The sequence below is a fragment of the Nocardia pseudobrasiliensis NBRC 108224 genome, assembly GCF_001613105.1.
Taxonomy (GTDB): Bacteria; Actinomycetota; Actinomycetes; order Mycobacteriales; family Mycobacteriaceae; genus Nocardia; species Nocardia pseudobrasiliensis.
In genome coordinates, this window is record NZ_BDBS01000052.1 from 1 (window position 1) to 57,671 (window position 57,671).

The following is a 57,671-nucleotide window of genomic DNA, read 5'->3' on the forward strand; positions in this document are numbered from 1 at the left end:
CGCCGGCGAGGCCGAGCGGCGGGCCGAGCAGGCGCGTCGCGCGGCCGACGAGGAGCCGGGCGACTGGCTCAAACAGCGGCTGGCCGAACAGGCGGAATGGGCGGCTCGACAGCATCGCGATCTCGTCGAATGGCTGCGGGAGCAGACCGGCGCGCCGGTGCGTCCGGAGCAACGGCAATCCGATGAAGGCGAAGGGCCCCAACCGGATTCGAGCCTGGCGGTCCGCGAGGGCGACGACGCGTCGGATGCCCATGTGCGCCGCCCCCTCGACCAGGTCCGCAAATTCCTGGCCGACCGCGCCGAGACCCACCGCGACGATGCCGCGCCGCAGCGTCCGCGCGGTCTGCTCGACTACGCCCGCGAGCTGATCGAGGTGCTGCGCCTGGACGAGGCGCTCACCGGACATCCCGATCCGCTGGCGGCGCTGCAGGAGCTCGCCGAAATCGCCCGGGCGCGCGGGTTCCTCGGCGAGAGTCTGGACGAATATCCGCGGCCCATGCGCTATCCCGAGGATCTGGGACCGCTGCGGCTGGACGAGGCCTACGGCGACGAGGAGTACTGGCGCTACGACGCCGAATCCGAGCTGCCGCCGCAGCAGGATCCCTCGGCGGCGCGTCCGCATCCGGCCGGTGACTCCGTGCCGCGGCGGCTGACCGACGCGGAACTGCGCGAGGAGCTGTTGCGCCGCTTCGGCCTGCGCGAGGATCAGCTCACCGGCGAGGACCGCGATCGGGTGCTACAGCAGCAGCGGCTGCGAAACGCGGTGCGCGCCGGTGCGATCGAGGCGCTCGACGAGCACATTCGCCGCCTGCGCGCGGCCACCGATCCGCTGCATCGCGCACAGATCGAGGCGACCCGCGACCGCTGGGCGCGCCTGCTGGGCGTCCCCGAGCGCGAACTCGACACCCCGCAGGGCGCGGCGCGGCATCTGGAACGGTTGCGTGCGGAGGTGCTGCGCGAGGCGCACGATATCGCCGATCTGGCGGCGCTGACCGCGGCCACGCGCGAACTGCCCGCCGGCGGCGGCCATGAGTTGGTCCTGCGCATCGGCGAGGACCGGGTGACCCTGCGGGTCGAGCCGGACGGTGAGGGCGGCTGGCGGTGCGTACCCGACGATCGCGGCCGCCGACCCGATGAGGCGCCCGAGACCGAGGAGGCCGCGGAGAAGAAATCGCTGCTGCGCAAGGTGCTCGACTGGATACGCCGCCCGCGCACCCAGGACACACCGCCCGCGCCCTCGGGCTCGGGTTCGGCGCTGCCGCAGCCGCACAGCGATTCCTCCGGTACGCCGCCGGCGACGCAGCCACATCCCCCGCACGGTGGCGGTTTCGACGTCGGCGATTTCATCACCGGTATGCAGGGCGCGTCGGAGGTGCTCAAGAAGCTGCCGATCGGCCTGACCGTCGAGCTGCTCACCTTCTACCAGAACCGCGAGCAGTTGGGCGATTTCCTGCTCAACCGCCACCACGAGAACGAACTGCCGTCCGCGCGCCGAGCCGACGGCAGCGAATACGAGTACTGGAACGAGCAGGCCGATCCGAATCTGCTGCGGCAGGTCGGCCTCACACCCGAACAGGCCGCCCGGTTCGGCCGCTCACACGACGACGAGCAGGGGCCGCCGCAGCGGCAGCCGGGTGAAAAGCCCACGCCACCGGAGCGTTTCGAGCTGCCGCCGGGCGGTGAGGAGTTCCGGCCGGGCGATTCGGAGGGTCGCACGCTCAGCGAATGGCTCCATGAGGTCGACGCGCTGCATCAGCAGCGGGCCGATATGGCCGCCGAGATCGTCGCGCTCGCAGCGGATTACGGGCTGCGTCTGCCCGACCTCACCCAGGAGTCGGTCGCGCGCGCGGTCGAGCATCTGGAATATCTGATCGCTCGCCGGGCCGCGGCGATCGATGGCCTGCTCGACGCGACCCGCTGGTATAACGACGAGAACCGCCGCGTCCAGTACAGCAATCAGATCGATGCGCAGACCAATGATGTGCTCGGCCGGGCGCTACAGGAGCGGGCGGTCGCGCAGGGTCGCGATCCGAGCATGCTCAACTGGCAGGGCATCAAGAACAAGACGGCCTCACCGCCGCCGCACTGGTCGGAACTGTTCGACGAACACGGGCGACTGCGCGACTCCGGTCTGCGCGTGCAGTTCGAGGAGGCGTTGCGCCGCGAGCAGATTCGCGAACAGCGCGCCACCTGGGAAGACCTGATTCCCGACGATATCTCCCGCGATCCGAGCCGACTCGCCGACACTCTCGAGGCGCTGCGGGCGGGCACCGAGGACCGCGTGCGCGCGCTGGAGCGGCTGCGCGGACTGTCCGAGGGCTTCCGCGATCTCGACGAGCGCTATCGCGAAACCGGTGAGGCCCTGGTCGATCTCGCCGCCACCGAATGGCTGCAGCACGGTGAGGGCGGTCGCCCGCTGGATCGCGGGGTCTGGCTTGTCGAGGGCGATCCGGCCCGCCTGGTCGTGGTCGATACCGGGCTCAATCACGACGAGATGCTGGCCCGTGTCCTCGCCGACCATCCCGAGCACGCGGACGCGGTGAACCGGGGCGAGCTGGTGGCCGACTACCGGGTCGGCTGGGTCGAACCCGACGGCAGCGTCCGGATCGGCAAACTCGACGCGCCGCAGGTGCGCTACTACGAGGGCGAGGTCGACGGGCAGCCGCTGCGGGTGACGCTGGTGCGCGAGGGCGACGGTCCGTGGCGGCCGGTGCAGTACACGGATTCGACTGTTCCCGAACACGATTCGACGCCGCCTACGCCGCGGCAGGAGCCCCGCCCGCGTGCCGACGTCGAGCGCGAGGTGCGCGAACTGGCCGAGCGGCTGGGCCTGGATCCCGAGGAACTGCTGGCCCACCACGGATCCGGTCTGGTCGCCGACGAGCAGTTGCGCAATTCGGTGCGCGCGGCCCGTATCGAGGCGCTGGTCGACTATGTGCGCAGCGCGAGCCGGATCGAGGAGTTCAACAATGTCGGTCTGGCGCGCGGGGCGCTGGCCCGCCGACTCGACATTCCGGCCGGTGAACTGACCCCCGAGCGGGTCGCCGAGCGGCTGTCGGATCCGTCGCTGAGTGCGACCAAGCGCAATCGAATCGTCCAGGCGCTCACCGATTACGCCGCCCAGATCCGTGGGATCGATGCCGAGGCGGTCGACGCCGCTCGCGACCGGCTGGCCCGGCGGCTCGAGATCGATCCGGATGCGATCAAACCGCGCAAATTCGACGACGAGCTGCGCAAGCTCGAGATCGATCCGGACGGGCTGGATTCGAAGCGGCTGTCGCGGGCCGTGGCGAACGCCTCGCATCGCGGGGCCGAACCGGGCGCGGGCGAGTCGCCGCGAGACCGATTGCGTACGGCGCTGGAGGAATTCACGCGCACCCTGGTGGATCGCGATCCGACCCAGCGGGTGTGGGACGGCGATCACGGGGCCGATCCGCGGCTGGTCGGCGGCGGTTCGCCCACCCGAAGCGAGACCGCCTACACCGCACTGCGCCAGATCCTGTCGCGCGTGACCGGTGCGCTGGAGGTGGCGCCCGAGCGGTTCGCCACGACCCTGCTCGATCGCACCCGCAACAGGCAGGAGCGCAATCAGCTGATCGACGCGCTGGTCGACTGCGTCTACGAGGTCCGCTACGGCGAGCGTGGCCCGGTGCTCACCGCGCGCAACCGGTTGGCGGCGGCGCTGGAGCTGAAGGCCAGCGATCTCTACGGCCACCGCTACGACAACGACTCCCGGCGCATCGCAGATCCGAGCACCATCGATACGGCCAAGCTGAAAAAGGCGCTGCACAAGGCGATTCGGCGAGCCGGCGGCCCGGCGGATCTGGAACATCTGAACCAGCCGCTGGCCGAGTTCGTCCGCGCGATCCTCGACGCCGAGCCGACCAGCGCCACGCGGGTCGACGTCGCTCGCATGGCCACCCGCGCCGAACATCCGATCCTCGACGACACCGCGATCAGCCATCTGCGCGAGGTATTCGGTGATCTGGTCGATTTCGCGGTGCGACTGGACGGCGCCGTGGGTCTGCCCACCGACGGCGGCGTCAACCGGGACTGGGCACGCATCATCGGAATCGACACCGACAGCGCGGAATTGACCGAACGCATCCGCCGCTACGAGCAATTCCGCGCGGGGGAGCTGGAGGAATACCAGCACCTGACACCCGAGCAGCGGGAGGCGCTCGACGCCGAGATGCTCGCGGACCTCGACGAGCGCCGCAATCAGTACATCAAGGTCTACGACGCCTTCCGCGACGGCGTGATCGAGGATCACGAGCGGCTCTCGGCGGAGGAGTTGGCCGAACTGCACGGCGAATTGCGGGCCGAGGTGCGTGACCGGGCCGTCGATCTGCGCGCGCTCGAGGCCCTGCTCGACGAGCATCGCCGCGCGGTGGGCGGCGGGCAGCGCGAGGACCTGGTGGCCGCCGCGCGGGCGCGCGAGGACGCCGAACTGCGGCTGCGCGATGCCATCGCGGAGGTGGACGCGCAGGAGGGCGCCGCGCAGGCGCGGGGCGATCGCGTGTCGCGTGAGACCCTGGACTTCGACGCGGTCACCGACCGGCAGCGGCTCGACGAGCTGCTGGGCCGGTTGCGCAATCAGACGATGGCGGCCGGTGAGCACGCCACGAACCGGCTGCGGGCCTTCGACGAATTGGACGCCGCCGCGGAGCATTACCGCGCCGCCGTCGAGGAACATCAGCGCGTCGAGGCGGAACTGCTGCGGCAGGTCGAATTCGACGCCCTGGCCGATGCCGGTGCGCACGCCCTGGCCGAGGATCACCGGGTCGGCATCATCGATGGACATCCGCGTCGGCTCGCCGTGGTGGTATGGGGTGAGGGCGGTCCGGCGGAGATCCTCGACAATGTCATCGCGCAGCGCCCGGAACTCGGTGAGATCGCCGGGCCCGGCCGGGAGAATGTGGTGGTGCTGCGGCTGCGCGTCGACGAGGACGGCCGCATCGTCGTCGAGCGCGAGGATCCGCCCGAACCCGAACCTCCCGCCGGTTCCGCACCGCGCCCCGAACCGGATCAGCCCAGCTCGGGCGGCGGGGCCAAACGCCCGCCCGCATCCGACGAATCCGATTCCGGCACGGGCGAATCCGAGCCGACCGCCGGTGACGGCGGCGGGGAGAAGCCGCCCGCACCGTCGCGCCCGCCCGCCCAACCGTCCGACGGTTGGTCCGTCGCGGGCGATCCGCGGCCACATCTGCCCACCGATCGCGCGCGGTTCGACGAACTGGTGGCCCGGCTCACCGAACGCGTCGCCGACCGCGACCGACTGCTCGCGCAGGCACGAGAGTTGGCCGAGCCCTCCGGTATTCGGGCCGATGAACTCACCGCCGACGAACTGCGCGATCGGGTGACCGCGCTGCATCGGGCCGATGACGCCCGGGTGGATTCGATGCGCAACCGCTCGGTGAGCGGTTCGGAGCTCGACGGGAATGTCGAGGCGCTGCGCGAGGCCCAGCGGCAGCACGACGCCGCGATGCGGCGCAGCGACGAGGTGCTGGCGAAGCTGGACGAGCACGATGCGGCGCGCGTGGACGTCGCGGAATTGCGTGACGACGCGGCCCGGCTGATCGCACGCGATATCGCCGCGGTCGAGCGGGGGCACGCCCTCGATCCCGCCGGACTGGTACTGCGGCTGCCGGGCGAACCGTCACGCGTACTGGTCCTGTCGGTCTCGGACGCACCGGGTCATCCACTGACCCGCGAACTGCGGGCGGTGCTGACCGAGCAGGGAACCGAGATCGTCTACCAGCGGATCCGGGTGGATGAGCACGGGCAGGCGAGCGTGGTCGAGATGCGTCCGCACGGGGACACGCCCGAGACGCCGCGCGCCACGCACGAGGATCTGCAGCAGCGGCTCGAGGAGTTGAATCAGCGGCGGCAGGAGGCGATTCGCGATCGCGAGACGCTGGTGCGCCGGCGCAACGCCCTGGCCGCCGAACTCGGGGTGGACGGCGCCGGGAACTGGGCGGCGCTGCGACCCGAACGACTCGGCCAGACCCTGCAGGAGGTGCGCGAACGCCACGGCGTCCAGGACGGGCGGGAATTGGCGCAGGTCGTGGAGTTGATTCGGGTCGTCGAGCGGATCGAGGGCGCGGACGGGCATCTGGAATGGCTCGAGGGCGAGATCCTCGCGGTGCGTCGCGATCAGTCCCCGCGGTCGGAATACGAGCGGCTGGTCGAGCGGTGGCATGAACTCACCCGCGAACGAGAGTTCCTGCGGGCCAAGCGCGATGACCGCGCCGAACTGCGCGATGCGGCCGGGCTGACCGGTGAGGCGCTGGAACGCAAGATTCTCGAACTGTTCGAGAAGACCCAGGCCCAGTCGGTCCGGATCCCGGCCTCCAACGACACCCCGGAACGGGTGGTGCACAAGCAGATGTCGCCGTCGGAGGTCGCGTTGCGCCGCCGGGCGATTCGCAAACTGGTCGAATCGGTGGAGGAGTTCAATCGCGTCGATCAGGCGGTGCGCGATGTCGAGGCGCGGCTGGTGGAGCTGGAACGCGCCGGAATCGGTGAGGGACGGCCGATTTCGCTGGAGGTGAGCCGCGAGATCGTGCGCCTGGGCGCGGAACGGGCCGAACTGTTCCGCAATGCCTTCAACAAGGCGCGCCGGTCGATGATGGAGGATCTGGTCGAGCGGCTGCACGAGCAGGGCCTGCCGATCACTCTCGAGGAACTCGGTCCCGATCCGGCCACGGTGGATCGTGTCCTGGCCGAGAACCGCACGCGGATCGAACAACTCGACGATCCCGCGCTGCGCGAGCGGCTGCTGCGCTGGCTGGGCAATCTCGGCGACGCCGCCCACGACGTGATCCGGGTCGACAATGCCATGGGCCGCCTCGACGACCAGACCGCGCGGCTGACCGGACGCTGGCGGGATCTGATCGAGGAGCAGGGCGGGCGCATGGTCACCGACCTGGTCGCGCTCATCGAGGGCGAACCGCCGCGGATCGTCGTGCTCGGACCGCGCGCGGATCTGGATCATCCCACCGCCGACCACGATCGGGCGCTGGCCGAGGCGATCGCGACCCGGAGCGAGATCGCACATGCCATGGGCAATCGGCCGCGGATCGAATTCCGGCAGATGGTCGGCGGGCTGTGGGATGTGCGGATGGAACCGCTGGGTGCGCCGCGGGTCGAGGTCATGGCGACCGGCTGGTTCAATGGTGAGCCCGGAATGCGGCTGGTGCGCTGGCTCGACGGTGAGGGCCAGTGGCGCTATGTCGATCCGACCCGGCCGTCCTGGCGCACCAGCGACGAGGCGAACACCCCGGGCGCCTACGATCCGGGTAATCCGGATTGGTGGGGTGGTCTTGTCCACTACCTCAACACCCTGGCGCTGCCGTTCGAAGATATTCCGGCGGGCAAGATTCCGCTGGATCTGCTGCCGTTCAACGCGCTCGGCGTGGAGGGCAAATTCTTCCGCGGCGATATTCCCGACGACGACATCCTGAGCCTGCACGTCGGCGGCAATATCAATGCGGTGCAGCGCAATCTGCGCAATCTGCTGATGGCGCTGCAACATCCGCGCGTGGAGGCATGGATTCAGCGGCATCCGGCCATCGGTGATTTCCTCGACGCACATCCGGCGCTGAAGAAGGTGCCGCCGTTCTCGACCATGTGGTCCGGCGTGGAGTGGCACAAGCGGGCGCACTACGACGTGCAGCCGATGTTCCCGCGTCGCGATCTGGCCGAACATTCGCTGGATCCCGATCGCGCCGAACTGCCCGATCGCATTCGGCGGGCCATCGATCGCACGGTCGAGGGCCTGGACACCTTCCGGGCGGATCAGCAGCGCCGGACCGCCGAGGATGTGGTGGCGCGGGTGCGGCGCGAACTGGCCGACGGCGGGGCGCGGATCGATCCGATGCGCGGCGATATGGGCGAGCAGGTGGCCGGAATCGACCGGCATATCGACGATCTCGCGGAGCGACTGGCCGAGCATTTCCACAGCGACGACCGCGCGGCGGTGCGCGATACCGTGGCCGATATCGCGCATCGGCTGGTGGATCTGCAGCAGCACGGGCGCATTCCCGAGGCCGAGATCGAGCGCATCGTGGACGAATTGGCTCCGCATATGCGCAACGATCGAATCGGCGGGGACGAGGTCGCCGATCAGTGGCGGCTGCTGTCGTGGACGGATCGGCAGTACGAACTGTTCCGGGCCGATCCGGCCCTGGCGGACAAGATTTTCGAGGGGCTCGCCCAGCACGCGCGCAATCAGCGGGTGCTCGCCGCCCGTGAGATTCTGAGCCGCATACGCGCGGATCTGATCGAAGGCGTTCCGACCGAGCTGAATCGCCCGGACGCGCCGGAGCGGTTGCATCGCTATCTCGAGTCCTATATCGAGAAGTTCTCCGATACCGAGCAGCGCCGGATCGCCGACGCCTTCGAGTCCGATGATCGGAATCTGGTGCGCGACATCGTGTTCGGGATTCGCGAACGACTGCTGGAGCTGCAGGCGGGCGGGCGGATCACCGACGAGATGATCAATCGGATGGCCGAGGAGATCGTCGCGGACGCGTCGATGCCGCGGATCCGCGACGACTATATGACCGGCGCGGACGAGTTGGCGCCGCCGAAGTTCACCCGCGAGCAGATTCAGCAGATCCTCGATCATCTGATGGTCGACAAGCATCTGATCCGCGATCCGTTCGATCCGGCCGGGCGATTCGTGTGGCGGCGGATGGATCAGGTGGCCGACGTTGCCGAGGCGATCAACCGGCTGTTGAATGTGGAGCCGTTGCCGGACAAGGTGATTCCGCGATTGCAGCGGCTGAGGCAGCAGGATGTCGTCATGTTGCACGACGCGCTGGCCGAATCGGAGTACGAGCGCGATTCGGCGCATCAGGGCGCGGGTAAGACCTGGTACGACGCGAATGCGCACGCGGTCGGCGAGGGCTATCACTGGGATGCCGACCGGCCGCCGTACACCGGCTGGCGTCGGGATCTGGAGTACAACTCCTATCTGGCCGAACTGCTCGAACTGCCGCGGGCGCAGGAGCGCGCCGAGCGGGCGGCGGACGCGCTGGACGATGCGGCGCGGGCGGTGCCGGTCGATCCGGACGAGGCGCTGGCCGCGCACAATTCGGCCGATCGCGACCGGTGGTTGGCGGATCTGCGCGCGGCGCATCCGGATTCGGGCGAACGGATCGATGCACTCGAGCGTGCGCTGCGCGAGCGGGTGGAGGCCGATGAGCATCTCGCCCGCGTCGAGGAGGACCTCGGGCGGTCGGCGCTCTACAGCGGGCAGCACGAATTGGCCTCGTTCCTGCCCCGGGATCGCTATCGCCTCGAACTGCCCGGCGCGCGTGAGCTGTGGCGGCGGGCCTCGGCGCAGTTGGAGGAGGCCGCCGAGGCGGTGGGGCTGGATCCGGTGGCCGCACTGGTGGGTCGCGAATACGGCGACGAGGCGTGGCTGGCGAATCTGCGTGCGGCGCACGGGGATGAACCGGTGGACAATCTCGTACGGGCCGTGCGCGACTACGTCGACGCTGACGATGCGCTGGATCGGCTCGAGGAGGCATTGCGGCGGACCGAACCCGAGACCGACGATCGGGAGCTGCCCGAGGCGCGGCGGCGGCAGTTGACGCCGTCCGAACCGCCGCGCGAACCGACCGAGCCCCGGGAGTCCGGCGGTGCGCGGGCCTATCACGAGGCGCAGGCGGAGCTCGCGCGGCTGCGCGAGCGGCTCGACGACGCGCAGACCCGGCTCGCCGATGCCGAGCGTGAACTCGATTCGGCCGCAAGCCATTTCCCCGGCGCGGATCGTACCGAGCTGCGGAGCGAGGATCGGGTCCTCGGGTGGGTGGACGAGCAGTTGGCTCGGACCCGCGAGGCGGTCCGCGGCCGTCCCGATCCGTGGAGCGAGCGCGGGGCGGCGTTGGAATCCGCGGCGCGGGAGTACGTTCGGGCCAGGGACGCGGTGGCGGAATTGGAGGAGCGTCTGGCCCATGCCGAGGCGCGCGCCGAGCGGCTGCCCGAACCTCCCGCACCGGAGCAGCTCGGGCCGGAGGTCGTGGAGAGCGAGTTCGGCGTCTTCTACGAACATCGCTACGGCGGCGACGAGGATCACGGCGTGCATGCCTGGGTCAACAGTTCCGGCGTCTTGCAGGCCGAGATCCGCGTCGGCCCGCACACTCCCGACGGCGCGACCATGTTCCGCGAGATGATGACCACCATCGGCCACCACATCGCCCATATCGAGGCCTCCTGGAACGCGGGCCCCCGCCTGTCCAGCAACCTCGACTCCTTCAACGCGGGTATGCAGGAACTTCTCCTCACCCCCGAGGAGGCCGCCCGCAATACCTTCACCGCCCGCCTGGCCGCCGAATTCGGCTTCACCGACATATCCATCGAGAACCTGGAGGGCCGCCTCGGCGAGAACACCGCCGTCACCGTCCGCTTCAGCCGCCCAGGGCCGCATACACCCGAGGATCTGGGCGGCTCCGAACCCGATGCGTCACAGCAGGAACCGGGCGCGGTGAACAACGACGCCGGAATCGTGGAGAATTCGAAGCCGCCCCGATCCGACGTCGAGGACGAGGACCGCACCGAGGTGCGGGCATCCGACCCCGACAGCGGCTCCGTCGAGGAGTCGAAGGTCCACGAGCCTGAGAATTCGGATAATGGTGGCTCCGTGGTGAAGTCGGCGGTGCGCCCGCCCGAGGCGGGTGGGGACGACGGTGACCTGGGCGGTGGTTCTCGGGACAGTGGGGATTCGCGGGATGCGGATGATGTTGGCTCCGTGGTGAAGTCGACGGTGCGCCCGCCCGAGATCGGCGAGGACGATGGTGACCAGGGCGGTGGTTCTCGGGACGGCGAGGAGCGTGGGCGTCGGCGGCAGCCGGAGCTGTATCCGATGTCGCGGATTCCGCATCCGCCGCGGTTCTTCTCGGTCGAGATGCCCGATGATGATCTGGACGAGCTGGAGCTCGAGGCGCCCGAGGTGCACGTGCCGCCCGCGCCGCCGGAGCCCACGCATCCGCCGACCACGCCGGAACGCTCGCACGTACCGCTCTACGCGCCGACGTCACAGCACGTCGGTGGCACCGCGCCGTCGCACCCGTCGCCGCCCGAGGCATCGATCCCGCCGGTCCCGCAGCAGCCCCCGGCGGTTCCGCCCCACCAGCCGCCCGGCGTCCCGAATCCGCCCCAGCCGCCCAGCATTCCGACCCCACCGTGGATGCGTCCGCCAGGCACCCTGCCGGACCAGCCTTCGTGGCCACCACACGGAATCGACCCGGTCGCCGGCCACCTCCCGAAGCCACCGGGCATTCCGATGCCGCCGTGGTCGAATGGCGATGCACCGCAACCGGATCAGCCCTGGCCGCCACAGGACCACCTGCCCGCACCAGAACCTGGCCACGGACCTACCAATGGCGCTTTGCCGCAGCCCGGTTCGGTGCCGTGGTCTGGCCCGGATGGTGTGAACCATGGCCCGGCCGATGGTGGTGTGCCGTCGTTCGGGAATGGCTTCGGCAGGCCCGGTGGTGGCGCTCTGCCGCAGCCGGATTCGGTGCCGTGGTCTGCTCCGGATGGTGTGAACCATGGTTCGGCGAACGGTGCTCTGCCGCAGCCGGGTTCGGTGCCGTGGTCCGGCCCGGATGGGGTGAACCATGGCCCGGTCGATGGTGGTGTGCCGTCGTTCGGGAATGGCTTCGGCAGGCCCGGTGGTGGCGCTTTGCCGCAGCCGGATTCGGTGCCGTGGCCTGTGCCGGGGGCGGGGAATGGTGGTGTGCCGTCTGCTGATTCGGTGCCGTTCGATGGTGCCGGTCATGGGGTGAATGGGGGCGCGCCGCATCATGGGTTGGCGCCTTGGCCGTCCGATAGGGCTGGGCAGCACGGGGATTCGGGGCAGGGGTATGGGGCGAGCGGGGCAGGGCAGCAGGCTCCGCAGGTGCCGCCGCCTCCGATGATGCCGCCGCCGGGGGGCGGGACGGGGAATGCCGGGCGGGTGCGCGGTGGGGGCGGACGGCCGGTCGCGCAGCGGCGGGTCGAGGTGCCGCAGTTGATGGTGCATCCGGTCGACGGGGTTGGTGGGCCCGCGGTGTTCGATCCGGTGACGGGGGCGTTGCACGGGGTGAGCGCGGCGGTCGGGCCGGTGGCCGGGATCTATGGGCGGTTCGGGGAGGTGCCTGGGGTGTTGTTCCGGAAGGACGGGCGGCTGCGGCTGTGGGTGAACGGTGGGTCCATCGCGCTCGATGATCCCGAGGTGCGGGTGTATTGGGGGCGGTCGGACGCGGCGCACGCCTGGTTCCAGGTGGGCCTGGGCGGGCGGTGCGTATTCGACGCGCGCTATCCGTTCCCGGGGGCGGAACTCGATTTCGGACGGGTGATCGAGCAGATCCTGGCCGATCCGGAACGGCGAACCGGGATTTTCCGGTACTGACATGGCTTGTACAGCGAAGCATTCGACAACAGCGATACTGTCGTCTGCAGCGATGAGGGAGGCGTAACCGAATGAACGATCCGCAGCAGGACAAACCCGAGGGAACCGACGAGACGCCGGATGTCACCTTCCGGATGGACCCGGCGGATCAGCAGGAACCCGCCGACCCCGTGGCCCCCGAACCCCCGGCCGAACTGTCGGTCGAGGAGCAGGCCACTCAGCTGACCCACCGCATCGCCCGCGAACTCGCGGTCGCCGGGCCCGACGGCTGGCACCGCTACGAGGCCGTCTTCTCGATGTCGGTCGCGGGCGGGGTGACCTACGTCCTGTACTTCGACGAGGGCGATCGCGTGGCCCGGGCCGATCCCTCGGACGAGGTGATCGAACTGGCCCGGCTGCAGCGCGAGATCTCGGCTCAGCTCGGCGACGGACCGTGGTGGCGGCTGGTCCTGCGCCTGGACATCGCCGGACATCTCGAGGCCGACTACGACTACGGCGACGAGCCGTTCCCCGACGAACAGATGCTGGTCCCGGACGCCTATCGTGCCGATCTGCAGACCTATCCCCGTCAGCACCTGCCGGTCTGGCTGGCCGCCTACATCGGACACGACAACCGGCAGTGGCGCTCACCGCAGGACGCCGCGAAACAGGCTCGCGCCGACCGCGAATCGAATCGCGCGCCGATCCGGTCGACCGACGACTTCCCGGTGCTGCCCGTGCTGTGGGCCCGGTGGGCGACGATCGCCGCCTCCTTCGTCGCGATCGGTTCGGAGTGGGGTCCGCGAATCCTCCCGGCCCTCGGCGTATTCGAGGGTTCGGCCCGCAGCGGATCCACCCTGTACGTCCTGCCCGGCGGTCGGGCCGTACTGTCCGGCGGCGTCTGGAACGCCCCCGAACTCGACGCCGCCTACAACGACGGCACCCCGCTGCCCGACCTGTACGCCGGCGCCCCGGAATGGGTCGCCAACCAGGTGCTGAATCCGCGCGCCGCCCGCGGCGTGCTGTCGTTCTGCTACTGGTGGGAGCGCGGCAGCTGGTATCGCGGCGATTCGCCGAGCTCCGATCGGATCAGCGCGGCCGTACCGGGCATGTGGTCGGCCGACACCGTGATCGATGTGGTGTGCGGCCTGCTGAGCGCGGAGCCGAGCGACGAATTGCGCACCGCCGCAGGCAATCTGGTCTCCGCCGCCGAGGCGGGCGTGGTCACCCGCGACACCCTGGCCGCGCTGTTCACCGATCCCGCCGACGATATCGACGGCGCGCTGTATCAGCTGTCGCTGGCCGGTCTGGTCACCACGGTGCCCGAGCCGATCTCCGAGGAGCGGGCGATCACCCGGGTCCGCGATCACATCGCCGAACTGGATATCGACACCGCGCGCTACCCGCTCGACGAGCTGGTCGCCGAGCGCCTCAATGTCGGCTGGATGGTCTTCGTACCGACGCGCCCCGGCGAAATCGCCATCGGCCGAGCCATTTTCTACATCGCCGACGACGGCGTGATCGAGCAGTCCTCCTCGTCGGTGGCCCCGTCGATCTACGCCGAGGGTTTCGAGCAGCGGTTCCTGCTGCGTCAGACCAGCGCCGCCGCGGACTTCCCGGTGCAGTAGCTCAGACGCGTTCGTCCTTGATCGCCCGGACCACCTGGGCGATCTCGGTATTGATCACGTCCACCAGCCGCGCGGTGTCGACCCCGTTGACCACCCGCGGGGCGTCGAAGGTGATCACGCAGCGCCCGTCGTCGATCAGATCGCGCAGTTCCAACTGTCGTCGCAGCACACCGCGCGGGCCGAATCGCGAACTGCCCTGGATGATCTGGATCAGACCGATGGTGCCGAACGGCCGTGCGAGGAAGCGTTCGGACAGGGTGTCGATCGAATCGTCGAAGGAGTCGAACACCCGAGACTGGACGTATTCGTAATCGCCGCCCCGGCCCGAGCCCTGCGGTGCGGTCAGCATGAGATCGGTGATCCGCGCGGGCGGCGCTTCGGGAAGTTCGCGCACCAGCGCGTCACCCAGGCCGACCGCATCGCATTCGGTGACCACGAAACCGCCACTGTGCCAGATGGTTTCGCCCGGAAGCTGGCGTACGACGTAGCCGCGGTCACCCTTGCGGGCCCCGTACAGGCGCACGCTGTACCTCGGATTCTCCGGTTCCCGCTCGTCGAGCGCGCGCAACGTCAGCTTGATATCGGGAAACGCCAGGGCCTGCAGCACCTCGGCGAATTCCCGATCGGGCCGAGCGAACAGGCGTTCCCCGGCCGCGTGTTTGACGTGATCGAACTGATCCTCGGTCCGCGGCGCGACATACGACAGCGGAATGGGCAGGTAGTCGTTCTGGATCGACTCCCACAGCACGAGGAATTCGATATCGGTGAACTGCCAGGTTCGATTCATTGCTCCACAACGGGTTTCGCGACGATCGGTGCGTCACCGAGCGCCTCCTCCAGGTACTCCGAGGAATCCAGGAAGTCGGCGCGCTTCTTCTCCTTGCCCTGCTGGCCCTGCCCGGCGCCGTGGCCCATGGGTCCCATACCGCCGGGTGAACCCATACCGGAACCCGCCGCGGCGACACCGGAGCGGGCGGATGTCGCGATGCCCTCGATCTCGGCGGCCGACGCGCGGGGGAACAGGCGCGAGGCCTGCAACACCTCGCGCGGGCCGTCGCCGAGCCCCTTGAGGCCGCCGATACCGCCACCGCCGCCGCCGGATCCGCCGCCGCCTCCGCCGATGGCTGCCTTCACCTCGTCGCCGAGCTCGGCGGGATCGGGCAGCTGCGGCAGATTCGGCAGGCCGGCGAAGGCCTTCTTGGCCTCCTCGCTGCCCGCGAACTGCTGCGCGGCCTGAACACCTTGCTGCACAGCCTGTTGCAGGAATTGCATGCCCTGCTGCGCGGCCTGCTGAACGGCTTGCTGCTCCTGCTGCTTCTGCTGCTGTTGTTGCTGCTGGAGCTGGTACTGCTCGTTCTTCTTCTGCTGGGCCTCTTGCTCTTTGCCCAGTTTCTCCGAGCGCTCGCGGTCGCGCTTCTGCTGTTCGAGCTGTTCCCAGCGTTCCTTGTTCAGGGCCTGCTGGTACTTCTTGTCTTCCTTGGTCTGCTCCGGATCCGGCTGATTCTGTTTGCCATTGGGCTGCTGCTGATTGTTGCTGCCGCTCGGATGGGCCTGTTTGTTGCCGCCGCCGTTGCGGTTGCCGCCGTTCTGGTTGCCGCCGTTCTGATTACCGGAGTACGGGTTTCCGTTGTTCGGGTTCCCGTTGTTGGGGTTGCCGTTGTTCGGGTTCCCGTTGTTGGGATTGCCGTTGTTCGGATTGCCGTTGTTGGGATCGCCCGGCGGCATGGCCTTCAGCGGCTTGGTCGGATCGGGCAGCGAGAACAGCGCCGAGGACGCGGTGGTGACCATCGGGGCGTAGAGCGAGTCGATGTAGCTGGCCGCGATCGAGCGGGCGGCATCGTCATTGACCTTGTCCAGGGTGTCGCCATTGCTGGATGGATGGGCCGGGTCCACATTGGACACCGCCGACGACACCTGCGACGCCGCCTTGCTGAGCTGGCCGCTCGCCCAGCTCAAGGTCTGACCCACCGCGTTCATGTACTGGGTCAGCGGTTGTGTGCTCGCCGCGTAGTTGGCGGTGGCGGCCTGGGCGGCCTCCTTGCCCTCGCCCTCCCAGTCCTTGCTGAGCGCCGACATCTGCTGGGACAGATCACCGAACGCGCGCGTCAACTCCGTCGACAATCGGCACCAGGTCCACGCCACGTACATATTCTTCGCGGGGGAGCTGAACGCGCTGTCGGCGAAGCCCTTCATCTCGCCCTTCCACCCGATCGACATTCCGGGTTCGGGCGAAATGGCCACGGCATCGGGCTGGAAGCCCTGCTGCCGGTACTGCGAGATCTGGTCCGCGGTCGGAGGTTTGTCGAGATACTTGTCCTCGACCTTGTAATCCTTGGTCTTCGGATTGTCGCCGAGATACGGGTCCTGCCAATTACGGCCGTAATCGACGCCGAGTGGGCCTCGGTCGCGTCCGTCGCCGTACTTGAACTTCTTCTCGTTGATGTGGTACTTGCTCGCGTTACCGGACAATCCCTTGAATTTGTCGCCGGAATCCTTGTCCGTACCGTTGTAGGTCTTGTCCACCAACACGAACGCCGTACCGAGATCGGTGAGCGTCTTCTCCTGATTGGCGAGAATGTCGTCCAATTCCTTACCGCGCCGGGCGAACTTCTCGGTCAGCAACTTGCTCGACGGCAGACTGCTGAGTTCCGTGGGGTTGGCGAGGTTGTGGCTGGTCGCGTCCGAACGAATGTCCTTGACCAACGCGAGGATGTCGGCGACCATTCCGGCGAGCTGGTTGCCCTTCCCGTCGGGCAGCGTCAGGCGCTTGCCGCCCTTGCCCATCGATCCGTAGCCGCTCAGTACCTGACCGAGATCCGGCTTGTCGTCGTCACCGCTCACCGCGAACTCTCCTCGTACAACCGGCGCGAGCCTGCGATTGTCCACCCATCAGGGTCATACTGACATAACTCCGCGCGTAACGTCAGCCACCGAAACTGGCGGTACCCACGCCCTATCCCGTAGTCGTCATCGTACGCCCGGGGTCATGTGCGCCCGAGTACGCTGAGACATCCGGTAAGGGAAGGACACGGGAGATCGGATGAGTGACGAACAGGCCGCACCGGCCGAGTGGACCGCGAGTTCGCGCAGCGGCACCATCACCGTGCGGACCACGGAACAGGGCCTGCCGCTGGGGATTTCGGTCGAGCCGGGAGAATTGAGGCGCACTCCGCACGAGCTGGCCGCCGATATCGTGCGGCTGTGCAAACAGGCCGCCAATCGGGCCGCGCTGGCCCGTCGCGCGCAGTTCGAACAGGCCGGGGTCGATCCGGCCGCGTTGCGGCTGATGGGCCTGCCGACCGCCGAGGAAGTGGCCCGGCAGGAGCAGGCCGAGCAGGAGGAATACGAGACCGAGCCGGACAGCTGGCTGCGGTCGGTGTGAAAGGGACGCCACCGTGTACGAAACGATGGACGAGCTGGAAGACAGTGTGCGCCGGCGGCTGTATCGGATGCGCGATCTGAGCGATCGGATGGCCGCGGTCCGGGCCCGGGAGACTTCACCCGACGAGATGATCACGGTTGAAGTGGACGGAAACGGTGCGTTACTGAGTCTCGAACTCTCCGAGTCGATTTCCCGTTTGTCACCGGACGAATTCGAAAGCAGGCTGGTGGATGCCGCGATGGCCGCGGCGCGGCGTGCGTTCACCGAGCGCGGCGATCTGATCAACGAGTTCAACGATCAGATGCGGGAAGCGTAATTTTACAATCACTTAAGCTTTGCCCACGGATCCTGGGGCTTGGTTTCCGTAGCGCGAGACCGCTATGTCTGCCTACGATGAGTCAGGATCAATTGCCTTAATGGATCGGGGTTTTCGATGGACGTCGTAGCTGCCACTCCGGACGCGATTCGTCGATATGGGGACGCCTCGGCCGCCATGGCCACCACCGTGGCCACCGTGGGCGCGGTCGATCAGGGCGCGACCATGGCCGCCGCGGTGCCGGTCTTCGGACTGATCGGCCAGGACTTCCTGTTCTCCTTCGCCGGCGCCCAGGCCAATCACCTGTCCTCGGTGGCGGAACTGGCCGCCGTGCACGCCGGTACCGCGCTGACCGCCTACGAGGGCGCTGCCACCTACCAGTCGACCGACGACGCGTCGGCGACGGAAGTGGGCGCGACGATGCACGACGAGCGATGAGCGCACCGCTGGATCCCTCGGTCATGGATCTGCTGCGCGGCAGTGCCATGGCCCCCATGCTCGATCAGCCGATCGGCAAGGTGCTCCAGAATTTGGGGCTTCCGGCCCTGCCGGAACTGCCGCCCGCGCCGCCGCTGCCGGGTATGCCGCCGCTGCCGGTCATCGACCTCGGTCTGCTGATCAAGCCGCTGACGGATCTGTCCGCCGCGTTCGGCACCGGGCAGTTCCCGAGTCAGGGAGCGCCCGCACCCGCGCCGACGCAGCATGCGGTAGCACCCGCCCCCGAACAGGGTCCCGGCGCACCGCAGGGCGCGGCCGCCCCGGTGCCGCCGCCCGGTCAGACTCCGCCGATCGATCCCACGCAGGCTTTGCAGGCCATCTCCACCGGTATGCAGACCGTGATGCAACTCGGCATGTCCGCACTGCAATTGGTGATGCAGCTCTGGCAGGGCCAGGGCGCGGAGCAGGCCGCCGCGAAACAGGGTGCGGCGCAGACGGATGCGGGTCATCTGGCCACCCAGAGCGGACAGCAGAAGCTGGTGCTCGGCGAGGCGTCCACCTCGGTGGCCACCGGCGCGGCCCTGATGACGGCCGTCATCGGCAAGTTCACCACCACCGCCGCGCTGACCGCGCCGTTTCTGGGCACGCCGCCCGGCGCGGCGTTCCTGATGGAGTCGGCGATCGAGAGCATCACCGAGGGGCTGGCCATCACCGCGAAGACGCGCGGCGAGATGACCATTCACTCGGCGAATATGACGCATGCGGGCACCAAGGTGAAGGTGACCAACGCGCCCACGGGTGTGAAGTCGATGGAGGGTCTGCAGCAGTTGATGCAGCTGATCCAGCCGCTCGCCCAGGCCGCCACGACCGGTGCGCAGGCCGCGGCGAAGCTTTCGGCCGCCAACACCTCGCTGAGCGCGCCGAACTCGACCGAAAAGCCCACGGACAAGGCCCATCTCGACACCCTGTCGGCAACGCACGGCGGTGGCGGGGTCGGCGGTGGTGGCGGTGGTGGCGGATTCAGCCCCATGGCAACGCCTTTGAGCCCCTTCACCGGCACCCGGGTCGCGGGCGGAGTGGGCCCGATGACCGGCCCCTTCGGAACAGCCGCCGCGGCAACGGGTCCCGTCTCGGTCACCCCGACCTCGGCCGCGTCGACAGCCGCCTCTAGCCCGGGCATGATGCCCATGGGTGCGGGCGCCGCCGGAGCCGCCGGCCTGGGTATGCGCGGCGGGGGAACCTCCGATGCCGATCAAAACGCGAACCTGGTCACCTCCCAGCACGGTGACGAGGTCGTCGGTCCGATCGAGGGCGTCTCGGTGCCCGTGGTCGGAGCGGCAGGGCAGGCGACCGAACCGCCGCCCGATAAGGAACTGACGCTTTAGCTGTGCGATAGCTTGATCCGATAAGTGAGGTTGTCATGGCCGAGACTGCGAATTTCGCGGGCGTGTACTTCGATCCGGCGTCGGCCACCGATGCCGCCACCCGCCTGGACGCCCTGGCTCAGCGGCTGGAAGACGAATTGCGCCAGAATCAGTCGAACCTGACCGTTCCGGCGGCCGGTGCCGACGAGGTGTCCGGGCGCGCGGCCCAGACGATGAACGGCGTCGCCGACTCGTTCGCCGAGAGCGTCAGCGCCGGCATTCTCGAGCTGCGCAAACTGGCCGCCTCACTGCGTGCCCAGGTGACGCACGTCGGCCAGGTGGAAAGCGACACCGCGGCGGCGCTCGGCGCGAATCGCGCGGTGTGAGTGAAGTACCCGAGGGCATCGGCATGATCGAACCACCGCGGACCGGGTTCACCGGCGTCGTCTGGGAGGCACGGGAAGCAGGCAAGCTTGCCCAGGACCTCACCACCGGCGCCGGTCCGGTCCCCATGGCCGAAGCCGGTGCCGCGTGGACCCGTCTGGCCGCCGGATTCGGCGCGGCCGCAGTGGAATACGAGGTCATCCTCACCCAGCTGCGCGGCGCGTGGCAGTCCAGCGCGAGCGACGGTGTGCACGAACGGATCACCGCGCTGCGAGACTGGTTGCGCGACACCGCCGGCGCCGCGACCAATAACGCGGTCCGCTCCGAGGCGCAGGCCGCAGCCTACGAACTGGCGCGGCTGACCATGCCCAATGCCGCGGAAATCGCTGCGATCGAGGCGGTTCAGCGCACGATGGAGTCGATCGGCGCCGCCCTGGGCGCTCCGATCAAGGCCGTCGCCGCGGCGACCGATACCGATGCCGACGCGGCCAAAGCCACCGCCTCGCGGGTCATGCGCACCTACGAGGCGGCCACCGAACCGCTGGCCATTCCGTGGACGCACGCCAATCCGCCGGTGCTCACCGCCGGTACCTCACTGGCCGCCGAACAGGGTGGACCCGCGATCGAACCGGCCTCGGCCACAACGGGTCTGCCCGCGATGCCGGCCATGCCCGGCGGATTTCCGGGTGGGTTCACCATGCCCGCGCCGGTCAAGACCGCCTACCGCGCCCCGCTCGCCGTGCAGGCGGGCGAGGTCACGGAAGTGCCTGTCACACAGCCGGTCTCGAACTCCTCGCCGTACTCCTCGACCGTTCCCGGTGCGCCGATGTCGGGTGCGGCGGGCGGCGCGCCCGTGCAGAACGAAGAGGAACACCGCGCGGGAATCGTGGTCGAGGGCGCGGACGCGATCGGACTCGAGGGCGGAATCGTCAGTGCGCCCGCGGTTCTCGGCGCGCCGTCGGCGGAATCCGCGGCACCGCAGCGCGAAACCGGTACGGGGGCGTAATGGCGACCCTCACCAATGACGAGCTGTTCGCGGTGGCCCAGCGGATGAATGTGCAGACCCTGCCGTTGGTCCTCGCGGTATCGCCCGGACAGGATTCCTACGACGAATGGACCGCGGCCCAGGAGCGCGCGGTCACACGGCTCACCGATACGGGCGTATTCGACTCCTACGGTGAGGTGGAACCCGATCTGGCGCTGGCGTTGTACGCGCTGACCCAGCCCGAGCGGGAACTCGTCGCGCGCATCTTCGTGACCGACGGCGACCAGCCCGCCCGGACCGTGCGGGTCTCGGTCGTGCGGCGCGGCGAACAGCACGCGTTCGCGGTGCGCGACGGCGACAGCTACGAGATCCAGGCGGTGTGGGCCGACGGTTCGGGAACCGCGCTGGCCCGGCCCATCCTGTCGGCATTGGGTGCGTGCGCCCCGGCGCAGATCGAGAGTTTCAGTGCGCTGTCGGAGGATCTGAGCGAGCGACTCGACGCGGCGAACTCCGCCTCCGAGTACGCCGACGCCCTCTACGCCCTCGGCGTGCCGGATCGCGATGCGACCGTGCTGGGGATGGCCTTCGACAGTTGCCATGCGTTCGCCGAAATCGTGGCCTATGCCCACGACGACGGCATCGCCACGAGAACGTCCGGTGCGGTCGTCGTGTACGACACCGGCCGCGGCCGGATCGTCGCCGTTCCGGGGCTCGCCTCGGATCAGCGCGTCTGGTCCACCGTCACACCGGGTACCGATCACCGGATCGCCCAGGCGATTTCGGCGCTGATCGAATTGCTGCCCGGGGGGAGGTGGCTGCCACCGTAAACGACTCCGATCCAGACGTGGTTTCCCCGTTCCGGTGGGGCCGCACCGATATCTATCTCAACAAACAATCACGAAAGGTCTGAGCAATGGCAGGCGCAGTAGGTGTAGAAGAGGGTGGCGTAGCCAAGGTCGTCTCCAATATGGAGACCGCGATCAACAACCTTCGCACGTCCGTGAAGGCGATCGACGATGCCTCCCAGGCTGTCCGGCGTGGCTGGAAGGGTGACGCCAACGACGAGTTCATGAAGGTCTCGAAGGACTGGGACGACGAGGCCATCGCGCTGAACAAGAAGCTCGACGAGCTGCAGCAGGCGGTCAACACGGGTAAGTCCACCATCGTGAACATGGACCAGGGCGGCCTGGGCGGCGGCGGGTCCACCGGTGGTGGCGGCGGCTACACCAACCTCTGATTCCGCTGTTCCGCAGCGATACTCACAGTCGACCAAAGGATTAGAGCATGACAATTCTTTATGATCCCGCCGCGATGAACGAGCTGTTCAACGAGCTCCAGACGCACGGTGGCAAGATGAAGGGCGAAAAGGAGGCGCTGGAGAGCGCAGCCAACGATTTCCGCGCCAACCTGCAGGGTGACAAGGCGATCGAAGCCTTCAATACCGCGCACACCCACACGACGACGGAACTGTCCGACACCCTGGAAAAGCTGGACCGGCTCGCCGCCTCGGTCGAGAACGCGCTGAACCGCGCGCTCGAGGCCGACGGCAAAGTCGGCGACGGCTTCGCGGGTTTCTGATTTCACGAATTCGCCACGAACGGCCGGTCGGGATTCCTTCCGACCGGCCGTTGTCGTTTATTACCGAATTACCGCGAGGCGACCAGAGATTCGCCGATGTATTGCATTTCCTCGGGCGTGGTTACCATATGCACGGTCGCACTCGCCGCGGGTGTGCTGACGGTGATGAGATTCGGCGTCGCCGGATCCTGCCGCAGCGTGACATCGGCGTGGAACGGCACCGCGGGTACGTGCGGATCGTGCACATAGAGGATGGTCGCGCCACCGGGCAGGGCGGCCGGGGCGATCCCGTCGAACACCACGACGGTGGTCTGCGGATAGGGCGCGCCGGGCTGCGCGGGCGGCATCGGGGGATGATGACTGGCACCGGCCGAACGCGGCGCCAGCGAAAGCGCGTGCGGCGCATTGACACCCGCCACCATGGTGTTCCACGCCTCGGGCCGTGCGGTGTGTACGACCGTATGCGCGCCCAGCGCGATGGCCCGCAGCACCACCTGCTGAGCGAGGTCCAGCGCGCCGATCACCTCCAGATGCCGGGTGCCCTCACCGATCAGCGGCACCGCGATGGCCCGGCCGGTGTTGTCGGCCCCGATGAGCTGACCGCACCCCGCGGTGGGCACGGTCATCTCCGCCAAAGCGTCCAGGGGACCGCGGTTTTCCTCGCCCGGTACCCGGGTCGGTGTGCCGATCGGCAGGGTGTCCATCAGGGCGCGCAACTGCTGGCCGGGCAGGCGCCGCAGACCTTCGACCGGCGGGTTGTCGGGCTCGTGCACCGTATCGATGCGGACCACCGCGGTGAGCGCGATCGAGGCGGGGGCGTCGCGGTCACCGGGACGCGGCTCGATCGGCCGCAGCCGCAGCGTGATCGTCGTCGACAGGCTCGGTGCGGCCCACAGCTCGCTGAAGCCGCGCGAGCCGATCAGCTCCTTGCCGATGGCGTAGCTGGTGAGGTGAATTCCCTCGTACTGCAACGAGGTCGGGGTCTCGGTGAGCTTGTCCAGTGCCACGCCGCGCGACATCTGGCGCACCGCGGCATTGATCTCACCGGCGGTCAGCACCGCGGTGGTGATATCGCGGGCGGCCAGGCGATTGGCGACGCGCCGGGTCGCGATGATGGCCGTGCGCAGCGCGCCGCCGCCGCTGCCGCCGCGATTGTCCACCGCCTCGGCATTGGCCAGCGGATCCAGCCGCAGCACCAGCCACACCGTACGGCGGGCGATCGCGGGCAGCGGGCCCAGAATGCGGTCGTAGAGCCAGCCCACCGGCCCGTTGCTCGCGGTGCGGGCGCCGGTGCTGATGATGTCGATCGACGACAGCGTGATGTCGAATTGGGTGAGGCTACCGGCGATTTCGGCCAGCGGCAGCATCTGCTCGGTGCCCAGCGTCCCGGGCCGCAGGAAGGTCATGGTGTCCGGCGGCGGCTCGATGCGCAGCATGGTGACCACATGGTCGCCGTCCCAGCGCACGCCGTAGCTGCCGCCCTCGGGCAGCGGCACGTCGAAGGGCTGGGCGGGTTCGGCGCTGGGATCGTGGCGCATGCGGTACAGCCGGAAGGTCAAGCCCGCGGCCACCATTCCCGCGAGCGAGCGCGGGGTCTTGCGGCGGACCGGGCTCAGGCCGAGCAGTACGACCGCGACGCCGATCGCCGCGATGGCCCACAGCGGCAGATCGAAGACCGTCGCCACCCAGGTGGCCAGGGCCGCCAGCAGCAGGACCGGCACCACGACCGCCAGCGGGAAATCGCGGAACAGCCAGAAATCCTCATCGCGCAGCGCCGCATGCGATCGCGGGGCCCGGGCCGGCGTCGCACCCTCGGGAATAGTGGATTCGGGACGCGGCCCGGTGTACACGATCGCTTCTTCGACCACGGTTACCGGTCTTTCGCAGTGTCGTTCATAGTGGCTCGGTGGATAACCTTACCGGTACCACATAGTCTTTTCTGGTCGCGTCGAAAGTTTCAGCGTTCGAGGGAGTTCCGGTGCCCGCACAGTTGACCACCAGACAGCAGGTCAATGGATACCGTTTCCTGCTGCGACGGCTCGATCACGCCATGATCCGCCGGGATGTGCGGATGCTGCACGATCCCATGCGCTCGCAATCCCGCTCGCTGATCATCGGGGCCATTCTGGGCCTGCTGGTGGTCGCCGGGGCCGCGATTCTGGCATTTCTGCGGCCGCAGGGCGCGGTCGGTGATGCCCATATTGTCATGGGCAAGGACAGCGGCGCGCTCTATGTCGTGGTGAAGGATCAGAGCGGTAATGCCACGCTGCATCCGGTGCTGAATCTCGCGTCGGCGCGGCTGATCAGCGGTAGCAATGAGCAGCCGACTTCGGTGAAGGACAACAAACTCGGTTCGATGGCGCGCGGTCCGCTGCTGGGCATTCCCGGCGCACCGGTCGCGCTGCCCGGATCCGCGCAGGGCGGGCGCTCGGATTGGACGCTGTGCGAATCGGTGACGCTGTCGTCGACGGGTGCGCTCACCTCCGGTGCGAGCACCTCGACCACCGTGATCGCCGGAAGCCCCGAGCTGGGCGAGCGGGTGCGCGCGGCCGGTCCGAGTGAGGCGGTGCTGATCAAGCACGGCGACAAGTCGTATCTGGTCTACGACGGTAAGCGGGCCGAGGTGGACACCGGCAATTCGGTGATCGCCCGCACCCTCGGCCTGACCGCGCGCGCGGCCCGGCCCGGCGGTACGGGTCTGCTGGACGCGGCCGTATCGGTGCCCCCGCTGGCCGCCCCGACCATCCCGCAGGCCGGTGCGCCCGGCCCGGGGCGCTTGTCGAATGTGCCGGTGGGCGGCGTGATCTCGATGAACGGAATCGGCGGCCGATCGGATCTGTACGTGGTACTGGCCAATGGCGTGCAGCGGATCGGACCGTTCACCGCGCAGCTGCTGCGCAATGCGGATTCGCACGGTATGAGCGAGATCAAGACCGTGCCGCCGGATGTGCTCGACGGCGTGCCCGCGGTCAACGATCTGCAGATCGCGCATTTCCCCACCGACATCCCGAAGGTGATCACCGCCGAGGAGGCCCCTGTGGCCTGCGTGAGCTGGGACAAGACCGCGGGTGTCGTCTCGCCGCAGAAGCAGGCCGATCCGACCGACCGCGCCGATGTGTCGCTGCTGGTGGGTTCGCGCCTGCCGCTGGCGGATTCGGCCAAACCGGTGAAGTTGGTCACCGCCGCGGGCGGCGGCGATCACGTCGACAGCGTCTACGTGCGCCCGTCCACCGGCGAATTCGTGCAGACCACCGGTATGGAGGCGGGCAGCGTCCGCCGCGACAGCCTGTTCTACGTGGGCGACAACGGCATTCGCTACGGCATCCCCGATATGAAGACCGCCGAGGTGCTCGGCCTCGGCTCCAGCCCCCACCTCGCCCCGTGGGCGATCGTGGGTCAGCTGGTGCCGGGACCGACGCTGTCCCCGAAGGACGCGCTGGTCAGCTACGACACATTGCCGCCAGCGCGTTAGTCAGCGATTGGCCAGCCCCAGGCTGGTCAGCACGCCCTGCAGGGCGATACGCATATCCGGCTCCTCGATCCGCATCAGAACCGTGTCGTCGACCTGGGTCAGATCCAGCGAATCGTCGTTGGCCAGGCGGAATTCGCGCTCCTCCTCGGCCGCCTCGATCACATTGCGGATGAAGCGACCGTTACCGGCCAGATCCACGCCGCGCCGCGGCGCGCCGCTCTGATCCGTGCTCTCCATGGCGTAGAGCCGCGTGCACGCCTCGACCAGCGTGTGCTGCGCGTCCTCGGACAGCGTGGAGTCGCGGGCCGTGGCGATGACCTGGCCGATCTGGCCGAGCTCGTCGGGAGTGTAGGACGGGAACTGCAGCCGCTTGGCGAAGCGCGAGGCCAGACCGTCGTTGGCGGCCAGCAGTCGATCGATTTCGCCGTCGTATCCGGCGATGATCACCACCAGGCGATCTCGGTCGTTCTCCATGCGGGCCAGCAGCGTATCGACGGCCTCGCGGCCGAACGCGTCGCCGCCGGACAGGCCGGTCTGGATCAGCGTGTAGGCCTCGTCGATGAACAGCACGCCGTCGATGGCGCTGTCGATCAGCTTGTCGGTCTTGATGGCCGTGCTGCCGAGATGTTCGCCGACCAGATCCATGCGCTTGGCCTCGACGACCTTGTCGGTCTTGAGCAGGCCGACGCCGCAGTAGATCTTGGCCACGACGCGGGCGATGGTCGTCTTACCGGTTCCGGGCGGGCCGGTGAAGGCCAGATGCTGGCCGCGCGGCGCGCTGGACAGGCCCTTCTCGGCACGGATCTTGGCCAGCATCGCCGTCGACTGCAGCTTGGCGACCTGGGTTTTCACCGATGCGAGGCCGATCTGACGGTCGAGTTCGGCACGGGCGTCGTCGAGAATTTTCTTCGCGCGATCCTGGGTTTCGGCCTGCTGCTTCTCTTCGAGCGAGGGCGCGGAGGCGGGATCCCAGCGATCGGTGCGGGCCTCGATCACCTCCTTGGAGGTGATCGTGAGCCGGTAGGTGCGGTCGCGCATGGCCTCGGTGTTGGCGGTGAAATCCGGCGCCTGCGAGTAGACCTTCTCGAACAGTCCCTGCGCCTCGTCCTCGGCGCCCGTCTCGCGCAGGCACAGGCCGCGGCAGAACATGGCGGTCGTGCGCGCGGCCGGGATCGGACCCTGCTCGGCCAGCTCCATCCGGCGGATCGCCTCACCGAACAGGCCCAGCTGCGCACACGCGGAACCGACCATGACGTGCGCCCCGGCGGCCATGTACGGGTCGTCCCACTCGGCCGAACCTGCCAGCACGGCCATCACATCCGGCCAGCGCTGGGTGTTGTAGTGCAGCACGCCCCGGATATAGGACGCGATGCGCATATCGGCGACCGAATCGGCACCGCTCCCGGCGCGGCGGTGATATTCGGCCAGCTCGTCGAGGACCCGGACGGCCTCGTCGTACTCCTTGTCGGCGATCAGCTGCGCGGCCTGGGCCACCCAGATCTCCGAGTAGTTGGCCAGCGGATAGTCGATGTAGAGCCCGGTCATGAAGCGCCCGGCCAGCTCGCGCGGGCGCAGCCCGAGGCGGCGCTGCTCGCGGTACAGCGACGAGCCGCTGGTCTTGTAGAGGTTGAACAGCACCTCACGGGTGATCTCGCCCGCCGCCGCCCGGCCCAGCCAGGCGTCGCACATCGTCGGGTCCCATTCGGTGGCCCGCTGGAACGCCAGCTTGGCGTAGTCGAGATCGCGCGCGGACTCCTGCCCATCGATGGTCAGACCCAGCGAGAGGACTCCGGCGTCGAAGGCGCGCTGTGCTTGGCGGTTGCCGGTCATTGCTGTCGATCCCCGAATTTTTCTGTTGTCAGAGCGATTTCATACATCTGCCGACCAGCCTACCGATAGCGCAGGTCCGGGCTGTCCGATACAGTAGTTTTCGCGGCCGGAGGGTGGCAATGTGAGATCATCTACGGTGTGAAAGTGGTTCTGCCGGTAGGGGAGTTGTCGAGAATTTGACCACGCCAGCCATCGGCGGTCGTGCCGCCGTCGAGCCAGAATTATGTCGAGTTTCGGTCATCGGCGGGAATACCCAGCTCGATGTCGGTTTGCCGACGTCGGTGCCGATTGCGTCATTCATCGGTGAACTGGTCGCGCTCATCGAATCGCGCAATCCCGATCCGGCCGAGGCCGAGGAGGATTCCGCGACGCTGGAGACCGGGCACTGGACACTGGCCCGACTCGGCCGCGAGCCGATTCCGCCGCATCGCACACTGACCGAGGCCGAGGTATACGACGGCGAGTTGCTGGTGTTGCGCTCGGTGTCCGCCAAGGAAGCGCCCGCGCTGTTCGACGACGTCATCGATGCGGTCTCGCGGCTGACCTCCGATTCGTTCCGCGGCTGGTCGCCCAAGGCGGCGCGCTGGACCGGTCTGGTCGCGGCCGTGGCCTCGGCGCTGCTGGCCGTGCTGTTGCTGGCGGCGAGCCGCGCGCACGGACAGGAATTGATTCCGGCCTTCCTGGCCGCGGGGACGGGAATCGGCGCGATGGTCGCGGCCGCGATCGCCGCCCGCAGATACCTCGACGCGCTGTCGGCCACCTGGCTCGCGCTGGCCGCGCTGATTCTGCTGTTCACTGGGGCCGCGATGTTCGCGCCCGGACCGCTGGGCAGTCCCCATCTGCTGCTGGGCTTTTCGGTGCTGCTCGTCGCGGCGGCCATCGGTTACCGCGCGACCGGCGTGGGCGCGACGCTGTTCTCCTTGGCGATCACCGGTTCGATCTTCGGCGCGATCGCCGCGGCCGTGCGGATGCTCTGGGAGCCGGCGCTGCCGCGGGTCGCCGCCGGTTTGCTGGTCGGCGCGTTGATCTTGATCTCCTCGGTACCGCGACTGGCCGCGATGCTGGCCCGGCTGCCCGTGCCGCCGGTGCCCACCGCGGGCGCCGCGATCGATCCGGCCGATCACGAACCGCGCCCGACCATCGAGGGCATCGGCGCGATCGGCGCCACGGCCCTGCCGTCGGCGATCGGCCTGGGCCGTCGCGCCGAGGCCGCCAATCGCTATCAGTCCGGCATCCTCGCGGGCGCGACCATCGCGGCCGTCGTGGGTGCGCTGGGCGCGGCCGATCCGCTGGATTCGGCTCGCTGGCAAGGCATTGCGCTGGCCGTGGTCACCGCGATCATTCTGGCGCTGCGCGGCCGGTCCTATGCCGACCTCACCCAAGCGGGCACGCTGATCGGCGCGGGTGCGGTCACCATCGGGGGTCTGCTGACCGGACTCGGGATCGGCGATTCGCGCTATCTGGTGCCCGCCGCGGGCTTCCTGCTGATCTTCGCCGCGGCCGTGGTGTTCTTCGGGGTCGTCGGACCGCATATCGAGATCACGCCCGTGCAGCGTCGCGCCGGGGAGCTGTTCGAATATCTGCTGATCATCCTGGTGATCCCGCTGGTGCTGTGGATCATGGGCGTGTACGCGATGGCCCGCAACATATGACCGTGCCGTGGCGCGGCTGGGGGAGGATCGCCTGTGCGGTAGCGATTCTCGGCTCGGCGACGCTCGGTTCGGCCCCGGCGGGAGCGGTCGCGCCGCCGGTGGTGGATCCCGGCGCGCTCGGTCCGGCGATCGGCCTGAGTCAGCATCCGGCGCCGCTGGAACCGACCGAACAGCGACTCATCTGCGCCGAGCCGACCTTGTCGGGCGGGCCGCCGCAGGAACCACCGATCGCGCAGCGGGTGCTGGATCTCCCGGCCGCCTGGCAGTTCAGTCGCGGTGCGGGACAGAAGGTCGCGGTCATCGATACCGGGGTCAACCGGCATCCGCGCCTGCCCGCGCTGCAATCGGGCGGTGACTACGTCTCCGATACCGACGGCACCGTGGACTGCGACGGGCACGGCACCATCGTCGCCGGAATCATCGCGGCTCGGCCGTCGCCCGAGGACGGATTCGTCGGCGTCGCGCCCGATGCCGAGGTGCTCGCCATCCGCCAGCTCAGCCTCGCCTATCAGCCGAAGAATCGCGGCGGCTCGGGCCAAACCCCCGGCGCCATCACCGATTCCGGCTACGGCAATGTGTTGACCCTGGCCGCGGCGGTGGTCCGGGCCGCCGATATGGGCGCCACGGTGATCAATATCTCGGAGGTCGCCTGCGCACCGGCCGGGGCCGATACCGCCGACGGGGCGCTGGGCGCGGCCGTGCAGTACGCCTACGAGCACAATGTGGTCGTGGTCGCCGCGGCGGGCAATCTGCAATCCGACGGACCCTGTAAACAGCAGAACGGATCGTCGGGATGGTCCGACGTGCAGACGATTCCGAGTCCGGCGTGGTTCGACAAATACGTGCTGACGGTCGCCTCGATCGATCCCGACGGCAATCCGTCCGAGCTCACGCTGCGCGGACCCTGGATCGGCGTGGCGGCCGTGGGACGGCAGATCACCTCGCTGGACTCCAAACCCGGCGGGGTCGGTCTGGTCAACGGCGTGCAGACCAGCGACGGCATCCGCCCGATCGAGGGAACCAGTTTCGCCGCACCGTATGTGGCCGGACTCGCGGCGCTGGTGCGTTCGCGCTTCCCGGAACTGTCCGCGGGCCAGGTCATCGATCGCATCGAGCGCACCGCGCACGGTCCGGGCCGCGGTCGCGACGACGGCATCGGGCACGGCATGATCGATCCGCTGGCCGCGCTGACCGCGCAACTACCCGACAAACCCGTGAGCGCGGGCGCGGACGTCCCGCGGGCCATCGCCGCGCCGTATGTGCCGCCGCCGCCGGATCCGCGGCCGCGCCGCTACGCGGTGATCGGTTCGATCACCTGCCTGGCAGCGCTGGGAATCGGTCTGGCGGTGTCGATTCCGTATCGCCGCCGCCGCGACGACGAGCTCGACAACGAGCTGTAGCTGAGGAGCCATGGTTACCGAAGGTTATGTGCGCCGCCCCCGGATCGCCCCGCCCCGGGCGCCGGGCGGCGAGGTGACGCTGAGCCCGCCTCCGGAGATCACCCGGCCGCTGCCCGCGCCGCTGCTGGCCAAGATCATGCCGATCGTGATGGTCGTGGCCGTCGTCGGCATGCTCGCGATGTTCGTGATGATGGGCCGCTCGCTGCTGGCCAATCCGTTCATGATGATGTTCCCGATGATGATGCTCATGTCGATGGTCGGCATGATGATGGGCTTCAATCGGGGCGGCGGGCCGAAGTCGGCCGGTGAACTCAACGAGGAACGCAAGGACTACTTCCGCTATCTGGACCAGGTGCGCCGCGATGTCCGCCGCACCGGGCAGAAGCAGCTCGAGGCGCTGAGCTGGAGTCACCCCGAACCCGCGGATCTGCAATCGGTCGTGGGCACCCGGCGGATGTGGGAGCGGCGGCCCAACGATCCGGATTTCGGTCACGTGCGCGTCGGCGTCGGCAGCCATCGCCTCGCCACCAAACTGGCCCGCCCGGAGACCGGTCCGCTCGAGGATCTGGAACCGGTCTCGACGGTGGCGCTGCGCCGCTTCGTGCGCACCCACTCGGTCGTGCACGGCCTGCCCACCGCGGTCTCGCTGCGCGCGTTCCCCGCGCTGAACATCGAGGGCTCGCCCGAGGACGCCCGGATGCTGGTGCGGTCGATGCTCATGGCGTTCACCGCATTTCACGGACCCGACCACGTGGCCGTCGCGATCGTCTGCGCGAATCCGGACGGTCCGGCGTGGTCGTGGGCGAAATGGCTTCCGCACCTGCAGCATCCGACCATGCGCGACGGAATGGGTTCGGCGCGCATGATGTACGGATCGCTGGGCGAGCTGGAGACGGCGCTGCAGGCCGAGCTCATGGAACGCGGGCGCTTCATGCGCAATCCCCAACCCACCCAGGGCCGTACGCATCTGGTGGTCATCATCGACGACGGCTACGTCAACGGCACCGAGCGGCTGGTCAGCGAGTCGGGTCTGGATTCGGTGACCGTCCTGGACCTCACCGCGCCGGAGAACGGCCTGGCCGCCCGGCGCGGACTGCAGCTGGTGGTCAGCAACGGCGCGGTCAGCGCGCGCAGCGCCGCCGGAGTGGAACGCTTCGCGACCGCCGACGAGGTGAGCCTCGCCGAGGCCGAGACCTTCGCCCGCGCCCTGGCCCGCTACCGGATCGCCACGGCCGCGCAGATCGTGAGCCTCGGCGACGAGACCCGCACCGATCCGGGTCTGATGGCGCTGTTGAAGATTCCCGACGCCGCCCAGATCGATCCCGCGAAGGTGTGGCGGCCGCGCACCGCGCGCGAGCGGTTGCGGGTGCCGATCGGCGTGACGCCCGACGGCACCCCAGTGGAACTGGATATCAAGGAGTCCGCCGAATACGGTATGGGCCCGCACGGATTGTGTATCGGCGCAACGGGTTCGGGTAAATCGGAATTCCTGCGCACGCTGGTGCTGTCGATGGTGGCCACGCACTCGCCGGATTCGCTGAACCTGGTGCTGGTCGACTTCAAGGGTGGCGCGACCTTCCTCGGTCTGGATCCACTGCCCCACGTCGCGGCGGTCATCACCAACCTGGAAGCCGAACTGTCCATGGTCGACCGTATGCGCGATGCCCTGGCCGGTGAGATGAACCGCCGCCAGGAGCTGCTGCGCTCGGCGGGCAACTTCGCCAATGTGACCGACTACGAGAAGGCCCGCGCCGCGGGCGCGCCGCTGGATCCGCTGCCCGCGCTGTTCGTCGTCGTCGACGAGTTCTCCGAACTGCTTTCGCAGAAGCCGGATTTCGCGGATCTGTTCGTGATGATCGGCCGCCTGGGTCGGTCGCTGCATGTGCATCTGCTGCTGGCCTCGCAGCGCCTCGAGGAGAACAAGCTGCGCGGGCTGGACTCGCATCTGTCCTATCGGATCGGCCTGCGCACCTTCTCGGCCAACGAATCCCGCGCGGTGCTCGGCATCACCGACGCCTACCATCTGCCCAGCATTCCGGGTTCGGGCTATCTGAAGACCGATGCCGCGGATCCGTTGCGCTTCAACGCGACCTACGTCTCCGGACCCTACGAGGCCCCGCGCGGCACCGGCCCGGTCACGGTGGACGGCAAGGTGATCGGCGGCAGCCCGACCATCTTCACCGGCGCGCCGGTCGAAATGCCCGAGCTGCCAGAGGAACCGGCCTTCGATCCACTGGCGCTGCCCGAGCCGCCGCCGAAGAACGTTGCGGAGGAAGGCGTTCCGAAGTCGCTGCTCGAGGTCGTGGTGGGTCGGTTGACCGGACACGGTCGCCCGGCGCACGAGGTGTGGTTGCCGCCGCTGGAGGAATCGCCCTCGGTGGATATGCTGCTGCCTGATCCGGACTGGCGCTCGCCGGTCAATCGGCATGGACAGCTGTGGATGCCGATCGGCATCATCGACAAACCCTACGAGCAGCGCCGCGATGTGCTGACCATCCAATTGTCCGGCGCGCAGGGACATGTCGCGGTGGTCGGCGGTCCGCAGTCGGGTAAGTCGACCGCGCTGCGCACGATCATCATGGCGGCCGCGGCCACCCACACCCCCGAACAGGTCCAGTTCTACTGTCTGGACTTCGGTGGCGGTTCGATGACGGGTCTGTCCGGTCTGCCGCACGTCGGTTCGGTGGCGGGTCGACTCGACGTCGATCGGGTGCGCCGGACCATCGCCGAGCTCACCAGCCTGATGCGTCGGCGCGAGGAACGGTTCAGCGAACTGGGTATCGAGTCGATGGCCGAGTTCCGCCGCCGCAAGTTCGCGAAGATTCGGGCCGACGGCACGATGCCCCCGGACGATCCGCTGTCGGAGGACCGGTTCGGCGATGTATTCCTGGTGATCGACGGCTGGGCGACCATCCGCGAGGAGATGGACACCCTCGAGCCGCAGATCAACGCGTTCGCCTCCCAGGGTCTGTCCTACGGCATCCACCTGGTGATCGGTGCTTCCCGCTGGGCGGAGATCCGGCCGGTGGTCAAGGATCAGGTCGGCACCCGGCTCGAGCTGCGCCTGGGTGATCCGTCCGATTCCGAGATGAACCGCCGCACAGCGGCTCTGGTGCCGGTCGGACGGCCCGGCCGCGGTCTCACGCCCGATCAGCTGCACCTGCTGATGGCGCTGCCGCGACTGGATTCGAGTACCGATCCGCAGAGTCTGTCCGAGGGTGTGGCCCTGTCCAAGCAGGCGCTGGAACAGATGTGGGGCGCGCGCCGCGCGCCCGAGGTGCGCATGCTGCCCGGCCAGTTCCCGCGCGAGACGCTGCTGGAGATGGCCGCCGAGCGCGGTATCACGCAGAGCAAGACCAAGGTCGTCGTCGGTCTGGGCGAAAGCGAATTGGAGCCGCTGGTCCTGGATTTCGGCGCCGATCCGCATCTGATGGCCTTCGCCGATGTCGAATGCGGTAAGACCACGCTGCTGCGCAATATCGCCATGGGTCTGGTGGAGAGTTCCACACCCGACGAGGCGCGCATCATCATGATCGACTACCGGCGCACCATGCTCGGCGTCGTCGAGGGCGAGCAGCTGGCCGGATACTCCACCTCCTCGCAGACCTGCGGGCCGATGATCGCCGAGGTCGCGGCGTATCTGGCCAAGCGGATCCCCGGTTCCGACATCACCCCGCAGCAGTTGCGCGAGCGCAGCTGGTGGAGCGGTCCGGAGATCTACATCCTGGTCGACGACTACGACATGGTGGCGACCGGCGGCATCAATCCCTTCGCGGTGCTGCTGGAATATCTGCCGCAGGCGCGTGATATCGGTCTGCACCTGATCGTGACCCGGCGTACCGGCGGCGTCTCGCGGGCGCTGTACGACCCGATTCTGGGCGGCATGAAGAATATGTCGGTGGACGCGCTGATCATGAGTGGCCCCCGCGACGAGGGCAAACTCATCGGCGACGTCCGGCCCACCAAACTTCCGCCCGGCCGCGGCATCCTGGTGTCGCGCACCCGCGGACAGGAAATGGTCCAGATCGCCTACCTGCCACCGCTGTAGGGCTGCGGTCCCGCCTCTCCGTGTTTCCGGCCGTACCAGCCGGAGCCGCGTGGGTTGGTCACAGGTCCTGCGTCGGGCGCGCTCGAGTTCTGGGCGGGCCCGACGAGTTACCCATGTGCTCGCGAGATCAGTTGTTGCGTCGCGTTTCTCGAATGTGCGCCGCTCAGGGCCGGAGGCTGGAACCAGGCGTCGGCGCGGCGCTCGAACAGTGCGCCGGAGGGGCCCGGGGCCTCGGGTCCGGCCATGCGGGCCAGGCGGAATCCGGCGCGCAGATAGTAGGCGTGCAGGCCGGTGTTGGTGGTCCACGCGTCGAGGCGGACCCAGGTGCGGTGCTTGGCGCGGGCCACGGCCGCGGCGTGGGCGAGCAGCGCCGAACCGAGGCCGTGGCCGGAGAAGCGCACATCCGCGATCATGTAGTGCACGATGACCGCGTCGGCGATCTCACCCGGCGACCACAGTCCCGGATCGGCGCGGTCGTTGACGGTGATGGTGCCTGCCGGTTCGCCATCGATCTCCGCGATCCAGGTCTCCTCGGCCCGCACCGCGCGACCGACCGCGCGGGCAAACCGCTCGATCGGCAGACCTCGACCCTGCCTTGTCCATTGATCCCAGCCTCGTTCCGCAAGCCAGGCCGTCCGTTCGAGCCGTAGTCGGCAGATGGTGCCGAGATCAGCCATTCCGGCCTGGCGTACGCGGAGGGTCATGGCGGCCCCGGCACCAACGAGTTACCGAAGTAATGCGAATTGCCCGGGGGCTGCGGCGTTCCCAGCACCCTGCGGATCATCTCGGTGCCGTCGTCGTCGCCCAGTTCGTAGGCGAGCCGATTGCGCGCGGCGATCGAGCGGTGCCGGGTGACGCGGGTGATGCGGTCGGCGCTCGCGCCGATGCGCAGATGATCCAGCAGCATGGTGCCCGTGCCGACGCCCAGGACCGCCGCCTCTTCGGCGGTCGCGGGGCGGGCGGCGACGGTATCGCGATGGGCGGTCTCGACGAAGCCCCGCTCGGCCAGGCGGCGGGTGGTGCCCTCGGGGATGTCGTGCGGCGAGTCGATTCCGGTGGCCTCTGCCAAGTCCCGTGGATAGAAACTTACTTCCCAGGACCAGGGCTCATTGTCCAGATACTGGACGACCGTCCGCGACATCACCCAGGAATCCTTGGCGATGCCCAGCCACATGGCGACCTCCGCGCCCGCGGGTTCCATGCGCGCGGTGAACTGTTTGGACGGCTCGCGACCGGCGGCACGGCCGATCTCGGAGAAGATGTCGTGCGAGGATTTCGGCCGGTCCGGCCGGATGTGGTTGGTGACAACCGATTCCAGGACCTCCTGGCTGCGGACGATCGTGCCTCGGGAAGTCGCTGTATAGAGGAGGTTTTCGGCTACGAGTACCTGAATCGCGTTGCGCGCGGTGGTGATCGAGACCTGCATCTGGTCGGCCAGCTCCGAATGGCTGGGTAATCGATCGCCCGGCTTCCAGGTGCCGCTGCGGATCTCCTCGCGGAGGAGATCGGCGATGCGCTGGTACCGGGGACCCTCCGCCGCCATCTCGCTCCTAGGTTGTGCTTCGAGAATTGGAGTTTACTCTGCTGGTCCGATGGGCGTGTGACCCTTGACACAGGCCTTCAGCGGTTTATTGTAATGAAGTCCTGAACGAGTGTTGTAACGGCGATGACGGCGAGGCAACGTGGCGGGTTCGGAGACATCTCAGACGGTGGTCGTGGCACTGCCCGACGCACCCATTGGCGCGACTGCGGTCCAATCCTTGACGACCGGCCTACTGCCGAGTTCGGATATCTTGTTGCGTGCCTGTCGCGGCCACCGCGTCATCGGTGGGCCCCTGCTGTGGTTCGCGCGCGATCTCGCGGTGCTGCACGAGCGCCGCCTCATCGGTCGCGGCGGATCCGAGCCCGACAGCGATCCCACGACGATCATCGAAATCGAGCGCCGCCGAACCGAATTGGTCATGGCGATCGACGACTGGATCGCCCGCACGGTTCCACAGCATCGACTCGGCGCGACCCTGCACACCGAAACCATCGGCTCGGTCATCGACCGCCTCGCCGAGGCCTCGGTCCGCGCCCACCACGCCCTGATGACCCTGGACGCGAACGACGAAGTGCTGCACGGCGCCTGGCACCACTTGGCCGAATTGGCCGACGCCTACGACGATCTCGTCAACGACGTCCTCGCGGGGCGACGCCGACTCCCGGCCTGGTAACCGCGCAATCAAACACTGTAGCGTCGGTGGTCGGTGGCGAAATCGTCTGCGACGGTTGCGGCGAGCTCGACCAGGGCGCGCTTGGTGTTCTTGTGCAGGCGGGACAGGTCGATCTCGGCGCCCTCGGACAGATGGGCGTCGTAGGGGATGATGTGGACGGCGCGGCAGCGCGAGAGGAAGTATTCGCGCAGCTGCTGAATTCCGACATTCGGTGATCCCGGGCGCGGCAGGTTGATCACTACGACGGCATTGCGGACCAGGTGGTCGTGGCCGTGCAGGGACAACCAGTCAAGGGTGGCGGCGGCGCTGCGGGCGCCGTCGATCGCCGAGGACGAGATCAGCACCAGCGAATGCGCCAGTTCCAGTACGCCGCCCATGGCCGAATGCATCAGTCCCGTACCGCAGTCGGTGAGGATGATGTTGTAGAACCGCTGCAGGATGCGCGCGACCTTGCGGTACTCCTCGTCGCTGAATGCCTCCGAGGCGGCCGGATCCCGCTCACTGGCAAGGACTTCCAGTCGGCTGGTCGCCTGCGAGGTATGCCTGCGCACATCGGAGTACGAGCGGATCGCCTGATCCAGCAGCAGATCTCGCACCGTCGAACGGGTCTGCAGCGGCACCCGCTGCGACAGCGTGCCGAAGTCCGGATTGGCGTCCACGGCGATCACCCGGTCGCCGCGGATGGACGCGAAGATCGAGCCGATACCCATGGTCGTCGTGGTCTTGCCGACGCCGCCCTTGAGCGAGAGCACCGCGATCCGATAGTCGCCGCGCACGGGCTGGCGAATCCGCGCCACCAGTTCCTGCAGCCGCCGCTCCTCGGCCGACATGCCCGGATTGATTGCGCCACCGGACATATGGTGCACCGCCCGACGCCAGCCCGAACCGGCCGCCTTTTTCGCCCGGCGCACCGGAACATCGTCCAGCGAGGGCGGCGGGCCCTGGTGCCCGTACTGCGGCGGATACTGCTGCTGCGGCGGCGGAGTCGCGCCCCAGGGCGGAGCGGCCTGCTGCCACTGCCCACCCTGCTGCGGAGGATAGGGCTGCTGCGGAGCGTAATTCGGTGCGCCGGAATTCATTCCGGAATACGGACCCGGCACGTAATCGTCGCCGACCGGAGCCTGCGACGCGTTGCGCGGTCCCTGCGGCGTCTCGGATTGCGGCGCGTGCGGTCCCGGGGCGTGCGGCATATACGGCCCCGGCGCAGGTGTGTCCGACTGCGGCGCACGAGTTGTGGGTGCGAACGGTCCGGGCGCGGGTGCGTCCGTTTGCGGCGCGGGTGTTGTGGGCGCGAAGGGAGCGGACGCGTCGGGTTGTGGTGTGCGCGTTGTGGGCGCGAACGGGCCCGGGGCGGGGGCGTCCGAATGCGGCGCGGGTGGGGTGTTCGGGGCGAACTGGTTGGCGGTGTCCGATTGCGGAGTTTGCCGCGGGAGTGGGGACGGGGCCTCGGGCAGCGGGGGGCGGGAGTTCGGGTCGGTGAATGCCGTTGTCGAGGGGCTCTGTCCGCTCTGCGTCGGATGCGGGAGCGAATCGGGCTGGGCCGCAGTCGGTTCCGGGGCGCGCATCGGGGTCAGCCACGGCGGCGGCTGATCGTTGGACGGCGGTTCGGTCTGCGACAGGTCCGGAAGTCGTTCGGGCGCGGCGTGTTCCGGCGGCTCGGGCAGCGGCGGTCGGCTCGCGGCGCGGTCCGGTGGCGGCGGGAGGTCGGGGCGGCTCATCCGGGTGGTCGGCTCGGCGGCCGTCGGATCCGCGACGTCGGCGGTATTCGAATGCGCCTGCGGCACCGGCGCAGGCGGTGCCTGCCAGGCCGGGGTCTCGGCCGTCGGTGTCGATGGGTTCTGCTGGCCCGGCCACTGTTCGGACCGCAGCGAGGGAGCTTCGGCCTGCCAGTGTGGCGGCGGGGGAGCCTGTTCGCCACCATTGGTCGGGGTCGGCGAATTCTGGTATGGCAGTTGGAATTCGCCGCCGTGGCGCTGGGGGAGCGGGGGCAGATTCTGCGGCGGTTCGGGCAGCGTCTCGCCATTGGGGCGGACGGGCTCCTCGTGCTCCTCGGCCTCGGATTTGTCACGGCGCCAACCGATGCGGCGCTTCTTGGCGCCCTCGGCCTCCTCGGATCTACGCCGCCCCTTCCGGCGCGACGCGGCCTCCTCCGGAATCAGATCCTCTTGCGGCAGATTCTGAACGGGGGCCTCGTAACCGGACTGCGTGACCTCACTCTCGGACAGCCACGGCGGCAGCATCGGCAGGCCGTCGTCGTTACGACTCACAACGCACCTCGCAGGCGCTCGAGCTCAGCTCCGCGGGCTCCCGAGGGCGCTGCGCACCACACTCGCTCGCTGCGCTCCCTCACGGATCCCCCTGGATCTGCTGGTACCGGATTACCTGGACAGCCGGTAGTTTACGCGAGCGCAATCGGGCGCGACGGACCTGCCGCCCGGTCGGGCCACCCGGAACCGATGCCCGGGTTGTTGTAGCGTGCCTCACACTCGGCGCGCTGCATTGCCGAGCCGTTGCGAGATCGGGAGCATGGCGGGATGGCGACAACAGTCGAAGACGGTCGAAGCGGGGCGCGGCTCGACGAGCTCCCGATCCGGCCCATCCATCGCAGGCTGGTCGTCCTGGTCGGCATGGGGCTGTTCTTCGATCTCTACGAACTGTTCCTGGCCGGAACCATCACCGGCGTGCTGAAGCAGGAACTGCATCTGTCGACCTATCAGCTCTCGGGCATCCTCGCCTCGGCCTTCGCTGGACAGTTCGTCGGCGCGCTGGTGCTGGGCCGATTGTCGGATCTGTTCGGCCGCCGCCGGATGTTCATGATCAATATCGGCATCTACGCGGGCTTCACGCTGCTGGGCGCGTTCAGCCCGAACGTCTGGTTCCTGATGGCCACCCGCGCGCTGGCCGGTCTCGGCATCGGGGCGGAGATGACGGTCTCCGACACCTATCTGTCCGAGGTGATGCCCGCGCAGGTGCGCGGCCGAATGATCGCCATCGCCTACACCATCGGCTTCTGCGCGGTGCCGACCGTCGGCTTCCTGGCCCGCTGGCTGGTGCCGCTGCATCCGATGGGCATCGACGGCTGGCGATGGCTGTTCGTGATCGGCGGCCTCGGCGCGGCGCTGGTATTCGTGGCGCGACGACATATGCCGGAGTCCCCGAAGTGGCTGGCGCGGCAGCAGGAGACCGCCGAGCGGGTGCCGTTCACGCGAATCCTGCGGCCGCCCTTCCGAACTCGCACGCTGCTGTTCGGCGCGGTGATGATCCTGCAGGTGTTCGGCTACTACGGCTTCGGCACGCTGGCCGTGCTGGTGCTGCAGGCCAAGGGCTTCACGGTGGTCAATTCGCTCGGCTATCTGGCCGTCACCTATCTGGGCTATCCGATCGGATCGCTGCTGACCATTCCGCTCATCGAACGCGTCGAGCGCAAATATCTGGTGATCGGCACCACCGCGCTCATGGCGATCTTCGGACTGATCTTCGGCTTCGCGACCGCGGTGCCGCTGATCCTGCTGTCGGGCGGGCTGTTCACCGTGAGCAGCAATATCTTCTCCGACGCGATCCACACCTATCTGCCGGAATCGTTCCCGACCAGTGTGCGGGGGACCGCGTCGGGCGCGACCTATTCGCTGTCCAAGCTCAGCACCGCGATTCAGCCGTTCCTGCTGCTGCCGGTGCTGGAGAACCACGGTCCGGGCGCGGTCTTCTCGATCATCACCGCGGCGTTGGTGCTCATGATCGGATTGCTCGTGGTCTGGGGCCCGCTGACCGGACGCGAGCCGCTCGCGCCCGCATAACCGACCCTATTTGGTCGAACGCATCACTCGCGGGTAAGCTTGACCGGCGGTGCACCTACCCGTCGGTCGCTTCATGTCCGCATGTCGCTTTCGTCAGAGTATGGCACCGGGTCGACGCAAGCGCACGACATTGCAGTGACAGCCAACCGAAAGCCTAGCCAACCAGGCTGGGCCCAACCGGGATCGCGGAGGATATGGCGAAGAAGGAAGGGGCCATCGAGGTCGAGGGCCGAGTAATCGAGCCGTTGCCCAATGCGATGTTCCGGATCGAGCTGGAGAACGGTCACAAGGTGCTCGCGCACATCAGCGGCAAGATGCGGCAGCACTACATCCGCATCCTGCCCGAGGACCGCGTGGTGGTGGAGCTTTCGCCCTACGACCTGACTCGCGGTCGCATCGTCTACCGCTACAAGTGACCGCGCCGCGCGCGGACCTGGTTCGGGACGACGGATAAAGACTTCCCCGGTCGTTGGACCGGGGAAAAACTGTGTTCACACCCCTGTGAACCACAACCAGATTGGACGGACGTGAAGGTTCAGCCCAGCGTCAAGAAGATCTGCGAGAAGTGCAAGGTGATCCGCCGTAACGGGCGGGTCATGGTGATCTGCGACAACCTGCGCCACAAGCAGCGCCAGGGCTAGTCGTAGAGCACGATCGCAGTTCTGCTTGACAGAACAAAGAAGACCTCCCAGCGCCACTGGGTCATCGACGAGCCCGCGAGGGCGGATGCCCAATTACCCCCGGTACGGAGGCCGGGGCCCCACTACGAGGGGACGGACAGGGAGCAGACCTCCGCAACCATTAAGGAATCGCCACCATGGCACGTCTGATGGGCGTCGATCTCCCGCGCGAGAAGCGCATGGAGATCGCACTGACCTACATTTTCGGCATCGGCCGTACCCGCGCCAAGGAGATCCTCGAGAACACGGGCGTCAGCCCCGACACTCGCGCCAAGGATCTCACCGACGACGATCTGACCAAGCTTCGCGACTTCATCGAGGCGTCGGAATTCAAGGTCGAGGGTGACCTGCGCCGTGAGGTGCAGGCCGATATCCGTCGCAAGATCGAGATCGGCTGCTACCAGGGCATCCGCCACCGTCGCCACCTCCCGGTGCGTGGTCAGCGGACCAAGACCAATGCGCGTACGCGCAAGGGTCCGAAGAAGACCGTCGCCGGCAAGAAGAAGTAGGGATAACCGATGCCTCCGAAGAGTCGGGCCTCCGGCCCCAAGAAGACCCAGAAGTCGCGTCGCCGGGACAAGAAGAACGTTCCGCACGGCAACGCGCACATCAAGTCCACGTTCAACAACACGATCGTGTCGATCACCGACCCGCAGGGCAACGTCATCTCCTGGGCGTCCTCGGGCCACGTCGGCTTCAAGGGTTCGCGCAAGTCGACCCCGTTCGCCGCGCAGCTCGCCGCCGAGAACGCTGCCCGCAAGGCGCAGGAGCACGGCGTCAAGAAGGTCGACGTGTTCGTCAAGGGCCCGGGTTCGGGCCGTGAGACCGCGATCCGCTCGCTGCAGGCCGCCGGCCTCGAGGTGGGCACGATCTCCGACGTCACCCCGCAGCCGCACAACGGTTGCCGTCCGCCCAAGCGGCGTCGCGTCTAAGCGGGAAGGAAGGTTTAGAGAACTATGGCTCGTTACACCGGCCCCATCACCCGCAAGTCGCGTCGTCTGCGTGTCGACCTCGTCGGAGGCGACCAGGCGTTCGAGCGTCGTCCTTACCCGCCGGGCCAGCACGGCCGCGCGCGGATCAAGGAGTCCGAGTACCTGATGCAGCTGCAGGAGAAGCAGAAGGCTCGCTTCTCCTACGGCATCCTCGAGCGTCAGTTCGCGACGTACTACAAGGAAGCCCACCGGCAGAAGGGCAAGACCGGCGACAACCTGCTGCGTCTGCTCGAGACCCGGCTGGACAACGTCGTGTACCGCGCCGGTCTGGCCCGGACCCGTCGTCAGGCCCGTCAGCTGGTCTCGCACGGCCACTTCCTGGTCAACGGCGTCAAGGTGAACGTCCCGAGCTTCCAGGTGTCGCAGTACGACATCATCGATGTCAAGGACAAGTCGCTGGCGACCCTGCCGTTCCAGGTGGCGCGGGAGACCTACGGCGACCGCCCGATCCCGGGCTGGCTGCAGGTCGTGCCGAACCGGCTGCGGATCCTGGTCCACCAGCTGCCGGAGCGCGCGCAGATCGACGTGCCGATCAACGAACAGCTCATCGTCGAGTACTACTCGAAGTAAGCGGTTCGAGCTTGCTGTCCTCGCCCCGGCATTCCAGTGCGAATGCCGGGGGCCGGGGAACCAATTCGTGGGTGTCAAATAGCGGGCGCCCCTGAAGGAGGAGATCCTCATGCTGATTTCACAGCGACCGACGCTGACCGAAGAGGTCGTGACCGAGAACCGGTCGCGGTTCACCATCGAACCGCTGGAGCCGGGCTTCGGTTACACCCTCGGCAACTCGCTGCGCCGCACGCTGCTGTCGTCCATTCCGGGCGCGGCCGTCACCAGCATCCGCATCGACGGCGTGCTGCACGAGTTCACCACCGTCCCGGGCGTGAAGGAGGATGTCACCGACATCATCCTGAACCTCAAGGGCCTGGTCGTGTCGTCCGAAGAGGACGAGCCGGTCACCATGTACGTCCGCAAGAGTGGCCCGGGCGCCGTCATCGCCGGTGACATCGTGCCCCCGGCCGGTGTGACGGTCCACAACCCGGATATGCACATCGCCACCCTGAACGACAAGGGCAAGTTGGAGATCGAGCTCGTCGTCGAGCGCGGTCGCGGCTACGTCCCGGCCGTGCAGAACAAGGCCTCGGGCGCGGAAATCGGCCGGATCCCGGTGGATTCGATCTACTCTCCGGTGCTGAAGGTGACCTACAAGGTCGAGGCGACCCGTGTCGAGCAGCGCACCGACTTCGACCGGCTCATCCTGGATGTCGAGACCAAGAACTCGATCTCCCCGCGGGATGCGCTGGCGTCGGCCGGTAAGACCCTGGTCGAGCTGTTCGGCCTGGCGCGTGAGCTGAACGTGGAGGCCGAGGGTATCGAGATCGGGCCCAGCCCGGCCGAGGCGGACCACATCGCCTCGTTCGCGCTGCCGATCGAGGACCTGGACCTCACCGTGCGGTCGTACAACTGCCTCAAGCGCGAGGGTGTGCACACCGTCGGCGAGCTGGTCGCTCGCACCGAATCGGATCTGCTGGACATCCGCAACTTCGGGCAGAAGTCCATCGACGAGGTGAAGGTCAAGCTGCATTCGCTGGGCCTGTCGCTCAAGGACAGCCCGGCCTCCTTCGATCCCTCCAGCGTCGTCGGCTACGACGCCGCCAGCGGGACCTGGAGCGACAGCGGCTCGTTCAGCGACACCGACAGCGGCGAGCAGGATTACGCCGAAACCGAACAGCTCTAGGCCGCCGGGGCCGCAGCCCCGCTGGTCTTTCCTAAGGAGAACAACCAATGCCCAAGCCCAAGAAGGGTGCTCGCTTCGGCGGGTCGGCGTCGCACCAGAAGGCGATCTTCGCCAATCTGGCCACGGCGCTTTTTGAGCACGGTCGGATCACGACCACCGAGGCCAAGGCCAAGGCGCTGCGCCCCTACGCCGAGAAGCTCGTCACCAAGGCGAAGGCCGGCTCCCTTGCCGACCGTCGCGAGGTGCTCAAGGTGATCCGCAACAAGGATGTGGTCCACGAACTCTTCGCCAACATCGGACCGTCGTTCGAGGGCCGCGAGGGTGGCTACACCCGGATCATCAAGACCGTCCCCCGCAAGGGCGACAACGCGCCGATGGCCATCATCGAGCTGGTTCGGGAGAAGACCGTGACCAACGAGGCCGATCGCGCTCGCCGGGTGGCTGCGTCGCAGAAGAAGGTCGAGGAGGCCCCGGTCGAGGAGACCAAGGCCGAGGAGACCAAGGCCGAGGCCGTCGAGGCCGAGGCTCCGGCCGCCGAGGAGAAGGCTGCCGAGGAAAAGGGCGAGTAATTCGCTCCCTCACCTGACGCGCGAGCCCGCCGTCCCCTCCGGGTCGGCGGGCTCGCTCATGTTAACCAGGAGGTCGCTGTGATCGCCGAGGATCCGGCCCAGCACACCGTTGCGGTTCGGGTACGACTGGATATCGGTTATGACGGCACAGATTTCACCGGTTGGGCCCGTCAGCCGGGCTTGCGCACCGTGCAGGGCGTACTCGAGGAATCGCTGAGCAAGGTGCTGCGCGAACCGATCCAGCTCACGGTGGCCGGACGCACCGATGCGGGTGTGCACGCCGAGGGCCAGGTGGCGCATTTCGATACGACCTCCGAACCGGATGCCGCCAAACTGGTGCACAGGCTGGCCCGCTTCCTGCCGAAAGATGTGCGGGTCACCGCCGTTCGCACGGCCCCACCCGAATTCGACGCTCGTTTCTCGGCGATTCGCCGTCACTACGCCTACCGCCTGACCACCGCGCCCTACGGCGCCGAACCGCTGCGTGCGCGCAGTGTGGTTCCGTGCCGGTCCGAAGTGGACCTCGCGGCAATGCGCGTGGCCTCGGGAAAACTGCTGGGACTGCACGATTTCGCGGCCTTCTGCCGCCGCCGCGAGGGCGCGACCACCGTGCGGGAACTGCAGCGCTTCGACTGGGAGCGCGACGGCGACCTGCTCACCGCCTACGTCAGCGCGGATGCCTTCTGCTGGTCCATGGTTCGCAGTCTGGTCGGCGCGGTCCTGGCCGTCGGTGAGGGTCGCCGCACGCCCGAATGGGTCGCCGGACTCCTCGCCGAACGCGAGCGCTCCAGCTCGGTCACGGTCGCCCCGGCACACGGCCTGAGCCTGATCGCAGTGGACTACCCGCCCGATGCCGAACTCGCCGCCCGCAATGCCCAGACCAGGGAAATGCGTACCGTTCCGGCGGGCGGCGGTTGTTGTGGCGAGTGATCGGTGAGTTGACGAGGTGGCCGGGGCTCTGCGGGTGGTGGGCTCGGTTCCCGTGTGGGTGGGCTCTGGTTGTTGTGGCGAGTGATTGGCGAGTTGATGAGGTGGCCGGGGCTCTGCGGGTGGTGGGCTCGGTTCCCGTGTGGGTGGGCTCTGGTTGTTGTGGCGAGTGATTGGCGAGTTGATGAGGTGGCCAGGGGGCCGTGGATGGCAGACTCGGCTTCCATGAGTCCGGTTAGTCGAGGTCGCAAGAAGGAAAGCAAGAATCATCGCGGGCGCGAATACGAGCCCGCCGAGCCCGCGGAGGAGCAGCTCGGTCCCGACCATCCGGTGGTCCGGGAGATGCTCGACAATGTCGTTGCCACCCTCGACGACTTCGAGCCCGTGGACGATCCGGTGGACGGTGAGTATCTGGCCGCCTCGCTGCTGGCGATCGGCTACGGCACCGGCGCCGAGGCGGCCGACGCGTTCGCGCAGCTGTTCATCGCCGAGGCCGAGGAGCACGGGACGCCGGGCGCCCTGGCCTTCCTGCTCAGCGTCGCGGCGCTGACCTCCGGACAGACCCGATCGCTGGCCGTCGCGGCCGCGGATCGCCTGGCGGCCGCCGGGGTCGTGGCTCCGCCATGGGTGGCCGAGCTCGGCGAGCCGACCACCGCGGGCGAATACTTCCGCTGGTCCGAGGGCGATGGCGTGGGCGCGGTCCTCTACGGCAGCTTCCACCGGGCCGGTCGCACCGACGGCTTCCTGCTGTTCGTCGACGAGGAGGACTGCGGTTCGGCCAACGATCTGGCCCCCTTCGTCAGCGCCGAGGCCCTCGAGGAGGCCCGCCGCATGACCAACGAGGAGGAGTCCGCCCCCGAGGCCCCCATCGCCGCCGACGAATTCCGCTGGCGCGTCGAGGCCGCCCTCGGCGTGCGCGAATCCCACGACCGCGAGGTCATCGAACTCGGCATCGAACCCGAACAGCCCGAGGGTGACGATATCCCCTACGAGGTCACCGACGTGGTGTTGCGCGCTCGACTACGCGCCCTGCCCATGTCCGCGAAACCGCTTCCGGCGCACGTGCATCCGGCGTAGGCCGCAAGGGGCGGCCGCGAAATGCGCGGCCGCCCTTGCCTATTCGATGGTCATTACTTCGGTATTCGAGGTTGTCGCTATGCGGAAACCACCTCCTTCGTCGCCGGGACTTCGGATTCTCAGCCCGGCTGGGTGCCGGAGCTCGCTTCGATGGTCTTGGGGCCGTGGCCCATTCCGCTGATTTCGATGCGGCGGGGTTTGGCCTTCTCCGCGATCGGGAGGGTGACGGACAGGACGCCGTCGTTGTAGGTGGCCGAGATGTCGTCGGTGTCGATGCCCTCGCCCAGAGACAACTGACGCATGTACGTACCCGCGAACCGCTCGGATGCGACCCACTGGACGTTCTGGTCGCTGGGCAGGCTGCGCTGCGCCTTCAGGGTGAGAGTGCCGTTGTCGACACTGACTTCGACCGAACCGGGGTCCACGCCGGGCAGGTCGGCGTTCAGCACATAGTGATCGCCGGCCTTGAACAGATCCATCGGCATGAAGCGCGGCGCGCGTGCTGTGCCGGCGGTCTCTCCCAAGAGTTGGCGGGCAACGGTGTCGATGTCGTGGAACGGATCGAACCTCAGCACTGGAAATCACCTCCATATGTCAGTGGCGACGCCCGCCTCGAGCGGCGAGCGCCGGAAGCTGTACGCCAATAAATTTAGCACTCTCATGGCACGAGTGCCAGATGTGATTCGGCTCGCGTCCGCGATGGAATAGGTCGCGCCACAGTGGAGTTCGGATGGGCATGACGATTGAGGGACTCGGAAAGTTCGGCGTATGGGGCCACAGCTCGGCGTTCACGCCGGAGAGTGCGCGTGAGCTGGAGACGCTGGGATACGGGACGTTGTGGCTGGGCGGATCGCCGGCGGCCGAACTGGCGGAGGTCGACCCGCTGCTCGCGGCGACCGAGAACCTGTCCATCGGGACCAGCGTCGTCAATATCTGGTCGGCCCCGGCCGAGCAGGTCGCCGAATCCTTCCATCGGATCGAGGCGAAGTTCCCGGGCCGGTTCGTCCTGGGCGTCGGCGCGGGACATCCCGAACACACCGATGTCTATCGCAAGCCCTACGACGCCCTCGTGGACTACCTCGACGAACTGGACGGGGCGGGCGTGCCGCAGCAGCGACGCGCGCTGGCGGCGCTGGGGCCACGCGTGCTGGAGCTGGCGCGCGATCGCACCGCCGGCGCGCTGCCCTATCTGACCACCGCCGAGCACACCCGCCAGGCGCGCGAAATCCTCGGCGTCGACGCGCTTCTGGTCGCCGAGCACAAGGTGCTGCTCGACACCGATCCCGAACGGGCCCGCGCGACCGCGCGCCCCCGGGTGGAGTTCTATTTGAACCTGAAGAACTACGTCTCGAATCTGAAGCGCCTCGGCTTCTCCGACGAGGATGTGGCCTTCCCCGGTAGCGACCGACTCATCGATGCCCTCGCCCTGCACGGCACCGCCGACCAGGTCGCCGACTCACTCGTCGCGCATCTGGCCGCGGGCGCGGATCAGGTTGCGATTCAGGTCGTTTCGGCGGACTCCCTGGCCGATCTGCGCGCACTCGCGCCCGCCCTGGCCGAGCGGATCTGATGGTATTCAGCCAAGGTATTCGACCGAGACGCCGATGGTTTCGTAGGTGATCGTCGCGCGGCGATCGAGGCTCAGCAGCGTCGCAGCATGCTCGGCGGCCGTGCATGCGATCAAGGCGTCATATGTCTGACCACCGAGAAGTTGGCCAGCCGCGGCCGTCGCAAGGAGCTCCTGATACCCAACGTCCGAAAGGGTGAGATAAGGATCAGGGAAGCGACTGGTGAGGAATTCGTGCACTATACCGGGCTGCGCTCGATGTGGCGGAGGTAGCCGGGTCAGCACCGAATACGCCTCGACAGCGGCGTGCGCGACGAGCCGGGGTCTACGGGACAACGCTTTTCGGGCGATTCCATGGAATTCGTGCCAACTGGCGAATCCCGCGATCACGACGCTGGAGTCGACCGTGACCGATGGGCCGACATCGGTCATCGTCGACTCTGCTCCAAGACATCACGCACGAGTTCGGCGGTGAGCGTGGGCATCTCGGTATCGGTGACCGCCGCGACCCCGTCGCCCTCGTCCACGAGGTGCATAGGGGTAGGGGCGGGCGCGATCTCCAAGTGGCCATCACGTTCGACTACTTCGACGGGCTGTCCGGCCGTCAATCCGAGCGCATCACGAAGCGGCTTCGGAATAACCACTCGGCCTGCGGCATCGATGGCAGCTCTCATGCCATAAAAATACCATTCGTGTCCTGACCTGGGCCACCGCCTCAGGAGCGGACGAGGCGGGCGATGGCGTCGGTGGCCTCTTTGATCTTGGCCTCCGCCTCCGGCCCGCCCTTGACCGCGGCGTCGACCACGCAGTGGCTGATGTGGTCCTCGAGTAGGCCCATCGCGACGGCCTGCAGGGCCTTGGTCATGGCCGAGACCTGGGTGAGGATATCGATGCAGTACTTTTCTTCTTCGACCATGCGCTGCAGGCCGCGTGCCTGGCCCTCGATGCGGCGCAGGCGCTTGAGGTAGTCGTCCTTGGCCGTGATGTAGCCGTGGGTGGTGTGATCGTGGCAGGACTGATCCGCCGTGATGGTGTGGTCCTCGGTCACGGGCTCTCCTGCCGTCGTTCCGGTAATATACCCCCCTAGGGTACAGCACGCTGGGAGAATTGTCAGACGGCCACGTATGCGGGCGTTCGCATGATCCGATGCGACGCGCCGGGATCGGGTAGGTGAGAATCGGGGGCATGAGTTCGGTTCCCCGCCCCGCGCTGGCCATCATCGGCGGTAGCGGTTTCTACGACTTCTTCGGCGACGACGCGACCACCCTCGAGATCGAGACGCCCTACGGCGCGCCGAGTGCCCCGATCACCGTCGGCGATGTCGACGGCCGACAGGTGGCCTTCCTGCCGCGGCACGGTCGTAAGCACGAATACTCCCCGCACACCGTGCCGTATCGGGCGAATATGTGGGCGCTGCGGTCGATCGGCGTGCGCCGGATCTTCGCGCCCTGTGCGGTCGGCAGCCTGCGCGCCGACTGGGGGCCGGGCACGGTCGCGGTGCCCGATCAGCTGGTGGACCGCACCTCCGGGCGGGCGCAGACCTACTTCGACAACGGCGGCATTCATGTCTCCTTCGCCGATCCCTACTGCGACGATCTGCGCGGCGCGGCTGTGGCCTCGGCGGTCGAGGAATTGCCGCTGAAGCAGAACGCGACCATGGTCGTGGTGCAGGGCCCGCGCTTTTCCACCCGCGCGGAGAGCCGCTGGTTCGCCGGACAGGGCTGGGAACTGGTCAACATGACCGGCTTCCCCGAGGCCGTCCTGGCCCGTGAGCTCGAAATGTGCTATGCGGCAATCGCTTTGGTGACCGATCTGGACGCCGGGCTGGAATCGGGTGAGGGCGTCAGCGCCGCGGCCGTCTTCGCGGAGTTCGAGCGCAATCTGGTGCCGTTCAAGAAGTTGGTGCGCCACGCGGTGGCGGCGGTCGGCTCGACCGAAACCTGTGAGCGCTGCCGTGTTCATGCGGGAGTGGCGCTGCCGTTCGAACTACCCTGAGTCGATGCGTGTTTTGCTGACCGGCGCGGCCGGGTTCATCGGCTCGCATGTCCACCGCGCGCTGTGCGCCGCCGGTCACGATGTGGTAGCGGTGGATGCGCTGCTCACAAGCGTGCACGGGCCGAATGCGTCCGCGCCGGAAGATGTTTCGGTGATCGACGTCCGCGATCCGCGCGCCCTGGATCCGCTGCTGCGCGGGGTCGAGGTGGTCTGCCATCTCGCCGCGGCCGTTCCGCCGGGCGCGGTCGTCGCGGAGACGGCCGCCGCGGCCGTGCCCGCGGTGCCGCCGGAACCCGAAGTGGACAGTGCGACAGTCGAATCGGAGCCGAAGGAGGCATCCGAGGACATTCCCGAACGCGGCACCGAACCCGCGACCAGACCGGCGCGCGGGCCCGAACCCGTTCGCGGACAACGCGATCGGCCCCCGGCCCGGCCCGGCGGACCGGATCTGCAGGCCGGGCCGACCTATGCGGCACACAACGATCTGGGCACGGCCGTCCTGCTGGCCGCCATGGAACGTGCCGGAGTGCGGCGGCTGGTACTGGGTTCGTCGGTGTCGGTCTACGGGGAGGGCCGCTATCGCGGCTCGCGCGGCGGGGTGTTCTTCCCGATCGCGCGGCGGCGGACCGATCTGGACCGCGGCATGTTCGACCACCGCGCACCGCGCACCGGGGAGATTCTGACCTGGGATCCGATACTCGAGGAGGCGCCGACCCGGCCCCGCACCGCCTATGCCGCGAGCAAGGCGGCGCAGGAGAACTACGCGCTGGCGTGGGGTCTGGGCACCGGTGCGGCGGTGACCGTCCTGCGCTATCACCACGTCTACGGCGATCCGATCGGTGAGCATCCCTCGTCCGCGGCGCATTCCGGCGTCGTGGCCAGATTCCGCGCCGAACTCGTGGCGGGCCGCGCGCCGTTCGTCTTCGAGGACGGCGGTCAGGTCCGCGATTTCGTGCACGTCCGCGATGCCGCCGCCGCGACGCTGGCCGCGGTGGAGCGCGCGCTACCGGGTTTCGTGCCGCTCAATATCGCCTCCGGTCATCCGATCACGCTGTGGCAGGCGGCCTCGCTGATGGCGCGCGCCCGCCGCGGTCCCGAACCCGTGGTGACCGGCAACTATCGGCTCACCGACGTCCGCCATATCGTCGCCCATCCCGAACGCGCCCGCGAGGCCCTCGGCTTCACCGCCCGCATCGCGCCCGCGCAGGGTCTGGCCGACTACGCCACCGCCCCCTAATCCGCGCGCAATTCCATTCGGACGAGGACGAATTGGGGTGGTCCGGCATCGGGTGGGCCGTAGGGCAGCGGAGATACCTCGGCGTCGACGGTCAGCCAGCCGCCGTCGCGGGCGCTCAGCCGCAGGCCCGCGAGGGTGTGCGAGCGCGCGCCGGCCAGGATCGCGGTGTGGGCGGCCCGGATTCGCGGGCGGTCGTCGGGATGGGGGATGGTCCGCTCATCCGTGCCGCCCGACCAGCGCAGGCGTGGGATCGGCGCGCTGATCCAGCGGATCAGCCTGCCCTGGGCGGTGTCGACCACCGCCAGATACAGTCCCGGATTCGCGTTGACCAGCGCGTCCACCGTGGTGGCCTCGAACGATTTACCCTGCGGCGCAACGGTTTCGGTGATGTCGAGGACCAGTCCGTGCCAGCACTGCGGATCGGCGGTGAGATTGCGCGTGGCCAGCATTCCCGTGCGCAGGCCGGTCGGCGTGCGCACGCAGAGAATGCCGAGCCAGCGCGTGCCGGGTTCGGCGCGATTGATCGCCACGGCCAGATCCAGTGCGCCGTCGAAACGCTCGATATCGGTGAATATCTCGGCCCCGTTCCACACCGATCGTTCCGGCTCGAAGGTCGTCCCCCATCCCGCGGTGGGCATTTCCAAACGCCGGGACCGGCCGTCGAGGACGAAGGGCGCCACCCCGGGCCGCGGCGGCGGATCGTCGGCGTCACCGACCCAGAACTGCACGCCGTGGACGCGATCGCTCGGCCCGACAACGGGTATCGCGTAGGCCTGCCGCCCCGACCAGGCGTACCGGGACCGCGGCAATTCGCGCACCACCGGGACGCCGCGCTCGTGGGCCTCCGCGATAACCGGGAACAGCTGGGCGGGCACCGTGCGGGCCAGCGACTTCCACTGCCGCGGCGCGGTACCGACCCCCAGGACGGAGGCGAGTTCGAATCCGTCGAGCGTTTCGATCAGCAGCCAGTCATCGTCGATCACCCATCCGCCCCCTTCTCGAAAATCGCCGGCCCTCCCGTCGCAGCCAGCGAATATCGTGCACTATCCACCCCCGGGCCGGGCACGAGGGTAGTCCCCGCTCGCCGATCGCGCGCCGATTAGGCTCGCGCCATGGACAACCCGCTGCGCCTCGAGGTCATCGTCGCCAGCGTGCGGCCCCAGCGGTTCGCGCCGGTGGTCGCCGACTGGTTCCTGCGCGTCGCGCGCGCCGATCCACGCTTCGACGTCGGCGTCATCGATCTGGCGCTGACGCCGCTGCCGATCGATCTGTCCGCGACGCAGCAATCCCGCGATTATTGCGAACGTCTGTCCGCAGCGGACGCTTTCGTCGCGATCACCTCCGAGTACAACCACGGCTATCCGGCCTCGCTGAAGACCGCGCTGGACACCGCCAAGCACGAGTGGCGGGCCAAGCCGATCGGATTCGTCGGCTACGGCGGGCTGTCGGGGGGTTTGCGAGCCGTGGAGCAGCTGCGGCAGGTGGTCGCGGAGATCCATATGGTCTCGATCCGCGAGACCGTGAGCTTCCACGAGGCCAAGCGAAAATTCGACGCCGACGGGAATACCCACGACGGTGCGGCCATCGATGCGGCGCAGCGGTTGTTACGGCAATTGGCCTGGTGGGGTGAGCATTTGAGGGCCGCGCGAGCCTCCGACCCGTATCCCGGCTGAAAGCGTGCCGGGAAATAGGTGGGTGGCGGCCGGGATCGAGTGGGCGGCCGCCGGGGATTGAGTGGTTGGCGGCCGCAATGGGTCGGCGTCCGGGCAGTGGGTGGGCGGCGGCCCTACTGGTTGGCCATGGCTCGACGCCCGCGGGGCTGGCCGATATAGGTCGTCTCGCGGGGAATCGAGACCAGGTTCAGGTCGACCTGGGCGGTGCCGGTGCGCAGGATGACGTGGTTGCCGATCGCGCCGGGCTGCTGGATCGACAGATCCGGTCGGGTCGTGGGCCAGCTCATCGGGTCGCCGTAGACGTAGATCGTGGTGACGCCCGCGTGCGGCGGCGGGGCGAGGACCCCGTCCACCACGGCCGCGGTGAAATCGGCGTCGCTCTGGTGGGTTTCGACCGCCAGTGACAGTCGCTGCGGATTGCCGACCGTGGTGACCAGCTGATTCCACATGTGCGGGCGATCGGTGCGCACCAGCACCCGCTCGCCGACGGCCAACGCGCGGAAGACCAGCTGCTGGGCCAGATACAGCTCCCCGGCCACATAGACCGTCGAAATACCCTGTCCGACAACGCGGACGGCCACACCATTGCCCTGATCATCGGAGCCGATCAGCTGACCGCAGCCCGAGGACGGCAGTCGCAGCGCGTCGATCGCGTCGATCGGATATTCGGCCAGCGGCACCACATCGTCGGCCAGCGGCGAGGCGATCGGGAAGTGCGCGATCAACCCCTCGCGATGGCGTCCGGCCAGCGACACCATGTGCTTGCGCTTGGCCTTCTCCGGCAGTTCGCGCGCGGTCAGCCGCCACGCTGCCCCGATCCGTACCGAATCGGCGGAACTGCCGGGCCGAAGCCGCACCGCGACCGTGGTCCCGCGCGAGGGCGCGACCCAAAGCTGGGCCAGCAGTTCGGAATCCAGCTGCCGGGGATCGATCGCGGCACCGATGTTCACGCTGTTGCCCAGCTCCGCGTAGCGCCACTTCTGGCCGATACCACGCGGATCGGCGCCCGCGCTGATCTGCCGCAGCGCGGTGCGGATCTCGGGAGTGGTCAGCACGCGCGAGGCGCAGTCGGCATCCTCGAGCGCGCGCACGATGCGCTGAGTGGCGATGGTGACCGCGCGGCACGCGCCCTCGGTACCGCCGCCGCGGCGATCGGCCGCGTCCGGACAGGCCAGCAGATCGAAGCCGATCGCCAGCCACACCGTGCGATGCGCCGTCGCGGGCAGCGGGCCCAGCAGCGATTCGTAGATCGGTCCCGCGGGTGTGCCGGAGCGGCTGCGGTGGCCGTGGCTGATGATGTCGATGCCGCTGAGCAGGATGTCGTGCTGGGTGAGGCATTCGGCCAGTTCGGGCAGGGGCAGCAGATGCGAGGCGTGCACGGTGCTGCGGTCGATGCGGGTCAGGCCACCGCGCGGCGGCAATACCTCGACCACGGCGACCACCCGGCTGCCCTCCCAGTACAGGCCGAGTGAGCGTCCGTCCGGGCCGCGGAAGTCGATGGTGTCGCCGAGTTCGTATTCGTTGCGCGACCGATAGCGCCGGATCGTGGTGAACCAATCGGCGACGGTCCGCTTCCACAGCGGAATCAACAGCAGCAGACCGGCCACGACCGCGGCGGCCAGCGCGTACCACCACCGCACGTGCAGGGCCGCGACGATCAGGCCGACGATCAGCCCCAGCAGCTGTGCCGCCAGCAGATTCGCCAGCGAGATCCGTCCAAACAGCGGGCGGCTGTTGGTCCCGCCAGGTTCGGCCATCGTCGTCCCCCAGTACCCGGTATCGGCCTGTTATCGGTGGCCGAGCTGAACTTCGGTCCTGCTGAACTGTACTGTGTTCTGCGAACGCGAGCACTTGTCGGGGGAGGACACATGCCTTCAAAGCCCACCACTCGCTGGCAGATAAGCGGGTACCGCTTTCTGGTCCGGCGAATGGAGCATGCCCTGGTGCGGCGGGATGTGCGCATGCTGCACGACCCGATGCGTTCGCAATCGCGCGCCTACGCCGCGGGCATCGTGCTCGGTGTCGTCGCCCTGGCCGGTTGCGGTGTACTCGCGCTGCTGCGCCCTCAGGGTTCGATCGGTGAGAACAAGATCCTGGTCGGTAAGGATTCCGGCGCCGTCTACGCGGTGATCGACGGTGTCGTGCATCCTGCGCTGAATCTGGCCTCGGCGCGGCTCGCGGTCGACGATCCGGCGAAACCGGTGTCCATCAAGGAATCCGAGCTGTCGAAGAAGCCGCTGGGCGCGCTGATCGGCATTCCGGGCGCGCCCGCCTCGATGAACTTCGACACCGGCGGCAAGGGCCGGGTCTGGACCATCTGCGACGAGCTGCGCAACGACGGCAGCAACGCGGTCACCACGACCGTGGTCGCGGGCGATCTGACGCTGGGGGACAAGGCCTCCGGGGTCGGGCACGGCAAGGCGCTGCTGGTGCAGGGCCGCGATTCGGCCTATCTGATCTACGACAATCAGCGCGCGCGAGTGAACCTGTCGGATCCGGCGGTGCTGGACTCGCTGAAGATCCGCGGCGTCACCCCGCGCCCGATCAGCGAGGGTCTGCTCAACTCCATCCCCGAGGTGCTGGAGATCAAGCCGCCCAAGATCGACGATCCGGGCGGGTTCCCCTCCGGCTATTCGCTGGGCGCGCATCGCATCGGCGATGTCGTGCACGTGGCCACCAAGGACGAGTACTTCGTCCTGCTTCGCGATGGCATTCAGCAGATCTCGCCGATGACCGCGGATATCATCCGCTACTCCAACCCGTCGTCGAGCCGGGACCAGGAGGTCGGTCAGTACGAGACCTCGCAGGGCGGTCCGCCGCATATCAACGTGCTCCAGGTCGCGAACTATCCGGACAGCGCCCCGACCATCGTCGACGCCCGCGATCAGCCCGTGGACTGCCTGTCCTGGAAGCCGCTGTCGGGCGCCACCGACAAGACCGACGGCAGCAAGCGCGCCGAACTGACCCTGATCACCGGCCGCGCGCTGCCGATTCCCGATGGCGCGCAACCGGTCCGGCTAGCCCAGGCCGATGCGCCGGGGCATGTGGTGAGCGCGTTCTACAAGACTCCGGGCTCGGGTGTATTCGTGCAGACCACCGGCATCGAGCCCGACAGTCAGCGCAAGGACGCGATGTTCTTCATCTCCGACACCGGGGTCCGCTACGGCATCAAGAACCCCGCCGCGGCCAAGGCCCTGGGAATGGACGCCGAGAAGGCGAAACCGGAACCCGCGCCCTATCCGATCGTCGGCCTGCTGGCCTCGGGTCCGTCGCTGGGCCGCGAGGAGGCCATGGTCGCCCACGACGGTGTCGCACCCGACGCCAATCCGGCCAAGCAACTGGTGAAGCCCAAGGACAGTCAGCCCGCGCAGAACTGATCAGTCCGAGGCGAATCTGATTCCCTTGGCCTCCTTGCCGATCAGGGTCAGCAGCGAGACCGCGAGCAGTACCGGCACGATGGTGACCGCCAGCGCGAACGGGTAGCCGTGACTCTCGGCGAGGCGTTCCTGAATGGGCAGATTCAGCGAGGCGAGCAGATTGCCGAGCTGATAGGTGACCCCCGGATAGAAACCGCGGATGGCATCGGGCGACATCTCGGTCAGATGTGCCGGGATGACGCCCCACGCGCCCTGCACGACGATCTGCATGAGGAACGAACCGAGGCACAGCATCGCCGCGGCATGCGAATACGCGAACAGCGGCACGATCGGCAGACCGAGCAGCGCGCAGAAGATGATGGTGTAGCGGCGGCCGTAGCGCTGCGAGAGGGTGCCGAAGACCAGGCCGCCGATGATCGCGCCGATGTTGTACACCACCGCGATCCATTTGGCGGTCGCCGTCGACAGTCCCGCGCCGCCGTGCTCGGAGGACGAGAGGAAGGTCGGGTAGACGTCCTGGGTGCCGTGCGACATCCAGTTGAACGCCGTCATCAGCAGCACCAGATAGACGAACCGCCGCACCACAACGGGATTGGTGAGCACATCGCGCAACGAGGTCCGGGTGACCCGCATCCGCTCGCGGGATCTCTCCCACACCTCCGATTCCCCGACCCGGGTGCGAATGATCAGAATGATCAGCGCCGGAACGATCGACAGCGCGAACAACCAGCGCCACGACAGCCCGAGCCAGTTCATCACCAGCAGCGAGGCGAGCGAGGCCAGCAGGTAGCCGAACGAATAACCCTCCTGCAGCAGACCGGAGAAGAAGCCGCGCCGTTCGACCGGAATCTTCTCCATCGCCAGCGCCGCGCCCAGCCCCCACTCCCCGCCCATGCCGATGCCGTAGAGCAGGCGAAGAATCAGCAGCACAGTGAAATTCGGCGCGAACGCGCAGGCGAAGCCGATGACC

46 protein-coding genes (1 of these 46 running past the window's edge) are annotated in these 57,671 nt (G+C 68.1%); 31 read left to right on the plus strand and 15 right to left on the minus strand.

Going from position 1 to position 57,671, the window contains the following annotated elements:
- Nucleotides 1-253 (minus strand): hypothetical protein (locus NP4_RS42210; RefSeq protein WP_218023998.1); only part of this gene is annotated, 253 nt, incomplete at its 3' end.
- Between NP4_RS42210 and NP4_RS41815 the strand changes: the two genes are divergently transcribed.
- Complete coding sequence (locus tag NP4_RS41815) at nt 254-12,403, plus strand: hypothetical protein (protein ID WP_218023999.1); 12,150 nt, start codon at nt 254-256, stop codon at nt 12,401-12,403. It begins immediately after the preceding gene.
- Nucleotides 12,404-12,474: 71 nt separating this feature from the next.
- On the plus strand, nt 12,475-14,010 hold the full coding sequence (locus NP4_RS33295) for a hypothetical protein (protein WP_068006453.1): 1,536 nt from the start codon (nt 12,475-12,477) through the stop codon (nt 14,008-14,010).
- 1 nt (nt 14,011) lies between these two features.
- On the opposite strand, the gene NP4_RS33300 is transcribed toward NP4_RS33295, so the two are convergent.
- Both NP4_RS33300 and NP4_RS42015 read right to left on the minus strand, forming a co-directional pair.
- Nucleotides 14,012-14,797 (minus strand): ESX secretion-associated protein EspG, encoded by a 786-nt coding sequence (locus tag NP4_RS33300; protein WP_068006455.1) that lies wholly within the window; start codon nt 14,795-14,797, stop codon nt 14,012-14,014.
- Nucleotides 14,794-16,851: a CCDC34 family protein gene (locus tag NP4_RS42015; protein ID WP_068006458.1), complete on the minus strand. Its 2,058-nt coding sequence runs from the start codon at nt 16,849-16,851 to the stop codon at nt 14,794-14,796. The genes NP4_RS33300 and NP4_RS42015 overlap by 4 nt, the downstream gene beginning before the upstream one ends.
- Nucleotides 16,852-17,050: 199 nt before the next feature.
- Between NP4_RS42015 and NP4_RS33310 the strand changes: the two genes are divergently transcribed.
- The 9 genes from NP4_RS33310 (at nt 17,051) to NP4_RS33350 (ending at nt 22,457) form a co-directional block, all read left to right on the plus strand.
- Nucleotides 17,051-17,392: a hypothetical protein gene (locus tag NP4_RS33310; protein ID WP_068006461.1), complete on the plus strand. Its 342-nt coding sequence runs from the start codon at nt 17,051-17,053 to the stop codon at nt 17,390-17,392.
- Nucleotides 17,393-17,405: 13 nt separating this feature from the next.
- Nucleotides 17,406-17,708 (plus strand): YbaB/EbfC family nucleoid-associated protein, encoded by a 303-nt coding sequence (locus NP4_RS33315; RefSeq protein ID WP_068006463.1) that lies wholly within the window; start codon nt 17,406-17,408, stop codon nt 17,706-17,708.
- Between the two features lie 117 nt (nt 17,709-17,825).
- A complete protein-coding gene (locus tag NP4_RS33320; protein ID WP_068006465.1) occupies nt 17,826-18,146 on the plus strand; it encodes a type VII secretion target in 321 nt (106 codons plus the stop codon).
- Nucleotides 18,143-19,531, plus strand: coding sequence for a hypothetical protein (locus tag NP4_RS41355; RefSeq protein WP_068006466.1), 1,389 nt, complete (start codon nt 18,143-18,145; stop codon nt 19,529-19,531). Before NP4_RS33320 ends, NP4_RS41355 begins: the two co-directional genes overlap by 4 nt.
- A 35-nt stretch (nt 19,532-19,566) precedes the next feature.
- Nucleotides 19,567-19,896 carry a PE domain-containing protein gene (locus NP4_RS33330; protein WP_068006467.1) on the plus strand — a complete coding sequence of 110 codons (330 nt, stop codon included), beginning with the start codon at nt 19,567-19,569 and terminating at the stop codon, nt 19,894-19,896.
- The gene (locus NP4_RS33335) at nt 19,893-20,900 is read left to right on the plus strand and encodes a PPE domain-containing protein (protein WP_245998289.1); all 1,008 of its coding nucleotides are present in this window, start codon (nt 19,893-19,895) and stop codon (nt 20,898-20,900) included. The genes NP4_RS33330 and NP4_RS33335 overlap by 4 nt, the downstream gene beginning before the upstream one ends.
- On the plus strand, nt 20,900-21,706 hold the full coding sequence (locus tag NP4_RS33340) for an ESX secretion-associated protein EspG (RefSeq protein ID WP_068006468.1): 807 nt from the start codon (nt 20,900-20,902) through the stop codon (nt 21,704-21,706). Before NP4_RS33335 ends, NP4_RS33340 begins: the two co-directional genes overlap by 1 nt.
- Before the next feature lie 86 nt (nt 21,707-21,792).
- The gene (locus tag NP4_RS33345; RefSeq protein WP_068006470.1) at nt 21,793-22,116 is read left to right on the plus strand and encodes a WXG100 family type VII secretion target; all 324 of its coding nucleotides are present in this window, start codon (nt 21,793-21,795) and stop codon (nt 22,114-22,116) included.
- A gap of 74 nt (nt 22,117-22,190) precedes the next feature.
- Nucleotides 22,191-22,457, plus strand: coding sequence for a type VII secretion protein EsxR (locus tag NP4_RS33350; protein WP_082876455.1), 267 nt, complete (start codon nt 22,191-22,193; stop codon nt 22,455-22,457).
- A 68-nt stretch (nt 22,458-22,525) separates the two neighbouring features.
- Here NP4_RS33350 and eccE (NP4_RS33355) read toward each other — a convergent pair whose 3' ends face one another.
- Complete coding sequence (eccE, locus tag NP4_RS33355; protein ID WP_245998288.1) at nt 22,526-24,325, minus strand: type VII secretion protein EccE; 1,800 nt, start codon at nt 24,323-24,325, stop codon at nt 22,526-22,528.
- A gap of 110 nt (nt 24,326-24,435) precedes the next feature.
- Here eccE (NP4_RS33355) and eccB (NP4_RS33360) point away from each other — a divergent pair, with 110 nt between their 5' ends.
- Nucleotides 24,436-25,929, plus strand: coding sequence for a type VII secretion protein EccB (gene eccB, locus NP4_RS33360; RefSeq protein WP_068006475.1), 1,494 nt, complete (start codon nt 24,436-24,438; stop codon nt 25,927-25,929).
- On the opposite strand, the gene eccA is transcribed toward eccB (NP4_RS33360), so the two are convergent.
- Nucleotides 25,930-27,759, minus strand: a complete 1,830-nt coding sequence (eccA, locus tag NP4_RS33365) for a type VII secretion AAA-ATPase EccA (protein ID WP_068006476.1) — start codon at nt 27,757-27,759, stop codon at nt 25,930-25,932.
- Nucleotides 27,760-27,935: 176 nt separating this feature from the next.
- Between eccA and eccD the strand changes: the two genes are divergently transcribed.
- The 3 genes from eccD to eccCa are packed head-to-tail and all read left to right on the plus strand — an operon-like array spanning nt 27,936 to nt 34,859.
- Nucleotides 27,936-29,411: a type VII secretion integral membrane protein EccD gene (gene eccD, locus NP4_RS33370; protein WP_068006477.1), complete on the plus strand. Its 1,476-nt coding sequence runs from the start codon at nt 27,936-27,938 to the stop codon at nt 29,409-29,411.
- Nucleotides 29,408-30,811, plus strand: a complete 1,404-nt coding sequence (mycP, locus tag NP4_RS33375) for a type VII secretion-associated serine protease mycosin (protein WP_068006478.1) — start codon at nt 29,408-29,410, stop codon at nt 30,809-30,811. The genes eccD and mycP overlap by 4 nt, the downstream gene beginning before the upstream one ends.
- Nucleotides 30,812-30,821: 10 nt before the next feature.
- Complete coding sequence (gene eccCa / locus NP4_RS33380; protein ID WP_068006479.1) at nt 30,822-34,859, plus strand: type VII secretion protein EccCa; 4,038 nt, start codon at nt 30,822-30,824, stop codon at nt 34,857-34,859.
- A 107-nt stretch (nt 34,860-34,966) separates the two neighbouring features.
- Here eccCa and NP4_RS33385 read toward each other — a convergent pair whose 3' ends face one another.
- Nucleotides 34,967-35,563 (minus strand): GNAT family N-acetyltransferase, encoded by a 597-nt coding sequence (locus tag NP4_RS33385; protein WP_068006482.1) that lies wholly within the window; start codon nt 35,561-35,563, stop codon nt 34,967-34,969.
- Complete coding sequence (locus NP4_RS33390) at nt 35,560-36,402, minus strand: GntR family transcriptional regulator (protein WP_068006485.1); 843 nt, start codon at nt 36,400-36,402, stop codon at nt 35,560-35,562. The genes NP4_RS33385 and NP4_RS33390 overlap by 4 nt, the downstream gene beginning before the upstream one ends.
- A gap of 217 nt (nt 36,403-36,619) precedes the next feature.
- On the opposite strand from NP4_RS33390, the gene NP4_RS33395 reads away from it, so the two are divergent.
- The gene (locus NP4_RS33395; protein ID WP_245998272.1) at nt 36,620-37,075 is read left to right on the plus strand and encodes a DUF4254 domain-containing protein; all 456 of its coding nucleotides are present in this window, start codon (nt 36,620-36,622) and stop codon (nt 37,073-37,075) included.
- Between the two features lie 8 nt (nt 37,076-37,083).
- Here the strand turns inward: NP4_RS33395 and NP4_RS43480 are convergent, their stop codons facing one another.
- A complete protein-coding gene (locus NP4_RS43480) occupies nt 37,084-39,342 on the minus strand; it encodes a MinD/ParA family ATP-binding protein (protein WP_245998271.1) in 2,259 nt (752 codons plus the stop codon).
- A 267-nt stretch (nt 39,343-39,609) separates the two neighbouring features.
- Between NP4_RS43480 and NP4_RS33405 the strand changes: the two genes are divergently transcribed.
- The 10 genes from NP4_RS33405 (at nt 39,610) to NP4_RS33450 (ending at nt 46,852) form a co-directional block, all read left to right on the plus strand.
- On the plus strand, nt 39,610-40,869 hold the full coding sequence (locus NP4_RS33405) for an MFS transporter (protein ID WP_068006486.1): 1,260 nt from the start codon (nt 39,610-39,612) through the stop codon (nt 40,867-40,869).
- Nucleotides 40,870-41,063: 194 nt separating this feature from the next.
- Nucleotides 41,064-41,285, plus strand: a complete 222-nt coding sequence (gene infA / locus NP4_RS33410; RefSeq protein WP_040804562.1) for a translation initiation factor IF-1 — start codon at nt 41,064-41,066, stop codon at nt 41,283-41,285.
- A 111-nt stretch (nt 41,286-41,396) separates the two neighbouring features.
- Complete coding sequence (gene rpmJ / locus NP4_RS33415) at nt 41,397-41,510, plus strand: 50S ribosomal protein L36 (RefSeq protein ID WP_025347279.1); 114 nt, start codon at nt 41,397-41,399, stop codon at nt 41,508-41,510.
- A gap of 176 nt (nt 41,511-41,686) precedes the next feature.
- Nucleotides 41,687-42,058 carry a 30S ribosomal protein S13 gene (gene rpsM, locus NP4_RS33420; RefSeq protein ID WP_062509562.1) on the plus strand — a complete coding sequence of 124 codons (372 nt, stop codon included), beginning with the start codon at nt 41,687-41,689 and terminating at the stop codon, nt 42,056-42,058.
- A gap of 9 nt (nt 42,059-42,067) precedes the next feature.
- Nucleotides 42,068-42,481: a 30S ribosomal protein S11 gene (gene rpsK, locus NP4_RS33425; protein ID WP_019929497.1), complete on the plus strand. Its 414-nt coding sequence runs from the start codon at nt 42,068-42,070 to the stop codon at nt 42,479-42,481.
- A gap of 24 nt (nt 42,482-42,505) precedes the next feature.
- Nucleotides 42,506-43,111 (plus strand): 30S ribosomal protein S4, encoded by a 606-nt coding sequence (rpsD, locus tag NP4_RS33430; protein WP_062509560.1) that lies wholly within the window; start codon nt 42,506-42,508, stop codon nt 43,109-43,111.
- Nucleotides 43,112-43,220: 109 nt separating this feature from the next.
- Nucleotides 43,221-44,279: a DNA-directed RNA polymerase subunit alpha gene (locus NP4_RS33435; protein ID WP_062509558.1), complete on the plus strand. Its 1,059-nt coding sequence runs from the start codon at nt 43,221-43,223 to the stop codon at nt 44,277-44,279.
- Nucleotides 44,280-44,326: 47 nt separating this feature from the next.
- Complete coding sequence (gene rplQ / locus NP4_RS33440; RefSeq protein WP_068006487.1) at nt 44,327-44,848, plus strand: 50S ribosomal protein L17; 522 nt, start codon at nt 44,327-44,329, stop codon at nt 44,846-44,848.
- Between the two features lie 78 nt (nt 44,849-44,926).
- Nucleotides 44,927-45,778 carry a tRNA pseudouridine(38-40) synthase TruA gene (gene truA, locus NP4_RS33445; protein WP_068006488.1) on the plus strand — a complete coding sequence of 284 codons (852 nt, stop codon included), beginning with the start codon at nt 44,927-44,929 and terminating at the stop codon, nt 45,776-45,778.
- A 222-nt stretch (nt 45,779-46,000) separates the two neighbouring features.
- Nucleotides 46,001-46,852, plus strand: a complete 852-nt coding sequence (locus tag NP4_RS33450) for a hypothetical protein (RefSeq protein ID WP_068006489.1) — start codon at nt 46,001-46,003, stop codon at nt 46,850-46,852.
- A 119-nt stretch (nt 46,853-46,971) separates the two neighbouring features.
- Here NP4_RS33450 and NP4_RS33455 read toward each other — a convergent pair whose 3' ends face one another.
- A complete protein-coding gene (locus tag NP4_RS33455) occupies nt 46,972-47,427 on the minus strand; it encodes an Hsp20/alpha crystallin family protein (protein WP_068006492.1) in 456 nt (151 codons plus the stop codon).
- A gap of 161 nt (nt 47,428-47,588) precedes the next feature.
- On the opposite strand from NP4_RS33455, the gene NP4_RS33460 reads away from it, so the two are divergent.
- Nucleotides 47,589-48,422: an LLM class F420-dependent oxidoreductase gene (locus tag NP4_RS33460; RefSeq protein WP_068006546.1), complete on the plus strand. Its 834-nt coding sequence runs from the start codon at nt 47,589-47,591 to the stop codon at nt 48,420-48,422.
- A gap of 6 nt (nt 48,423-48,428) precedes the next feature.
- Here the strand turns inward: NP4_RS33460 and NP4_RS33465 are convergent, their stop codons facing one another.
- From NP4_RS33465 to NP4_RS33470, 3 genes are read right to left on the minus strand one after another with little or no spacing between them, the layout of a single operon-like run.
- Nucleotides 48,429-48,851 carry a type II toxin-antitoxin system VapC family toxin gene (locus tag NP4_RS33465; protein WP_068006494.1) on the minus strand — a complete coding sequence of 141 codons (423 nt, stop codon included), beginning with the start codon at nt 48,849-48,851 and terminating at the stop codon, nt 48,429-48,431.
- Nucleotides 48,848-49,093, minus strand: a complete 246-nt coding sequence (locus NP4_RS40425) for an AbrB/MazE/SpoVT family DNA-binding domain-containing protein (RefSeq protein ID WP_082876448.1) — start codon at nt 49,091-49,093, stop codon at nt 48,848-48,850. Before NP4_RS40425 ends, NP4_RS33465 begins: the two co-directional genes overlap by 4 nt.
- Nucleotides 49,094-49,134: 41 nt before the next feature.
- Nucleotides 49,135-49,467 (minus strand): metal-sensitive transcriptional regulator, encoded by a 333-nt coding sequence (locus NP4_RS33470; protein ID WP_068006497.1) that lies wholly within the window; start codon nt 49,465-49,467, stop codon nt 49,135-49,137.
- 137 nt (nt 49,468-49,604) lie between these two features.
- Between NP4_RS33470 and NP4_RS33475 the strand changes: the two genes are divergently transcribed.
- Together NP4_RS33475 and NP4_RS42945 are read left to right on the plus strand one after the other, a co-directional pair.
- Nucleotides 49,605-50,414 carry an S-methyl-5'-thioadenosine phosphorylase gene (locus NP4_RS33475; RefSeq protein WP_068006499.1) on the plus strand — a complete coding sequence of 270 codons (810 nt, stop codon included), beginning with the start codon at nt 49,605-49,607 and terminating at the stop codon, nt 50,412-50,414.
- A 4-nt stretch (nt 50,415-50,418) separates the two neighbouring features.
- Nucleotides 50,419-51,651, plus strand: a complete 1,233-nt coding sequence (locus NP4_RS42945) for an NAD-dependent epimerase/dehydratase family protein (protein WP_068006500.1) — start codon at nt 50,419-50,421, stop codon at nt 51,649-51,651.
- Here NP4_RS42945 and NP4_RS33485 read toward each other — a convergent pair.
- On the minus strand, nt 51,648-52,634 hold the full coding sequence (locus NP4_RS33485; RefSeq protein ID WP_068006504.1) for a GAF domain-containing protein: 987 nt from the start codon (nt 52,632-52,634) through the stop codon (nt 51,648-51,650). The two genes, NP4_RS42945 and NP4_RS33485, sit on opposite strands and share 4 nt — an antisense overlap.
- A gap of 129 nt (nt 52,635-52,763) precedes the next feature.
- Between NP4_RS33485 and NP4_RS33490 the strand changes: the two genes are divergently transcribed.
- On the plus strand, nt 52,764-53,324 hold the full coding sequence (locus NP4_RS33490) for an NADPH-dependent FMN reductase (protein WP_068006505.1): 561 nt from the start codon (nt 52,764-52,766) through the stop codon (nt 53,322-53,324).
- A gap of 113 nt (nt 53,325-53,437) precedes the next feature.
- Here NP4_RS33490 and eccE (NP4_RS33495) read toward each other — a convergent pair whose 3' ends face one another.
- The gene (gene eccE / locus NP4_RS33495) at nt 53,438-55,081 is read right to left on the minus strand and encodes a type VII secretion protein EccE (RefSeq protein WP_068006506.1); all 1,644 of its coding nucleotides are present in this window, start codon (nt 55,079-55,081) and stop codon (nt 53,438-53,440) included.
- A gap of 171 nt (nt 55,082-55,252) precedes the next feature.
- Here eccE (NP4_RS33495) and eccB (NP4_RS33500) point away from each other — a divergent pair, with 171 nt between their 5' ends.
- Nucleotides 55,253-56,701, plus strand: coding sequence for a type VII secretion protein EccB (gene eccB, locus NP4_RS33500; RefSeq protein WP_068006507.1), 1,449 nt, complete (start codon nt 55,253-55,255; stop codon nt 56,699-56,701).
- On the opposite strand, the gene NP4_RS33505 is transcribed toward eccB (NP4_RS33500), so the two are convergent.
- Nucleotides 56,702-57,671, minus strand: the 3' portion of a protein-coding gene (locus NP4_RS33505; RefSeq protein WP_068006508.1) for an MFS transporter. 272 nt of this gene lie beyond the right edge of the window; only the last 970 of its 1,242 coding nucleotides appear in the window; its start codon lies off the right edge, out of view; its stop codon occupies nt 56,702-56,704.

Coding starts and splice junctions, on each gene's coding strand:
- eccB (WP_068006507.1), top strand. CDS start 55,253: ATGGAGCATGCCCTGGTGCGGCGGGATGTGCGCATGCTGCACGACCCG.
- rpsK (WP_019929497.1), top strand. CDS start 42,068: ATGCCTCCGAAGAGTCGGGCCTCCGGCCCCAAGAAGACCCAGAAGTCG.
- NP4_RS33310 (WP_068006461.1), top strand. CDS start 17,051: ATGAGTGACGAACAGGCCGCACCGGCCGAGTGGACCGCGAGTTCGCGC.
- NP4_RS33435 (WP_062509558.1), top strand. CDS start 43,221: ATGCTGATTTCACAGCGACCGACGCTGACCGAAGAGGTCGTGACCGAG.
- mycP (WP_068006478.1), top strand. CDS start 29,408: ATGACCGTGCCGTGGCGCGGCTGGGGGAGGATCGCCTGTGCGGTAGCG.
- eccE (WP_068006506.1), bottom strand. CDS start 55,081: ATGGCCGAACCTGGCGGGACCAACAGCCGCCCGCTGTTTGGACGGATC.
- NP4_RS33390 (WP_068006485.1), bottom strand. CDS start 36,402: ATGGCGGCGGAGGGTCCCCGGTACCAGCGCATCGCCGATCTCCTCCGC.
- infA (WP_040804562.1), top strand. CDS start 41,064: ATGGCGAAGAAGGAAGGGGCCATCGAGGTCGAGGGCCGAGTAATCGAG.
- NP4_RS33460 (WP_068006546.1), top strand. CDS start 47,589: ATGACGATTGAGGGACTCGGAAAGTTCGGCGTATGGGGCCACAGCTCG.
- NP4_RS41355 (WP_068006466.1), top strand. CDS start 18,143: ATGAGCGCACCGCTGGATCCCTCGGTCATGGATCTGCTGCGCGGCAGT.
- NP4_RS33405 (WP_068006486.1), top strand. CDS start 39,610: ATGGCGACAACAGTCGAAGACGGTCGAAGCGGGGCGCGGCTCGACGAG.
- rplQ (WP_068006487.1), top strand. CDS start 44,327: ATGCCCAAGCCCAAGAAGGGTGCTCGCTTCGGCGGGTCGGCGTCGCAC.
- NP4_RS40425 (WP_082876448.1), bottom strand. CDS start 49,093: ATGAGAGCTGCCATCGATGCCGCAGGCCGAGTGGTTATTCCGAAGCCG.
- rpsD (WP_062509560.1), top strand. CDS start 42,506: ATGGCTCGTTACACCGGCCCCATCACCCGCAAGTCGCGTCGTCTGCGT.
- NP4_RS33465 (WP_068006494.1), bottom strand. CDS start 48,851: ATGACCGATGTCGGCCCATCGGTCACGGTCGACTCCAGCGTCGTGATC.
- eccCa (WP_068006479.1), top strand. CDS start 30,822: ATGGTTACCGAAGGTTATGTGCGCCGCCCCCGGATCGCCCCGCCCCGG.
- NP4_RS33320 (WP_068006465.1), top strand. CDS start 17,826: ATGGACGTCGTAGCTGCCACTCCGGACGCGATTCGTCGATATGGGGAC.
- NP4_RS33475 (WP_068006499.1), top strand. CDS start 49,605: ATGAGTTCGGTTCCCCGCCCCGCGCTGGCCATCATCGGCGGTAGCGGT.
- rpsM (WP_062509562.1), top strand. CDS start 41,687: ATGGCACGTCTGATGGGCGTCGATCTCCCGCGCGAGAAGCGCATGGAG.
- NP4_RS33350 (WP_082876455.1), top strand. CDS start 22,191: ATGAACGAGCTGTTCAACGAGCTCCAGACGCACGGTGGCAAGATGAAG.
- NP4_RS33345 (WP_068006470.1), top strand. CDS start 21,793: ATGGCAGGCGCAGTAGGTGTAGAAGAGGGTGGCGTAGCCAAGGTCGTC.
- eccA (WP_068006476.1), bottom strand. CDS start 27,759: ATGACCGGCAACCGCCAAGCACAGCGCGCCTTCGACGCCGGAGTCCTC.
- NP4_RS33385 (WP_068006482.1), bottom strand. CDS start 35,563: ATGACCCTCCGCGTACGCCAGGCCGGAATGGCTGATCTCGGCACCATC.
- NP4_RS33295 (WP_068006453.1), top strand. CDS start 12,475: ATGAACGATCCGCAGCAGGACAAACCCGAGGGAACCGACGAGACGCCG.
- NP4_RS42945 (WP_068006500.1), top strand. CDS start 50,419: ATGCGTGTTTTGCTGACCGGCGCGGCCGGGTTCATCGGCTCGCATGTC.
- NP4_RS33490 (WP_068006505.1), top strand. CDS start 52,764: ATGGACAACCCGCTGCGCCTCGAGGTCATCGTCGCCAGCGTGCGGCCC.
- NP4_RS33300 (WP_068006455.1), bottom strand. CDS start 14,797: ATGAATCGAACCTGGCAGTTCACCGATATCGAATTCCTCGTGCTGTGG.
- NP4_RS33330 (WP_068006467.1), top strand. CDS start 19,567: ATGGCCGAGACTGCGAATTTCGCGGGCGTGTACTTCGATCCGGCGTCG.
- NP4_RS33450 (WP_068006489.1), top strand. CDS start 46,001: ATGAGTCCGGTTAGTCGAGGTCGCAAGAAGGAAAGCAAGAATCATCGC.
- NP4_RS33340 (WP_068006468.1), top strand. CDS start 20,900: ATGGCGACCCTCACCAATGACGAGCTGTTCGCGGTGGCCCAGCGGATG.